Annotated in this window: 46 protein-coding genes and 1 pseudogene (2 of these 47 running past the window's edge); 24 read left to right on the top strand and 23 right to left on the bottom strand. The window is 72.2% G+C overall.

Going from position 1 to position 57,421, the window contains the following annotated elements; genetic code table 11:
* Positions 1 to 905 carry the 3' portion of an acyl-CoA dehydrogenase family protein gene (locus tag ACFZCP_RS37915; RefSeq protein WP_391438249.1) on the top strand. 286 nt of this gene lie to the left of the window's left edge, so 905 of the gene's 1,191 nt are visible here — the last part of the coding sequence; its start codon lies beyond the left edge, outside the window; it ends in the stop codon at positions 903 to 905.
* A 38-nt stretch (positions 906 to 943) separates the two neighbouring features.
* Here ACFZCP_RS37915 and ACFZCP_RS37910 read toward each other — a convergent pair whose 3' ends face one another.
* Entirely contained in the window at positions 944 to 1,381 is a 438-nt protein-coding gene (locus ACFZCP_RS37910) for a cell division protein SepF (RefSeq protein WP_391438248.1), read from the bottom strand.
* A 311-nt stretch (positions 1,382 to 1,692) separates the two neighbouring features.
* On the opposite strand from ACFZCP_RS37910, the gene ACFZCP_RS37905 reads away from it, so the two are divergent.
* The 11 genes and pseudogenes from ACFZCP_RS37905 to ACFZCP_RS37855 form a co-directional block, all read left to right on the top strand.
* Positions 1,693 to 2,835, top strand: a complete 1,143-nt coding sequence (locus tag ACFZCP_RS37905) for a DUF5685 family protein (protein ID WP_391438247.1) — start codon at positions 1,693 to 1,695, stop codon at positions 2,833 to 2,835.
* A gap of 679 nt (positions 2,836 to 3,514) precedes the next feature.
* Positions 3,515 to 3,865, top strand: coding sequence for a hypothetical protein (locus ACFZCP_RS37900; RefSeq protein ID WP_391438246.1), 351 nt, complete (start codon positions 3,515 to 3,517; stop codon positions 3,863 to 3,865).
* A complete protein-coding gene (locus ACFZCP_RS37895; RefSeq protein WP_391438245.1) occupies positions 3,862 to 5,619 on the top strand; it encodes an FAD/NAD(P)-binding protein in 1,758 nt (585 codons plus the stop codon). Before ACFZCP_RS37900 ends, ACFZCP_RS37895 begins: the two co-directional genes overlap by 4 nt.
* 315 nt (positions 5,620 to 5,934) lie before the next feature.
* Positions 5,935 to 7,074, top strand: a complete 1,140-nt coding sequence (locus tag ACFZCP_RS37890; protein ID WP_391438244.1) for an LLM class flavin-dependent oxidoreductase — start codon at positions 5,935 to 5,937, stop codon at positions 7,072 to 7,074.
* Positions 7,071 to 8,465: an LLM class flavin-dependent oxidoreductase gene (locus ACFZCP_RS37885; RefSeq protein WP_391438243.1), complete on the top strand. Its 1,395-nt coding sequence runs from the start codon at positions 7,071 to 7,073 to the stop codon at positions 8,463 to 8,465. The genes ACFZCP_RS37890 and ACFZCP_RS37885 overlap by 4 nt, the downstream gene beginning before the upstream one ends.
* Positions 8,466 to 9,118: 653 nt before the next feature.
* Entirely contained in the window at positions 9,119 to 10,018 is a 900-nt protein-coding gene (locus tag ACFZCP_RS37880) for a trypsin-like serine protease (RefSeq protein WP_391438242.1), read from the top strand.
* Between the two features lie 338 nt (positions 10,019 to 10,356).
* Complete coding sequence (locus ACFZCP_RS37875) at positions 10,357 to 11,439, top strand: alpha-lytic protease prodomain-containing protein (RefSeq protein ID WP_391438241.1); 1,083 nt, start codon at positions 10,357 to 10,359, stop codon at positions 11,437 to 11,439.
* A gap of 410 nt (positions 11,440 to 11,849) precedes the next feature.
* On the top strand, positions 11,850 to 15,302 hold the full coding sequence (locus ACFZCP_RS37870; protein ID WP_391438240.1) for a DNA polymerase III subunit alpha: 3,453 nt from the start codon (positions 11,850 to 11,852) through the stop codon (positions 15,300 to 15,302).
* Complete coding sequence (locus ACFZCP_RS37865) at positions 15,299 to 16,339, top strand: ImpB/MucB/SamB family protein (RefSeq protein ID WP_391438239.1); 1,041 nt, start codon at positions 15,299 to 15,301, stop codon at positions 16,337 to 16,339. The genes ACFZCP_RS37870 and ACFZCP_RS37865 overlap by 4 nt, the downstream gene beginning before the upstream one ends.
* Positions 16,340 to 16,500: 161 nt before the next feature.
* Positions 16,501 to 18,702 (top strand): FUSC family protein, encoded by a 2,202-nt coding sequence (locus ACFZCP_RS37860; RefSeq protein ID WP_391438238.1) that lies wholly within the window; start codon positions 16,501 to 16,503, stop codon positions 18,700 to 18,702.
* 669 nt (positions 18,703 to 19,371) lie between these two features.
* Positions 19,372 to 20,362, top strand: a pseudogene (locus tag ACFZCP_RS37855) (alpha-hydroxy-acid oxidizing protein); the annotation flags it as partial.
* 145 nt (positions 20,363 to 20,507) lie between these two features.
* Here ACFZCP_RS37855 and ACFZCP_RS37850 read toward each other — a convergent pair.
* Positions 20,508 to 20,882: a cupin domain-containing protein gene (locus ACFZCP_RS37850; RefSeq protein ID WP_362696030.1), complete on the bottom strand. Its 375-nt coding sequence runs from the start codon at positions 20,880 to 20,882 to the stop codon at positions 20,508 to 20,510.
* A gap of 87 nt (positions 20,883 to 20,969) precedes the next feature.
* Here ACFZCP_RS37850 and ACFZCP_RS37845 point away from each other — a divergent pair, with 87 nt between their 5' ends.
* The gene (locus ACFZCP_RS37845) at positions 20,970 to 21,416 is read left to right on the top strand and encodes a MarR family transcriptional regulator (RefSeq protein WP_391438237.1); all 447 of its coding nucleotides are present in this window, start codon (positions 20,970 to 20,972) and stop codon (positions 21,414 to 21,416) included.
* Positions 21,417 to 21,586: 170 nt separating this feature from the next.
* Positions 21,587 to 22,447 (top strand): alpha/beta fold hydrolase, encoded by an 861-nt coding sequence (locus ACFZCP_RS37840; RefSeq protein ID WP_391438236.1) that lies wholly within the window; start codon positions 21,587 to 21,589, stop codon positions 22,445 to 22,447.
* 77 nt (positions 22,448 to 22,524) lie between these two features.
* On the opposite strand, the gene ACFZCP_RS37835 is transcribed toward ACFZCP_RS37840, so the two are convergent.
* Entirely contained in the window at positions 22,525 to 23,571 is a 1,047-nt protein-coding gene (locus tag ACFZCP_RS37835; protein WP_391438235.1) for a lytic polysaccharide monooxygenase, read from the bottom strand.
* Between the two features lie 730 nt (positions 23,572 to 24,301).
* On the opposite strand from ACFZCP_RS37835, the gene ACFZCP_RS37830 reads away from it, so the two are divergent.
* Entirely contained in the window at positions 24,302 to 24,655 is a 354-nt protein-coding gene (locus ACFZCP_RS37830) for a hypothetical protein (RefSeq protein ID WP_391438234.1), read from the top strand.
* A 302-nt stretch (positions 24,656 to 24,957) separates the two neighbouring features.
* Complete coding sequence (locus ACFZCP_RS37825; protein ID WP_391438233.1) at positions 24,958 to 25,341, top strand: DUF5958 family protein; 384 nt, start codon at positions 24,958 to 24,960, stop codon at positions 25,339 to 25,341.
* A gap of 562 nt (positions 25,342 to 25,903) precedes the next feature.
* On the opposite strand, the gene ACFZCP_RS37820 is transcribed toward ACFZCP_RS37825, so the two are convergent.
* On the bottom strand, positions 25,904 to 26,038 hold the full coding sequence (locus ACFZCP_RS37820) for a hypothetical protein (protein WP_362696020.1): 135 nt from the start codon (positions 26,036 to 26,038) through the stop codon (positions 25,904 to 25,906).
* Between the two features lie 147 nt (positions 26,039 to 26,185).
* Here ACFZCP_RS37820 and ACFZCP_RS37815 point away from each other — a divergent pair, with 147 nt between their 5' ends.
* On the top strand, positions 26,186 to 26,806 hold the full coding sequence (locus ACFZCP_RS37815) for a methyltransferase domain-containing protein (protein WP_391438232.1): 621 nt from the start codon (positions 26,186 to 26,188) through the stop codon (positions 26,804 to 26,806).
* 79 nt (positions 26,807 to 26,885) lie between these two features.
* Here ACFZCP_RS37815 and ACFZCP_RS37810 read toward each other — a convergent pair whose 3' ends face one another.
* Positions 26,886 to 27,386 (bottom strand): DUF402 domain-containing protein, encoded by a 501-nt coding sequence (locus ACFZCP_RS37810; protein WP_362696016.1) that lies wholly within the window; start codon positions 27,384 to 27,386, stop codon positions 26,886 to 26,888.
* Positions 27,367 to 28,296, bottom strand: a complete 930-nt coding sequence (locus ACFZCP_RS37805; protein WP_391438231.1) for a GNAT family N-acetyltransferase — start codon at positions 28,294 to 28,296, stop codon at positions 27,367 to 27,369. The genes ACFZCP_RS37810 and ACFZCP_RS37805 overlap by 20 nt, the downstream gene beginning before the upstream one ends.
* A gap of 71 nt (positions 28,297 to 28,367) precedes the next feature.
* Here ACFZCP_RS37805 and ACFZCP_RS37800 point away from each other — a divergent pair, with 71 nt between their 5' ends.
* Positions 28,368 to 28,736, top strand: coding sequence for a GntR family transcriptional regulator (locus ACFZCP_RS37800; protein WP_391438230.1), 369 nt, complete (start codon positions 28,368 to 28,370; stop codon positions 28,734 to 28,736).
* A 211-nt stretch (positions 28,737 to 28,947) separates the two neighbouring features.
* On the opposite strand, the gene ACFZCP_RS37795 is transcribed toward ACFZCP_RS37800, so the two are convergent.
* Positions 28,948 to 29,718: a DUF72 domain-containing protein gene (locus tag ACFZCP_RS37795; RefSeq protein WP_391438229.1), complete on the bottom strand. Its 771-nt coding sequence runs from the start codon at positions 29,716 to 29,718 to the stop codon at positions 28,948 to 28,950.
* Positions 29,719 to 29,780: 62 nt separating this feature from the next.
* Entirely contained in the window at positions 29,781 to 30,875 is a 1,095-nt protein-coding gene (locus ACFZCP_RS37790) for a DUF5925 domain-containing protein (RefSeq protein WP_362696008.1), read from the bottom strand.
* 448 nt (positions 30,876 to 31,323) lie between these two features.
* On the opposite strand from ACFZCP_RS37790, the gene ACFZCP_RS37785 reads away from it, so the two are divergent.
* Positions 31,324 to 32,748, top strand: a complete 1,425-nt coding sequence (locus tag ACFZCP_RS37785) for a xylan 1,4-beta-xylosidase (RefSeq protein WP_391438228.1) — start codon at positions 31,324 to 31,326, stop codon at positions 32,746 to 32,748.
* 80 nt (positions 32,749 to 32,828) lie between these two features.
* Here the strand turns inward: ACFZCP_RS37785 and ACFZCP_RS37780 are convergent, their stop codons facing one another.
* The 5 genes from ACFZCP_RS37780 to ACFZCP_RS37760 all read right to left on the bottom strand — a co-directional run bounded on the left by ACFZCP_RS37780 (position 32,829) and on the right by ACFZCP_RS37760 (position 40,394).
* Positions 32,829 to 36,737, bottom strand: a complete 3,909-nt coding sequence (locus ACFZCP_RS37780; RefSeq protein WP_391438227.1) for a lipopolysaccharide biosynthesis protein — start codon at positions 36,735 to 36,737, stop codon at positions 32,829 to 32,831.
* Positions 36,730 to 37,530 carry a polysaccharide deacetylase family protein gene (locus tag ACFZCP_RS37775; RefSeq protein WP_391438362.1) on the bottom strand — a complete coding sequence of 267 codons (801 nt, stop codon included), beginning with the start codon at positions 37,528 to 37,530 and terminating at the stop codon, positions 36,730 to 36,732. The genes ACFZCP_RS37780 and ACFZCP_RS37775 overlap by 8 nt, the downstream gene beginning before the upstream one ends.
* Positions 37,531 to 37,641: 111 nt before the next feature.
* Positions 37,642 to 38,682 carry a glycosyltransferase gene (locus ACFZCP_RS37770; RefSeq protein WP_391438226.1) on the bottom strand — a complete coding sequence of 347 codons (1,041 nt, stop codon included), beginning with the start codon at positions 38,680 to 38,682 and terminating at the stop codon, positions 37,642 to 37,644.
* Positions 38,679 to 39,500, bottom strand: a complete 822-nt coding sequence (locus tag ACFZCP_RS37765) for a glycosyltransferase (RefSeq protein WP_391438225.1) — start codon at positions 39,498 to 39,500, stop codon at positions 38,679 to 38,681. Before ACFZCP_RS37765 ends, ACFZCP_RS37770 begins: the two co-directional genes overlap by 4 nt.
* A 366-nt stretch (positions 39,501 to 39,866) precedes the next feature.
* The gene (locus tag ACFZCP_RS37760; protein ID WP_391438224.1) at positions 39,867 to 40,394 is read right to left on the bottom strand and encodes a hypothetical protein; all 528 of its coding nucleotides are present in this window, start codon (positions 40,392 to 40,394) and stop codon (positions 39,867 to 39,869) included.
* Between the two features lie 195 nt (positions 40,395 to 40,589).
* Here ACFZCP_RS37760 and ACFZCP_RS37755 point away from each other — a divergent pair, with 195 nt between their 5' ends.
* Positions 40,590 to 41,399 (top strand): GDSL-type esterase/lipase family protein, encoded by an 810-nt coding sequence (locus ACFZCP_RS37755; protein ID WP_391438223.1) that lies wholly within the window; start codon positions 40,590 to 40,592, stop codon positions 41,397 to 41,399.
* A 77-nt stretch (positions 41,400 to 41,476) separates the two neighbouring features.
* Here the strand turns inward: ACFZCP_RS37755 and ACFZCP_RS37750 are convergent, their stop codons facing one another.
* The 4 genes from ACFZCP_RS37750 to ACFZCP_RS37735 form a co-directional block, all read right to left on the bottom strand.
* The gene (locus ACFZCP_RS37750; protein WP_391438358.1) at positions 41,477 to 43,096 is read right to left on the bottom strand and encodes a protein kinase; all 1,620 of its coding nucleotides are present in this window, start codon (positions 43,094 to 43,096) and stop codon (positions 41,477 to 41,479) included.
* 27 nt (positions 43,097 to 43,123) lie between these two features.
* On the bottom strand, positions 43,124 to 44,788 hold the full coding sequence (locus ACFZCP_RS37745) for a sulfite exporter TauE/SafE family protein (protein ID WP_391438222.1): 1,665 nt from the start codon (positions 44,786 to 44,788) through the stop codon (positions 43,124 to 43,126).
* Positions 44,785 to 46,653 carry a tetratricopeptide repeat protein gene (locus ACFZCP_RS37740; protein WP_391438221.1) on the bottom strand — a complete coding sequence of 623 codons (1,869 nt, stop codon included), beginning with the start codon at positions 46,651 to 46,653 and terminating at the stop codon, positions 44,785 to 44,787. The genes ACFZCP_RS37745 and ACFZCP_RS37740 overlap by 4 nt, the downstream gene beginning before the upstream one ends.
* Positions 46,654 to 46,743: 90 nt before the next feature.
* Positions 46,744 to 48,285, bottom strand: a complete 1,542-nt coding sequence (locus tag ACFZCP_RS37735) for a DUF4331 family protein (RefSeq protein WP_391438220.1) — start codon at positions 48,283 to 48,285, stop codon at positions 46,744 to 46,746.
* 208 nt (positions 48,286 to 48,493) lie between these two features.
* Between ACFZCP_RS37735 and ACFZCP_RS37730 the strand changes: the two genes are divergently transcribed.
* From ACFZCP_RS37730 to ACFZCP_RS37720, 3 genes are all read left to right on the top strand, one after another.
* Positions 48,494 to 49,036 carry an ECF RNA polymerase sigma factor SigK gene (locus ACFZCP_RS37730; RefSeq protein ID WP_391438219.1) on the top strand — a complete coding sequence of 181 codons (543 nt, stop codon included), beginning with the start codon at positions 48,494 to 48,496 and terminating at the stop codon, positions 49,034 to 49,036.
* Positions 49,033 to 49,842 (top strand): anti-sigma factor domain-containing protein, encoded by an 810-nt coding sequence (locus ACFZCP_RS37725; protein ID WP_391438218.1) that lies wholly within the window; start codon positions 49,033 to 49,035, stop codon positions 49,840 to 49,842. The genes ACFZCP_RS37730 and ACFZCP_RS37725 overlap by 4 nt, the downstream gene beginning before the upstream one ends.
* Positions 49,843 to 49,968: 126 nt before the next feature.
* Positions 49,969 to 50,238: a hypothetical protein gene (locus ACFZCP_RS37720; RefSeq protein WP_362695984.1), complete on the top strand. Its 270-nt coding sequence runs from the start codon at positions 49,969 to 49,971 to the stop codon at positions 50,236 to 50,238.
* A 65-nt stretch (positions 50,239 to 50,303) separates the two neighbouring features.
* Here ACFZCP_RS37720 and ACFZCP_RS37715 read toward each other — a convergent pair whose 3' ends face one another.
* Genes ACFZCP_RS37715 through ACFZCP_RS37705 form a run of 3 tightly spaced genes read right to left on the bottom strand, consistent with a single transcriptional unit; the run spans position 50,304 to position 53,286 of the window.
* Positions 50,304 to 51,500, bottom strand: coding sequence for a CoA transferase (locus ACFZCP_RS37715; protein ID WP_391438217.1), 1,197 nt, complete (start codon positions 51,498 to 51,500; stop codon positions 50,304 to 50,306).
* A gap of 44 nt (positions 51,501 to 51,544) precedes the next feature.
* Positions 51,545 to 52,327, bottom strand: a complete 783-nt coding sequence (locus tag ACFZCP_RS37710) for an ABC transporter permease (RefSeq protein ID WP_391438216.1) — start codon at positions 52,325 to 52,327, stop codon at positions 51,545 to 51,547.
* Positions 52,324 to 53,286, bottom strand: coding sequence for an ATP-binding cassette domain-containing protein (locus ACFZCP_RS37705; RefSeq protein WP_391438215.1), 963 nt, complete (start codon positions 53,284 to 53,286; stop codon positions 52,324 to 52,326). Before ACFZCP_RS37705 ends, ACFZCP_RS37710 begins: the two co-directional genes overlap by 4 nt.
* Before the next feature lie 63 nt (positions 53,287 to 53,349).
* Here ACFZCP_RS37705 and ACFZCP_RS37700 point away from each other — a divergent pair, with 63 nt between their 5' ends.
* Positions 53,350 to 54,060, top strand: coding sequence for a TetR/AcrR family transcriptional regulator C-terminal domain-containing protein (locus ACFZCP_RS37700; RefSeq protein ID WP_391438214.1), 711 nt, complete (start codon positions 53,350 to 53,352; stop codon positions 54,058 to 54,060).
* Between the two features lie 48 nt (positions 54,061 to 54,108).
* Here the strand turns inward: ACFZCP_RS37700 and ACFZCP_RS37695 are convergent, their stop codons facing one another.
* The 3 genes in view from ACFZCP_RS37695 to hmgA are tightly spaced (at most 58 nt apart) and all read right to left on the bottom strand, a layout consistent with a single transcriptional unit that may run on beyond the window.
* A complete protein-coding gene (locus ACFZCP_RS37695; RefSeq protein WP_391438213.1) occupies positions 54,109 to 55,272 on the bottom strand; it encodes a type ISP restriction/modification enzyme in 1,164 nt (387 codons plus the stop codon).
* Between the two features lie 58 nt (positions 55,273 to 55,330).
* Positions 55,331 to 56,080, bottom strand: a complete 750-nt coding sequence (locus ACFZCP_RS37690; RefSeq protein ID WP_362695972.1) for a GntR family transcriptional regulator — start codon at positions 56,078 to 56,080, stop codon at positions 55,331 to 55,333.
* Positions 56,081 to 56,107: 27 nt separating this feature from the next.
* A protein-coding gene (hmgA, locus tag ACFZCP_RS37685) for a homogentisate 1,2-dioxygenase (RefSeq protein ID WP_391438212.1) crosses the window boundary here: on the bottom strand, positions 56,108 to 57,421 show its 3' portion. It continues 72 nt past the right edge of the window; 1,314 of the gene's 1,386 nt are visible here — the last part of the coding sequence; its start codon lies off the right edge, out of view; its stop codon occupies positions 56,108 to 56,110.

Genomic DNA, 57,421 nt, shown 5'->3' with positions numbered 1-57,421 from the left:
CCGCCGACTCGGGCATCCGGTCCCTGGTCTCCGTGCAGGGCTCGCTCGCCATGTACGCGATCCACCGGTTCGGCAGCGAGGAGCAGAAGCAGGAGTGGCTGCCCCGGATGGCCGCCGGCGAGGTGATCGGCTGCTTCGGGCTCACCGAGCCCGACCACGGCTCCGACCCCGCCTCCATGCGCACCCACGCCAAGCGCGACGGCGACGACTGGGTGCTCAACGGCCGCAAGATGTGGATCACCAACGGATCCGTGGCCGAGGTGGCCGTGGTCTGGGCGCAGACCGAGGACGGGATCCGCGGGTTCGTCGTACCCACCGACCGGCCCGGCTTCTCGGCGCCCGAGATCAAGCACAAGTGGTCCCTTCGCGCCTCCGTGACCAGCGAACTCGTCCTGGACGACGTACGCCTGCCCGCCACCGCCGTGCTTCCCGAGGGCGCCGGTCTGCGCGGTCCGCTCAGCTGTCTCTCGCACGCCCGCTACGGCATCGTCTGGGGCGCGATGGGAGCCGCGCGCAGCAGCTTCGAGGCGGCCCTGGAGTACGCGAGGACGCGGGAACAGTTCGGACGGCCCATCGGCGGCTTCCAGCTCACCCAGGCCAAACTCGCCGACATGGCGGTCGAACTGCACAAGGGGATCCTGCTCGCCCACCATCTGGGGCGGCGGATGGACGCCGGCCGCCTGCGTCCGGAGCAGGTCAGCTTCGGCAAGCTCAACAACGTCCGCGAGGCCATCGAGATCTGCCGGACGGCGCGGACGATCCTCGGTGCCAACGGGATCTCCCTCGAATACCCCGTCATGCGGCACGCGACCAACCTGGAGTCGGTCCTCACCTACGAGGGCACCGTCGAGATGCACCAGCTCGTGCTGGGCAAGGCGCTCACCGGGCTCGACGCCTTCCGCTGATCCCCACGAGCGGGGCAGGGCCGGTGAGCGGCCCTGCCTCAGCTCTGGTTGTAGAAGCCGCCTTCGCGGTGGGCCGCCGGCTCACCGCTGACGATCTCCGTGTTCGACGGCGTCAGCAGGAAGACGCGGTTCGCGACCCGCTCGATCGTCCCCCGCAGGCCGAAGGTCAGTCCGGCGGCGAAGTCCACCACGCGCTTGGCGTCGGAGGGCTCCATCGCCGTGAGGTTCATGATGACCGGGACACCGTCCCGGAACAGCTCGCCGATGACGCGGGCGTCCCGGAAGCTGTCCGGGGTGACCGTGCCGATCCGCTGGCCCTTCTCCTCGGCCGTGTCCGTGGCCACCTTCACCCGGGGGTCCGTGACCCAGGCGTCCCCGGACTCGGGGCCCTCGGAGTAGTCGTCGTCGTAGTAGCGCTCGTCATCGTTGTCGTCGACGAGGCCGAGCCACGCACTCGCCTTGCGTACCGATCCCATGGACGCCTCCTCTCACAGCAGTCCTTCTTGCTTCCGCATCCCTATGGTCATCCATGATGCGGACGGCGCGCCAAGCGGATAGACGCCGCGCGGGGGGTTTGTGACGGTACTGGTGCACAGGCGATCCGTCGAGAGTCCTTGTGCCCCAAGGGTCGTGACTCATACGGCTGCTGACTGTGAGTGAAATATGATTGTCGTCGGCGGATGGGTGATGCACGGGGCGTCCGGGTGAACGCGCCGGGTGATACGAGCTGACAGTCGGTCGATACGATGCCGCAGCTCAACGTCGCAGCACACCACGGGGGATCGTCGTGTTCGGAATCGTCAGGCCATGCAGTCACCGGCTCGGAGAGAGCCTGAAGGCCGAGTGGATGGCGCACTTGTGCGGGTTGTGTCTCGCGCTGCGCCGGGACCACGGTCAGTTCGCACGCATCGTGACGAACTACGACGGGCTGCTCATATCGGTTCTGACGGAGGCTCAGGTCGGTGCGGTGGGCGAGTCCCGGCGTACGGCCGGGCCGTGCGCGCTGCGCGGGATGCGCACCGCGTCCGTCGCGCAGGGCGAAGGAGCGCGGCTCTCCGCCGCCGTCTCGCTGGTGCTCGCCTCGGCCAAGGTGCGCGACCATGTCGCCGACCGGGACGGGCTGCTGGCCCGCAGGCCGGTGGCGGCCGCGGCGCGCCGCGTCGCCGCGAGCTGGGGGCGGGCCGGGGCGCACAGCGGATCGGCGGTCGGCTTCGACACCGGTGTCCTGGTGGACGCCGTCGACCGGCAGGTCGGCATCGAGACCCTGGCCGGGCCCGGCACGCCGATCCTGACGGTCACCGAGCCGACCGAGACGGCCACCGCGGCCGCCTTCGCGCACACCGCGGTGCTGGCCGGGCGGGCCGGCAACGCGGAGCCGCTGGCCGAGGTCGGCCGTCTCTTCGGCCGGCTCGCACACCTCCTGGACGCCGTCGAGGACAGGGAGGCCGACGCACGCACGGGTGCCTGGAACCCGCTCACCGCCACCGGTACCTCCCTCACGGAGGCGCGCAGACTCGCCGACGACGCCCTGCACGGCATCCGGCTCGCCCTGTGGGAAGCCGAGTTCAGGGACGGCAGGCTCGTCCATCTGCTGCTCGCGCACGAGCTGCGGCGTTCGGTGGACCGGGCGTTCGGCTCGGGTCCGGCCTGCGCGGTGCATCAGCCCGGGCCGGGAGCGCCGTACCTTCCCGGCGGGCACCTTCCCCCGAAGCCGAAGGAGCCGCGCGGGTTTCTTCCCGGGTGCGGGATGTTCCTGTTGCTGTGCTGCACCTGCCAGATGTGCTGCGCGTCCGACTACGAAGGGCCCTGGTCCCGGAAGAAGAGGGAAGGGTGCTGCGGGAACTGCGACTGCGACTGCCCGTGCGACGGGTGCGACGGGTGCGATGGCTGCGACGGGTGTGACTGCTGCTGTCCTTGTGACGGGTGCTAGCCGGTCCCGGGGATCCGGTGCTCGCCGGTCTCCCCGGGCGGCTCCCTGCCCGGCCGGTCGCGGGTGTGGCGCGGCCGGCCGGGCCCTTCGCCGCGTCCCTGCCCGGGTGTCGTCGGTCCGTCGGTTCCGGCAGGAGCGGGAAACGGCGGACGGAACGGTGGACGGATCAGCGGAGCGGAACGGCGTAGGCATCGGGGAGCGGCCTCCTGCGCGCACACGGGTGCGGAGCGCGAGCAGGGGAACACGAGGCAAAACGTGCGAGGGCGCGAGGCAAAGCGTGCGAGGGGAGGGGTGCGCGTGTGAAGGCGGTGCAGCGGAGGAAGAACGCGAAAGCGCCCGCCGCGGGGCAGGCATGAGCAGGGGGTCAGCTCAACAGGACGAGGACCACACGCGACCGAAGTCGATGTGGGAGCGGGTGACCAGCCACTGCTGTGGATGCATGGGCCAAGTGGAACAGGCATGCGGTTCCGCGTCAACTCCGTTGAGACGTACGGCTCACAGTGTGGACGGCCTTGACAGCGGACCGAAACGCCCGCGTACTCTCGGTGAACGGCCCTGCTGAGGGGCTCGGCCGTCTCTGCGCCGCTCGGCGCGCCCGTGTGAAGGCATCCACCGTGTTCGACCTTCCCCCGACTCTCGGCTCCGTTCGAGCAGGGGGACCCCACCACGGAGCCTTCGCATGTCATCCGACACCCTCCTTGAGGTCCCCGCCGCACCCCAGGTGCCCCGGCGCGCGGACACCCTGACGATCACCCCGCGGCGCCGCCCCGCCCGGCGCCCGGCGGCCGCCGCCGTCGGTCCGTCGCTCCCGGCCCTGTTGAACCGCCGCCCCGCCCACCGGCTCGTCCCGAGGCCGGTGGCCGCCGTCCTCCGGTACGCCGTGCCGACCCGGGCGAACGTGGTGCTCGGCACCGGCCGGTACCGCGTCGCAAGACACGACGCGCGCGGCGGTACGGCCGCCCGAGCGCGCGGGACGGCCGCCCGGTTGTGCGGGACGGCTTCCCGGTCGCGCGGTACGGGCGCCCGATGAGGCCGCAGCTGGTGATCGTGGGAGCCGGGCCGCGGGGGACCGGACTGCTCGAACGCATCGCCGCCAACGCACCCGAGCTGTACGCCGAACCGGGCCTCGACATCCACCTGGTCGACCCCCATCCGCCCGGCGGCGGACGCATCTGGCGCCAGGCGCAGTCGCCGCTGCTGTGGATGAACTCCCATGCGAAGGACGTCACCATGTTCACCGACGAGACGGTGACGATGGACGGACCGGTGCGCGAGGGGCCCACCCTGCACGAATGGGCGGGCCTGGACGGCCGTGTCTTCGCCGACCGGCGGATCCAGGGCCGCTATCTGCACTGGGTGTACGAGCGCGCCCGCGCCGAACTGCCCCCGGGCGTCACCGTCCACCACCACCCCCGGCGCGCCCTGCGCGTCGGCGGGCCGCGCGAGGGCCGCCAGCAGGTATGGCTGGAGGGCCGTCCGCGCCCCCTCCTCGCCGACGTCGTCGTACTCGCCCTCGGCCACCTCGACGCCGACCCCGGACCCCTGCAGGCCGGGTTGAGCGCGTACGCCCGCGAGCACGGACTGGTCCACCTGCCGCCCGACTTCACCGCCGACAGCGACCTGTCCCGCCTGAAGGCCGGCGAGGCGGTCCTCGTACGGGGCTTCGGCCTGGCCTTCGTCGACCTGATGGTGCTGCTCACCGAGGGGCGGGGCGGGCGCTACGAGGGGGACGCCTATCTCCCCTCGGGCCGCGAACCCGTGCTGTACGTGGGCTCGCGGCGCGGAGTGCCGTACCACTCGAAGATCGGCTACGACTGGACCGGCGCCCGGCCCGCACCGCCCCGCTTCTTCGGGCCCGCCGAGGTCGGGGAACTGCTGGCCCGGCCGGGCGGCTTCGACTTCCGGCGCGATGTGTGGCCGCTGGTGGAGAAGGAGCTGGGCTTCGCCCACTACCACCGCCTGTTCACCGCCCACCCCGGGCGTACGGCGACGGCGTGGGCCGGCTTCGAGGCGCGGTACGCGGACGCCGCCGACCCCGACGAGGTCCGGGCGCTGGTCGCCGCCGCCGTGCCCGATCCGGCCGACCGCCTCGACCTCGCCGCGCTCGACCGTCCGCTGGACGGGGTGCGCCACGGCTCGCACGAGGAGTTCCAGGAGGGCCTGCGCCGGTATGTCGAAGCCGACCTGAGCCGTCGTCACAACCCCGATCACAGCGCCGACCTGGGCGTCTTCCTCGCCCTGCTGTCCGTCTACGGGCAGCTGGTGCGGCTCGGGGACATCGGCCCCTGGTGGCACGGCTTCTTCAGCCACCTGGCGTCCGGGCCGCCCGGACCCCGGCTCAGGCAGATGCTCGCGCTGTCCCGGGCCGGCCTTCTGCGGTTCGTCGGCGCCGACATGACCGTCACTGCCGAGGACGGCGTGTTCCGGGCCGCCGGCGCGACCGTGCCGGGATTCGCCGTCGAGGCACGCGCGCTGGTCGAGGCCCGGCTGCCCGAGCCGACCGTGGGACGGGCCCGCGACCCCCTGCTGAGGGAACTGCACGCCGAGGGGGCCGCTGAAACCCCCGAGGGGTTGCTGCGCGTCGCCCCCGCCGACGGGCGGATCCTCGACGGCGCCGGGCGCCCGCACCCACGCCGCTTCGCGCTCGGTCCGTACACCGATGCCCGTACCCCCGGCGCCTTCACCCGCCCGCGCACCGGCGGGCCCGCGTTCCGGCAGAACGACGCGACGGCGCGGGCCGCGCTGAAGTTCCTGGCCCAACTCGCCCTTCGCACAGCCGCATGAACCCCGCCCGCACAGCCGCATGAACCCTTCCGACTCCAAGGAACCACGTGATGAGCGTCATGGTCCGCATCGGATCCGTCCGCAGGAGCTTCGGCTCGCCCGAGGCCCGCAAGGGCGTCCGTCCGGAATCGTTCGGCGCCGCCGGTCCGGGGCGTCCTGGCTGTCCAGGGGTGCGGTGCTCAACTCCGGTGCGGCACTCGCCAATGCGGTGCCCGTCCCCGATGCGGCGCCCCTCACCGGTGCTGCGGGGCGAAGGGGGCCGGGGACGAGGCGGGCCGGAGCGCCCGGGATACGCGGGAAACGGGGGACGCTGACGTGAGTGCGCGACACGGCCGAGGGCTGTTGCACCTCGCCGCTGCCGTCGATCGGCCCGGCTGCTTCGACGCCGCCTCGTACATCGAGCCGGCGCAGCTCGCCGAGCGCGGCGGGCTCGACTTCGTGACGCTGGACGACTCCTACGCCCGGCCGGGCCCCGACGCGCTCGGTGTGCTGTCCCGGGTGGCGCCCGCGACCCGCAGGATCGGCCTCGTCCCGACCGTCACCACCACGCACACCGAGCCCTTCCGCGTCCAGGCCGCCGTGGCCACCCTCGACTGGGCCAGCCGCGGCCGGGCCGGCTGGCGGATCGACGTGTCCGCCACCGAGGGCGAGGCCCGCCTCTTCGGCCCCGGACATGCCGCCCCCGCGGACGCGCTGTGGGCCCGGGCGGGCGAAACGGCCGACGTGGCGGCGAAGCTGTGGGACAGCTGGGAGGACGGCGCGGAGATCCGTGACCCGGCGCCCGGCCGCTTCCTCGACCGGGCCCGGCTGCACCACGTCGACTTCACCGGTAGCGCCTTCTCCGTCAAGGGGCCCTCGACCGTGCCCCGGCCGCCGCAGGGCCACCCCGTGCGGGTGGTCGATGCCACCGAGGAACGGGCCAGGCCCACCGCGGCCCGGTACGCCGACGTGGCCCTGGTCCGCGTCGCGACCCCCGCCCAGGCCGCCGATGTGCAGAGCCGACTGCGGCTCCGGGCCGCGGAGTCCGGCAGACACCCCGGCTCCCTGCGGGTTCTGGTGAGTCTCCTCGTCGACCTGGGCGACGGCGAGCGTGCGGCCGAGCCCGGACACGGTGGCGGCGGACCCCGGCCGAGTGCGCGGGGGCCGCTGTACCGGGGCGGCCCCGTCGATCTCGCGGACCTGATCACGGCCTGGCACGCGGAGGGCGTCGCCGACGGCTTCCACCTCATCCCCGTGGAGCCGCGCCGTGACCTGGAACGGCTCGTCAACGGCACGGTGGCGCTGCTCCAGCACCGCGGCCTGTTCCGCACCTTCTACCCGGGCAGCACCCTGCGCGAGCACCTGGGCCTCGCCCGGCCCGCCAGCCAGTACGCCGTGACCGGGGCAACGTCCACCAAGGCAGCGTCTGCCGGGGCAACGTCCACCAAGGCAGGGTCCGTCGGGGGAACGTCATGACCGTACGACGCATGGTGCACCTGGCGGCCCGCCTCCCCGGGGACGGACGGGGCGCCGTACGGACCGATCCGCGCTCCGGCCCGCGCACCGTGTTCGCCTCACTGGAACAGCCGGCGCGCACCGCCGAGCGCGGACTGTTCGACTTCCTGCTGCTCTCCGAGCGGCTGCGGCTGCCCGAGCACCGGGGCAGGATCCACGACCTCGACGCGGTCGGATGGCCGGAGACGGTCACCGTGCTGAACGCACTCGCCGCCGTCACCGAGCGGCTCGGCCTCGCCGCCACCGCGCACACCGCCTTCACCGAGCCGTACGAACTCGCCCGCAGGCTCGCGACGCTGGACCATCTCAGCGAGGGCCGGGCCGCCTGGCACGTCGAGACCTCCGCGGACGCCTTCCCCGGTGCCAACTTCCGGCCCGGCCCTCGTACCGGCGCCCGGGACCGGTACGCACACGCCGTCGAATTCATCGGCCTGGCGCGGCGGTTGTGGGACTCCTGGACGGCCGACGGACTCTCGCGCCCGTTCGCACACCAGGGCCGGTACTTCGACATCGCGGGGGAGTTCGGCCTGCCCCGCCCGCCGCAGCGGCACCCCGTGGTGATCCTTTCGGGCGAGACGGAGGAGGACCGGGAGGCCGCCGCGGCCTCGGCCGACGTGCTGCTCGTCCGGCACCGCTCCGTGGCGGCGGGCCGTGCCCTCGCCGCGGACCTCGGACGGCGGCTCGCCGGGTACGGCAGGGCCGCGGGGGACCTGAAGATCATGTGCGGGGTCGATGTCGTCCTCGGGGACACCGCCGCCGAGGCCCAGGAGCGGGCCGTGGAGATCAGACGGCAGCAGATCTCCCCGCAGGGTGCCCTCTTCGTCCTGGAGCAGGTCTGGGGCACGGACCTGTCCGGCCACGACCCGGACGGCCCGCTCCCCGAGACCGACCCGGTGCCGGACCCCGTGCCGGACCCCGTGCCGGATCCTCTGCCCGACTTTGTGCCGGATCCCTTGCTGGACCTCGTACCTGACTCCGTGCCTGACCCTGTGCCGGACCCGGCGAACGCACCCGGCCGGATGCGGCACGGTGACAGGCTCGCGCTCGCCGGGACATGGCGGGCGCTGGCGAAGGAGAAGGGACTGTCGATCCGCGAGACCGTGATCGAGGCGAGCGGCCGGCAGTCCTTCATCGGCACCCCGGACACGGTCGCCGCCGCCCTGCAGGCGTACGTACGCGAGGGCGCGGCCGACGGCTTCGTCCTCCTGCCGCACCGTACGCCCGGCTGCCTCGACGGGTTCGTGGACCAGGTGGTGCCGCTGCTCCAGGAACGCGGCGCCTTCCGCACGGAGTACCGGGGCACGACCCTGCGCTCACATCTGGGGCTGCCCGACCCGGCGGGGGAGGGCTGAGCACGGGCGGGGAGGGCTGAGCACGGCGGGACTCGATCGCACGGCGCCGGGCGCACCGCGGGATCGAGGAGCACCCGGTGCCGGGCGCACCGCGGGACCGAGGAGCATCCGGTGCCGGGCGCACCGCGGGACCGAGGACCATCCGAAGCCGGGCACACCGGAAGATCGAAGATCAGCCGGAGGGCCGACTTCCGGACATTCCAGGGACTTGGGAGGCCGATGGTGACGGGGAGGTGGTCACCGCCGCCGGGACGGGCGGCCCGACCCGTGGACCACCTGGCCCTTTTCCCGGCGAGGTCCGGGCCGCCGCGACAGCGCCCCGCTACCGCCGCACGCCGTCGGCGGCCACCTCCGCCCGTGCCTCCCGCCGCCGGGCAATTTGCCGGCCGTGACGACCGTGACCACCGTGACGGCCGTGGCGATCGAGGTGGGAGAGCGTGTTCTGAGTGGACGTCAGTGGGGGTTCTCTAAAGAGTGGTTCAAAGGCCGCGGCCGAAAGGCACCCTTGTGCCGACCGGCCGTTCGGCCGAATACTCCCCCTCAGCGCTTGTCAGGGTGTATGCGTGTTCGGACTCCCGGACAGGTCCCTGGCTGCGCCTCACGGGCCCCGACCCCCACGCGGGCCCCCGACTTCCCCTGGGAGGGAACGAAAAGTGAGGATCAAGCGCACCACTCCCCACAGCGGCACTGCGAGACGGACCCGGCTGATCGCCGTGACCACCGGATTCCTGGCCGCAGCAGCGTTCGCCGCCCCCACCGCGAATGCCGGCGACGACCACACGTTCAGCGCCAATCAGCTCACCCAGGCGAGTGATTCCGTCCTGAGGGCCGACGTCGCCGGCACGGCCTGGGCGGTCGACAGCAAGACCGACCGGGTCGTCGTCACCGTCGACAGCACGGTCTCCAAGGCCGAGATCGCCAAGATCAAGCAGCAGGCCGGCTCCAACGAGGGCGCGCTGACCGTCAAGCACACCCCCGGCAAGTTCAGGAAGCTGATCAGCGGCGGCGACGCGATCTACGGCGGCTCCTACCGCTGCTCGCTCGGCTTCAACGTGCACAGCGGCAGCACCTACTACTTCCTGACCGCCGGTCACTGCGGCCAGGTCGCCTCCACCTGGTACAGCAACTCCGGCCACAGCACCGTGCTGGGCACGAACGCCGGCTACAGCTTCCCGGGCAACGACTTCGCCCTGGTGCGCTACACCAACTCCTCGATCGCGCACCCGAGCGCGGTGGGCAGCCAGACCATCAGCCGTGCGGCCACCCCGTCCGTGGGGACGACCGTCTACCGCCGCGGTTCCACCACCGGCACGCACAGCGGCCGCGTCACCGCGCTGAACGCCACCGTCAACTACGGCGGCGGTGACGTCGTCTACGGCCTGATCCAGACCACGGTCTGCGCCGAGGGCGGCGACAGCGGCGGCCCGCTCTACGGAGGCAGCACGGCCTACGGCCTGACCTCCGGAGGCAGCGGTGACTGCAGCTCCGGCGGTACGACCTTCTTCCAGCCGGTCACCGAGGCGCTGAGCTACTACGGCGTGACCCTGCCCTGACGGTTACGGATACGGATGCCGGTACGGACCGGCTTCGGGCCCCCGCGCAGCTCGTGCGCGGGGGCTTTGGCGTTCCGGGGCGGGGGGTGGTTTCCGGCCATGGGTAACGGTCACTGTCCGCCGATGGGTTACTCGCCCGTAGTGTTTGCAGTGCGAACTCCCTGGGGTGACCGTCCTCGGTCAAGCGGGCGGGGCGTGCGGAGCGCATCGCATGCGCGTCCTGAAGTCGACCTTGTGTGCTCCCTGTGCCGTTCGGAAGAGTAGGCGCCCGTCAACCAGCCTTCCGGCCCGTGAGATCCCCACAACCTCCGGGCCGACCCCCCACAGGAGGACGTGAGTTGCAGCACCGACGCATACCCCGGCGCCGGGCCGTGATGGCCGGTGCGGGAATCGCCGCACTGGTCGCCGCAGGTGTCACCTTCCAGACTGCGAACGCCAGCGAACCCTCGAAGCCCACTCCGCAGCCGCAGGTCCTGTCGGCCCCCGCGGCCGGAAAGCTCGCCTCTGCGCTCGTCAAGGACCTCGGGCGCAACGCCGCGGGCAGCTACTACGACGCCCGGGCGAAGAGCCTCGTCGTCAACGTGCTCGACGCCGATGCCGCCAAGGCCGTCCGGGCGGCCGGCGCCAAGGCCAGAGTCGTCGCCCACTCCCTTGCCGAACTCGACGGGGCGCGGGCGACCCTGAAGGCGGACGCGACCATCCCCGGCACCTCGTGGGCGACCGACCCGGTCACCAACAAGGTCGTGGTCACCGCCGACAGAACGGTGTCCGGCGCGGCCCTCGCCAAGCTCGGCAAGGTGGTCGACGCGCTCGGGGCGAAGGCCGAACTGAAGCGGTCGAAGGCGGAGTTCAAGCCCTTCGTCGCCGGCGGTGACGCGATCTCCGGCTCGGGCGGGCGCTGCTCGCTCGGCTTCAACGTGGTCAAGGGCGGGCAGCCGTTCTTCCTGACCGCGGGTCACTGCACCGACGCCATCTCCTCGTGGTCGGACTCCTCCGGCAACGTCATCGGGAAGAACGAGCAGTCCAGCTTCCCGGGCAACGACTTCGGTCTGGTCAAGTACACCTCGGACACCGAGCACCCCAGCGAGGTCGACCTCTACAACGGCTCGACCCAGAAGATCACCGGTGCGGCCGAGGCCACCGTCGGCATGAAGGTCACCCGCAGCGGCTCGACCACCCATGTGCACGACGGCACGGTCACCGGGTTGAACGCCACCGTCAACTACTCGGAGGGCACGGTCGGCGGTCTGATCCAGACCGACGTCTGCGCCGAGCCCGGTGACAGCGGCGGCTCGCTCTTCTCGGGCAGCAACGCGATCGGTCTGACCTCGGGCGGCAGCGGTGACTGCACCTCCGGCGGGGAGACCTTCTTCCAGCCCGTCACCGAGGCGCTGTCGGCGACCGGGACCCAGATCGGCTGACCTGCGTACGCATCGTTCCGCAGTCCCGCCCCTCGCAACGGGGGCGGGACTTTGCGTTGTGCGTCCCCGTCGTGCCCGCGCACGAGTCGTGCCGCACGCGAGTGGTCCGGTATGCGCGTGGTGCGGCGTTGCGAGTGGTGCCGTACGTGAGTGGTGCCGCATGCGAGTCGTGCCGTACGTGAGTCGTGCCGCATTGCGAGTGGTGGTGCCCGCGTGATCGCGGTGGTGACCGGCCGGCGAGCCGTCTGTTTCGGCCTCCCTCTCACCTCGGCCTCACCCCGGGCAAAGAATCGCTGTTGTGTTCGAATCTGGTCGCTGACCGGGACTGATGAGGTTAGAGTAATCGAACGAGCGTACGATGAACGTATCGGACGTATGGCTGAAAAGGGGTGGAGTGATGGAGGTGCGGCATGGCGGGCTTCGCTCATCTGCACGTCGCGTCCGGTTACTCCGCCCGCTACGGCGCCGCCCATCCGGAGCACCTTGTCCGAAGGGCGGCCGAGCGGGGCATGGCGGCGCTCGCGCTGACCGACCGGGACACGGTGACCGGTGCCGTCCGGTTCGCCCGGGCCTGCGCGACGGAGGGGGTCCGGCCGCTCTTCGGCATCGACCTGGCCGTGGAGGCCGTCGCGCCCCCTCCTCCCGAGCGGCGGCGTCGCACTCCGGCGCGCGGCGGTGCGCACGTGATCGAGCCGCCGCTGCGGTTCGTGCTGCTCGCGCAGGACCGGGCGGGGTGGGCCCGGCTGTGCCGCATCACCTCGGCCGCTCATGAGGGTGCGGCGGGCGGTGGGGCGCCGGTGGTGCCGTGGGAGGCGCTCCGTGCGCACGGCGGTCCCGGCCTGGTGGTCCTGCTCGGCCCGCTGTCGGAGCCGGTGAGGGCGCTGTCGGCGGGCCGGGGGGACGTCGCGGCGAAGCTGCTGGCGCCGTGGCGGGAGATCTTCGGGAGCGGGGTCCGGCTGGAAGTCGTTGCGCAGAAACGTTTCGGCGTCGGTCCGGGATCCCTTCGGCTCGCCGCCCGCACCCTGGCGCTGGCCGACCGCACCGGCATCACTGCCGTGCTCTCCAACGCCGTCCGCTACGCCGACCCGGAGCAGCACCGGCTCGCCGACGTCCTGGACGCCGCGCGGCTGCTGCGCCCGATCGACCGGCGCAGCCTGGACAGCGGGCAGCGCTGGCTCAAGGACGAGAAAGGGATGGCGGGCATCGCGCGGATGATCGTCGAATGCGCGGGGGCCGACGCCCGGCGGGCGCACCGTCTGCTGGCGGACACCGCCGCCACGGCGACCGCGTGCACCGTCGACCCGGCGGCGGACCTCGGGCTGGGCACACCGCGCCTCCCCGAACCGTCGCTCTTCGGCGCTGATCCGGGACCGGGCGGCGCGGCCAGGCTGCTGCGCCGGCAGTGTGAGGACGGCCTGGCCCGGCGCGGTCTGGACCGTGACCGAGCCGCGCTGGAGCGGCTGGACGAAGAGCTGGCCGTGATCTCCGAGCTGGCCTACGACGCGTACTTTCTCGCCGTGGGCCAGGTCGTGGCCGACATCCGGGCGAGGGGCATCAGGGTCGCGGCCCGTGGCTCGGGCGCCGGTTCGATGGTCTGCCACGCACTGGACATCGCCACGGCCAACCCGCTCGACCACCGCCTGCTGTTCGAACGCTTCCTGAGCGTGCGCCGCGGCTCGCTGCCCGACATCGACATCGACGTGGAGTCCGCCCGGCGCCTGGAGTGCTACGACGCGATCTTCGAACGGTTCGGGAAGGAACGGGTGGCGGTCACCGCCATGCCCGAGACCTACCGGGCCCGCCGGGCCCTGCGCGACACGGGCCTCGCGCTGGGAATCGCCCCGGCCGACGTCGACCGGATCGCCAAGAGCTTCCCGCACCTGCGGGCCTGCGACATCACCGGCGCCCTCGCCGAACTGCCCGAGCTGCGGCAGCTGGCCGCCGAGGCGCACCGGTACGGGCCCCTGTGGGAACTGGCCGAGGGCCTCGACTCCCTGGTCCACGGCATGGCCATGCACCCCTGTGGCGTGGTCATCAGCGACGCCACCCTGCTGGACCGGCTGCCGGTGCAGCCGACCCCGCAGGGCGACTACCCGATGGCGATGGCGGCGAAGGAGGAGATCGAGGCGCTGGGCAACATCAAACTGGACGTCCTGGGAGTCCGCATGCAGTCCGCCATGGCCCATGCCGTCGCCGAGATCGAACGCACCACCGGCAACCGCATCGACCTGGACGACCCGAAGCAGGTGCCGCTCGACGACGTCTTCGCGTTCAAGCTCATCCAGGAGAGCCAGACCCTCGGCCTGTTCCAGCTGGAGTCGCCCGGCCAGCAGGACCTGCTGTCCCGGCTGCAGCCGCGCAATCCGCAGGACGTCATCGCCGACATCAGCCTCTTCCGTCCCGGGCCGGTCGCGGGCGGCATGCCCGAGCGGTACATCGCCGCCCGGCACGGCGGCGCGCCGTCGTACGCCCACCCGGACCTGGAGCCGGTGCTCGCCGACACCTACGGCGTGACCATCTGGCACGAGCAGATCATCGAGACGCTGTCGGTGATGACCGGCTGCGACCGGGCGATGGCCGAGATCGCCCGGCGGGCGCTCGGCGACAAGGGCCGGCTGCCGAGGATCAGGGACTGGTTCGACCGGCTGGCACGCGCGCGTGGTTACGGCGCGGCCGTCCGGGACGAGGTCTGGAAGACGGTCGAGGCCTTCGGGGCGTACGGCTTCTGCCGCGCCCACGCGGTCGCCTTCGCCGTACCGGCCCTGCAGAGCGCCTGGCTCAAGGCGCACTATCCGGCGTTCCTGCTGGCCGGCCTGCTCGAACACGACCCCGGTATGTGGCCCAAGCGGGTCCTGGTCTCCGACGCCCGCCGGCGTGGGGTGCCGGTCCTGCCCGTCGACATCAACCGCTCCCAGGTGAAGCACACGGTGGAGAAGGCCGACACGGACCAGTGGGGCGTACGCCTTGCCCTCTGCGCGGTGCACGGTATCGGCGAGGAGGAGTGCGCGCGGATCGAGGCGGGGCAGCCGTACGGATCGCTGTCGGACTTCTGGCAGCGGGCCCGTCCCAGCAGGCCCACCGCCGAACGCCTCGCGGAGATCGGTGCCCTGAACTCCCTGCACGACGGCCGTCTCACCCGCCGCGACCTGCTGCTCCAGATCGCCGAACTCCACCGGCAGTCCCGCAACCGGACCGCGGGTTCGGGGCAGTTGCCCATCGACGCGGGTGCGGTCGGCGGCGCGGAGCCGAGCGGTCTGCCGGAGATGACCGGCCGCGAGGCGCTGAGCGCCGAACTGAACACGCTCGGCATCGACGTCTCGAAGCACCTGATGGAGCACCATCACCGGCTGCTGCGCGAGATCGGCGCCACCGATGCCGCCCACCTGGCCGGGATGCGTGCCGGTCAGCAGGTTCTCGTCGCGGGCGTGCGGGCCTCGACCCAGACCCCGCCGATCGCCAGTGGCAAGCGGATCATCTTCGTCACGCTGGAGGACGGTTCCGGCCTGGTCGACCTGGCGTTCTTCGAGGACTCCCATCCGGCCTGCGCGCACACCGTGTTCCACAGCGGGCTGCTGCTGGTGCGCGGCACGGTCCAGGTGCGCGGCACCCGTCGTACCGTCGTCGGCGCGATGGCCTGGGACCTGGACGAGATCGCCTCGGCCCGCCGCGACAACGGTCCCGAGGCAGCGCTCGCCCTTCTCGGAGAGAGCCGCCCGCACCCGACCCCGGCCCAGCCGCGGCGCACCCTGGTCAACGGCACCACGGGCGCCCGGCTGCATCCGTACGCCGATCTGCAGCCCGCCGGCACCCGCTCGGCGGACCTGAAGAAGTTCGGCCATCGCAGTCCGGGGAGCGCGGGATGAGTGCACGTCGGCGGCACATCGCCCACATCCATCTGCACGCCTCGCTGACCGAGGATCAGTACGCCGATATAATCGAACTGATGTCCGGCATCACGCCCCACGTCCAGGCCGTCCCGCCGAACGCCGTGCAGCTGGACCTGACGTCGGCGCTCCGCTACTTCGACCTGTCTCCCTACGACATGGTCCAGACCGCGATGATGAGACTGAAGGCCCTCCACGGCCTCGACAGCAGCGCCGGGCTCGCGGGCAACCGCATGCTGGCGGCCATGGCGGCCGACGCGTCCGCGCCGGGAGAGACCACCTGGGTCCCCGCCGAACGGGCCGCGGAGTGGCTGTATCCGCGCCCGCTCACCGCGCTGCCGGGGATCGGCCGGGCCACGGCGACCACCCTCACCCGGTACGGCCTGCACACCATCGGCCAGATCGCCGACCTGCCCCCTTCGACCCTGCAACGGCTCCTCGGCGCCGGCCAGGCACGGCTGCTGGCCGAGCGTGCCCGCGGCCACGACCCCCGTCCGGTCACCCCCGCGGAACCGACGGAGCACCTGATCGCCGATCTCGTGCTGGAGCGGGACTGCCTGGATCCGGCACAGCAGCACCGGTCCGTCCTCGGGCTCGCCGACCGGATCGGCCGGCAACTGCGCGGCGAACGTCAGGTCGCCGGCCGCATCACCCTCACCGTGCGCTACGCCGACCGCAGCTCCACCACGCGCGCCCGCACCCTGCCGGAACCCACCGACCACTCACCGGCCCTCGCCGCACCCGCCCTGGGTCTGCTGGCCGCCCTCGGGCTCCAGCGGGCACGCGTCCGTGCCTTCGCCCTCCGCGTCGACGACCTGCGGCCGGCCGACGGCGCCCACCGCCAGCTCTCGCTGGACCCGGGCGACGACCGCGCCCGCAACGCCGAAGCCGCGGCCGACAGAGCCCGTCGCCGCTTCGGCCCGGGAGCCGTGGGTCCGGCCACCCTCGCGGGCGACCGCCGGGGCCGGACCCCGGCCACGGGGTCATCTCACAGCCGGACCCCGGCCATGAGGTGACCCCGAGGCGGAACGGCTGATCGCGCAGGGGTGAGTGCGCGGTCACCGCCTGGCCTGCCGTTCCGGGCGGCATCGGCCGGGTGCGGCGAGTGGCAGCCGCGTCGGGGCCGACGGAGGATGGGAGCGCTGCTCTCGCGCCGTGCCGCCAAGGAGGCCCGGACATGCGCTGGTGGTCGTCGTTGATCGCGCTCGGCCGGGACGGGCTGCGCATCCAACGGGCATTCGCCGCCCCGCCGGCGATCGCACGGGCCGTACTGGCCGTGCTGCTCGCCACGGTCCTCGGCCTGCTGCTGGACGACCCGGTGGCCGGGGCCATGACCGGCGTCGGTGCCTTCATCTGCGGCATCGGCACACTGCTGAGCCCGCTGCGACACCCGGTGGTGAACGCGCTCGTGATGGCCGCGGCCTTCAGCGCAATGGCAGTGCTGGGGGCTCTGGTGCACGGCACCACCTGGCTGTTCCTGCTGCTGCTCGCTGTCGCGGCGTTCGCGACCGGGCTGTGGCGGACGATGGGGCTCGCGCCCGGCATCCGGGGGTGCCTCGCGGTCATCGGGCTGATGATCACGGCTGATCTCGCCCCCGACGTACGTGGCGGCCTGGTGATGGCCGGGTGGATCGCGGCCGGGACCGGACTCGTCGTGGTGGCCCAGCTGCTCCCGCCGTACGGTCCTCGGTTCGCCGCGCAGCGCCGTGCCCTCGCAGCCCTGTACCGGTCGCTCGCCGAGGCCGCGGTCGCGGCAGACCCCGCCGCCCTGGGCGGGTCCGCCCCGTTCACGGCGGCCCGCCAGGCCCTGGACCTGCTGCCGCAGTTCAGCCGGCCCGCGGCGGCGCCCCTGTTCGGCCTGCTGGGAGAGGCCGAGCGCATTCGCCGCGCGCTGCACACCGTGCGGCTGACGGTACCTGCGGCGCCGACGGCAGCGAACGAGCAGGCAACCGCCGGGCACCAGCAGGCAACCGCCGGTAAGCAGGAGGCAATCGCCGGGAACCAAGAGGCAACCGCCGGTAAGCAGGAGGCGCCGGCCGCCGCCGCGCGGGTGCTGGGCGACATCTCCCGTACGGTGGCCGTCGGCCGCGAGCACCGCACACCCGACGACGTCCGTGCCCTCCTGGAAGCATGGGCGGCCGCCTCGCCCGCGCGCGGCCCGCGCGACCTGGACGCGCGGCTGCGGCAGGCCGCAGAGCTGGCCCGGCGCTCGACCGACGACCGCCTCGGCGACGTACTGGAACCCCACTCCGAGGTGCCGGGTCTGTACGCGGACACCCCCTCGGTGGCACGCACCGCCCGCCGGATCCGGGCGCAGCTCCACCCCGAGTCGCCGATCTTCCGCCATGCGCTACGGCTCGCAGTGGCTGTGGTGGTCGCCGAGGTCATCGGCCGGTCGATCGGCGGGTGGGGCGGGCTGGGCATCTCCGCGCACGGCTTCTGGGTGGCCCTGACTGCCATGCTGGTGCTCTTCCCCGACTACGGACACACCATCGCCCGCGGCTGGGGACGGGCGGTCGGGGCCGTGCTGGGCGGCCTCTTCGCCTGGGTGCTGTCCCTGCCCGACTGGTCGCCCGCCGGTCTCGCCGTCCTGTCGGTGGTGCTGGCCGCGGCGTCGTTCGTGACCCTGCGGACCGGGCAGCTGATGCTCAACCTGTGGCTGACCACCTGGATCGTCTTCCTGATCCACCACGTCGGCGGGCTGCCCGGGCCCACGGCATGGGCGCGCGCCGCCGACACGGTGGTCGGCGCCGTGCTCGCCATGCTGCTCTTCCTGGTCTGGCCGACCTGGTCCACCCGGCGGGTGCCGGGCCTGCTCGCGGACTGGCTGCGGGTGCAGGACCGGCTGCTGCCCGAGCTGCTGACCGGTTACGCCGACGTCGGCGCGGCCGACCCGGAGGCCGTGGACGCGCTGCGGGCGCGGTCCCGGCAGATCAGGGAGCACCTGGAGGCCGCGGTGGAGCAGTCGCACGCCGAGCCGGTCGAGCACCGCGGCCCCTGGACGGGCGCGCAGCTGGAGCAGATCAGGACGCAGGTGTCCACGGTCGCCGGATGCGCCACCCTGCTGGGCGAGCACCTGCCGCGCACCCCGCAGGACACCGTGCCCGAGCTGACCGAGCTGGCCGATCCGCTGCACGAACACCTCGCCGCCCTGGCCCGCGCCGCCGCCGGAGCCGAGACCGTGGCCCCGGGGGCGCTGCGGTCGGTCCTCGACTCCTTCACCGCCCGCTCCGGCCTGCCGGCCGAGACGTCCGACGGCTCCGGCAGTGTCACGACCAGCCGCGCCGTCGGCCTGAGCACCGCGACCGTCGACGCCGTCGAGGCCCTGACCACCACCATCGCCTCCCGCCACCGCCCCCGTCGCCACGCGGCGGTGTGAGACCCCGCGGAGCCGCTGCGCGCCCGACCGCGGCCGAGGATGCTGCGCTCACCCGCGGATGACGTGGTCCACGGACAGGGGGTGACAGACGGCCGACGCGCGAGGCTGTCGACGTACCAGAGCGTGCACGCCGAGAAGCTGTCCTCGGAACCGGGAACCGGGAACCGGGAACGGGGAACCGGGAACCGGGAACCGAGGAGTCCGTGTGTGTGGGGGGAGGCAGAGGGGCCGTATACGAGGCCGTCGGACACGAGATCCTCCCTGATTGCGTCCGAGGCCGAGAGCCACCGCGGATCCTGTGGCGGGACGACCCTCACCAGCGGGTGTTCGCTCCCGGGAGCCTCTTCCCCTTTCGCCCGGCCCACAGCAGCGCACGCTGTTACCCGCATGCCTGGCCGACGGCTGCGTACGCCGGTACCCGCATGTTTGGCCCAAGGCTGGGCACGCCGTACCCGCACGCCCGCCCCCCGGCTGCGTACGCAGGGGCACGTCCGGCCCGCCCACGGCTGCGCGCGCCGGTGCGGGCGCGGCCGTCCCGCATTCGGCCCACTCCGGCTGCGCGCGCAGGGCCGGCGACCGGAGAATCCCGCGTTCGGCGGCTTTCGCGCCCCGCTTTCCGCTTGTGGACTTCAAGGGCCCGCGGAAGAGGGTGCGAAGGAGGACCGGATCGTGGCGTTCGCCGACTACCAGGACGAGATCTACCTCGACGGCCTGCGCGGGGTTGCCGAACTGCCCATGATCTCCGAGGAACTGCGGCCACTGGCCGAGGCGGAAATGCCGCCCGCGGTGCGCTCCTACGTGGCGGGCGGCATGGCCGCGCGACGAGTACACCCAGCGGGCCAACACCGACGCGTTCGAGCGGTGGGGACTCGTCCCGCGCATGATGGTCAGCCCCACCGAGCGCGACCTGTCCGTCGACCTGTCCGTCGACCTGTTCGGGATGCGGCTGCCCCCGCCGCTGTTCATGGCCCCGGTCGGAGTGGTCGGGCTGTGCGCCCAGGACGGCCACGGCGACCTCGCGACGGCCCGTGCCGCCGCCCGGACCGGTGTGCCGATGGTCGCCTCCACCCTCACCGTCGACCCGATGGAGCGAGTCGCCGCCGAGTTCGGTGACACGCCCGGCTTCTTCCAGCTCTACACCCCCACCGACCGGGAGGTGGCCGAGAGCCTGGTCCACCGGGCCGAGGCCGCGGGCTTCAAGGCCGTCGTGGTCACCCTCGACACCTGGATCACGGGCTGGCGGCCCCGTGACCTGGCGGCCGGCAACTTCCCCCAGCCGCGCGGCCACTGCCTGGCCAACTACACCAGCGACCCGGTCTTCTGCTCCCGGCTCGCCACAGCCCCCGGAGACGACCCGACCGCGGCGGTGATGCACGGGGCGAAGACCTTTGGCAACCCGCTCACCTGGGACGACCTGCCCTGGCTGCGGTCGGTCATCGACCTGCCGCTGATCCTCAAGGGCATCTGCCACCCCGATGACGCCCGCCGGGCCGCGGACGGCGGTGTGGACGGCATCTACTGCTCCCACCACGGCGGCCGGCAGGCCAACGGCGGTCTGCCCGTGCTTCACGCCCTGCCGGACGTGGCCGATGCCGCCGGCGGTCTGCCCGTGCTGTTCGACTCCGGTGTCCGCACCGGAGCGGACATCGTCAAGGCCCTCGGTCCTGCTGGCCACCGGGGACGCCACGATCACCTACACCGGCAGCTCGGACTCCCCGTGCTGGACGGACGGGTGGCACGAGCGGGGGGGGGCAACTGGGTGGGCCGGCTGCTGGAGCTGGTCCGTTCCGAGCTGCGGGCCGGGGTCAGTTGGCCCACGGCGGATTGATGCGGGTGCCGTCGGCCATTTCCGCGGTGAGGCCGACGGAGGTGGTGACCCAGGAGATCGCGGTGTGGTCGGTGGGGTTCTCGACGGCCAGGGTCGCACCGGGGTTGATGATCACCGTGTCGCCGGCGGAGATCCGCTCGCTGCGGCCATCCAGCGTGATGAGCAGCTCGCCGACGAGCAGGTGGAAGATCTCCTCCCTGCTGACGGTGTGAGCGGGGGCCCTGGTCCCGGCGGGGATCTCGCCCCGCCAGGCGCACAACTCCTTGCTTCCGGTGCGGGGGTTGGCGTACGTGACGAAGCGGGCGCCGTGGATCTCGTGGGTCACGGCTTCGGAGGAGCGGACGACGGGCATGGCGGTGTTCTCCGTTCATGTGGTCAAGTTGCTTGACTATATGGTCAAGCAACTTGACCAATCCGTCAAGGGTGTTTCAATGCCCCCGTGCAGAACTCCGAAGCCATGGCCCTGTCCGCCGCCCTGCTCGCCGCCGCGGGGGACCTCACGCAACGCATCCATGCCGGGGTCGTGGCCCGTGGCTTCGCGGACCTCAGGCCCGCCCACGGCTTCGCCTTCGCGCGGCTCGCGCCCGACGGGGCCACGGCCACCGACCTCGCCGCGCATCTCGGGGTGACCAAGCAGGCGGCGAGCCAGCTGGTGGACGAGATCGTCCGCAAGGGATACGCCGAACGACGCCCGCATCCCGAGGATGCCCGGGCCCGGCTGGTCGTGCTCACGGAGCGGGGGTGGGCCTGCACCCGGGCCGCGGAGGAGGCGGCGGCGGAGGTCGTGAGGCAGTGGTGCGAGCTGCTGGGTGAAGGTGAAGTGCGTGTGCTGTGGGAGCGTTTGGCATGGATCGCGCCCTACGGCCCGATCAGGCCCGCCTGGTGACGACCCGTCGGTCGCCGCACGAGCGTCCGGTTACCACTGGAAGTTTTTACTGGCGCGTAACTTCACATCTGCACTACTCGCCCGTAACTTGACGAGTGAACAGCATCCTCGTGATCCGGATCACAGGGTTAGGCCGTCGCACCTCCCTTGAGCCGCAAGGAGATCACACGATGCTGCCCTGGAAGCGAGTGTTCAGACCCCTCGCCGCGCTGCTTCTGACCGCCGCCGTCGCCGTCGTTCCCGCCGCCACCGCCCATGCCTCCGACGCCCCGAGCCGCGGTTGGAACGACTGGTCCTGCAAGCCTTCCGCCACCCACCCCCGCCCGGTCGTCCTGGTCCACGGCACCCTGGGCAACTCCGTCGACAACTGGCTCTCCCTCGCCCCGTATCTGAAGGACCGCGGATACTGCGTCTACTCACTGGACTACGGCCAGCTGCCCGGCGTCCCGCTCTTCTACGGCCTCGGCCCCATCGACAAGTCGGCCGAGCAGCTGTCCGTCTTCGTCGACAAGGTGCTCACCTCGACCGGTGCCGCCAAGGCCGACCTGGTCGGCCACTCCCAGGGCGGCATGATGCCCCGTTACTACCTCCGGTTCCTCGGCGGAGCGGCCAAGGTGGACGCCCTCGTCGGCCTCGCCCCCGACAACCACGGCACCGACCTGGACGGCCTCACCCATCTGCTGCCGTACTTCCCCGGCGCCGAGGACCTGATCAAGGCCACCACCCCCGGCTTCGCCGACCAGATCGTCGGTTCCGCCTTCCTCACCAAGCTCAACGCGGGCGGCGACACCGTCCCCGGAGTGCACTACACGGTCATCGCCACCAAGTACGACGAGGTGGCCACGCCCTGGCGCAACCAGTACCTGAGCGGCTCGGACGTCCACAACGTCCTGCTCCAGGACCTGTGCCCGCTCGACCTGTCCGAGCACGTGGCGATCGGCTTGTTCGACCGCATCGCCTTCCACGAGGTGGCCAACGCGCTCGACCCGGCCCACGCGACCACCACCACCTGCGCGTCCGCCTTCAGCTGACGTGCAGCCGGGGCCTGTCCGACCTGAGCCGCCAGTCAGGCCCCGGAACCCTGTTCAGCGCCCGTGCCGACCGGCGTTCAGCGCCCGTGCCGGCCGGCCGCGGCACGCCGGCGCACCGACATGAACAGCGCCGCCGAGCCGAGCGCCAGCGCCGCCGCTCCGCCGACCGCGAGGTACGGCGTGCTGCTGTCGCCGCCGGTCTCGGCGAGGTTCCCGGAAGTGCCGGCGGTCTTCGGCTCGTTCACCCGGGTGCCGGCCGCGGCCGTCGCCGTCGGTTCGGCGGACGTGCTCGCGTCGTCGCTGCCGCCGTGGCCGCCGTGGCCGCCGTGGCCGTGGTGGCCGATGGTCGACTTGTCGGCACCGGCCTCGATCTGCTCGTCGGACGGCGCCGAGGCCGTCGGGGCTGCGCCGGTCCCGCCCCCCGAGCCGCTGTCGCCCCCGGCGTTGCTCCCACCGCCCGTGCCGCTGCGGCCTCCGGTGTCGCCGCTGCCCCCGAACACGACGTCCGAGCAGGAGTAGAAAGCCTCCGGGCTGTCCGAGCGCTGCCAGACCGCATACAGGAGCTGTCTGCCCGAACGCTCGGGCAGCGTGCCGGAGAACGTGTAGAAGCCGCCCGAGGCGACCGGGTCGGTGGCCGTCGCGACCGGGTGCTCCAGGTCCAGGTCCCCCCAGGCCAGCGGCTTCGTCGCGTCGTAGCCGGACTTGGTGAGGTAGACCTTGAAGGTGCCCTTGTGCGGGGCGGTCACGCGGTACTTGAAGCTGTACGAGCCGCTCTTCACACTCGTCGCCGGCCAGTCCGCGCGGGCCAGGTCGAGCCCCTTGAACTCCTCGTTGTTCGCGCTGCACAGCTTGCCGTCCGGGATCAGCTTCTGGTGCTGTCCGGCGGCGTCGCCGATGCGGATGCCGTTCCAGTCGTAGAGCGCCTGCGTGCCGCCGGCCGCGACCGCCGCCTTGCACGCCGCCGACCTGGGGCTCTCGGGGCCCTCCGCGTAGCACTGCGACACCCTGCTGACCGGGTCCCCCATCGAGCCGTGCGCGAGGGCGGGCGCGGCGGCCAGCGCGGTCAGGGCGAGCGGCATCGCGCCGAGAGCGACGACGGCGGCGGCCGTGCGGCGGACGGACATGGGGAACTCCTCGAACGGTCCTCGGGTGGGCCGAAACCCGTGGGGGCGATCCGAAGCTAGCCCCGAGTAACCGCGAAATCGCCTGCTGAGGGCGGGGGATGGAGATCCTTATGGTGCCGTTAAGACGGGGCTAACGGGGGGCTCAGGAAGGAGGCGCGGGGAGCCCTACGCCACCTGCTCCCGAGCGGTGCCGCCATCCGTGGCAGTCCGCGTCCGTCCGCCGCCGGACGGGTCACGTCCGCTGGAGTGGTGTATCAACGGCCACTCGGTGATCTCGTCTTGAGGCTATGCGGTGAGTTCGGTCGGGAGTACGGTCTCGTGGCAACTTCGTGCTCGACCCCGATCGTGAGCACCTGCGCCTGCTTGGCCTGCTGCTCCTGATACGCGGCCTTCCGCTCACGCTCCTGCCGCACCTCTCAGACAGGGGAGCTCAGACGGCGAAGCACTCGGCTTGGGAAGCTCAGGTGATCCAGCAGGGGCTTGATCAGCTGACCTGCGGCAGAGCGACGCGGGTGTCGTCGCGCGGCCCAGGGACGGCTCGGGCTCCGGCTGGCCGGGCGGGAAATGGCGATGCGGTAGCACTCAACGCTGCTCTACGATCTCCCCGCCTGTGTCGGCCGGTAGCTGAAGGTCCACGGCAGCGGCCCATTACGGAAAGGCCAGCCCGTTTGAGCCGCGCCAGGGGGGGGGCTGACATCCGCTTTGAGCGGCCGAGTCGTTGGGAGACAACGTGGTGTGGGACGGGGCGTTCTACCGCGTTCACCGTGACGGCTACGAGATCTGCTTTGTGCCAGATTTCGGGGTACCCCTCGACGAGATCGATGACGTCGACATGTGGGTGGTCTTCGACAACGGGGAACGCTGGTCAGGGACGATCTACACCCTGGACGATGTCCAACGCACCATGGACCGTCGGCGACAGACCGGGGAATGCCTCGGCGGCAGGTACTTCTACGTCTGGGATGGGCTGATCGTCCGCGACCGAGGCATTCCCCGGATGGTCGAGGTCGTCGATGAACTCGTCCGGAGTGGTGACTACAGAAGCGTCTTCCGCGACGTCGGTCCAGAAGACGCGGATGACTGACTGTTCGTCCCGAAGCAACTTGTACAGGCGCTCAGCCTTGGACTGCTGTGCCTCTCACCTGCGGCGATGGTCCACAGACGTCCGTGCTTGTCCGCCGCTGTTCGCCTGCGTTGTCACGCAGTTGGACACTCACTCGGGACGAGAGTCACCCGGAAGGCGCTGCGCTGTTCGACCGGGAGCCCGCGGCCTGCGTCGGATGGCAGTGGCATCAGGGCACGAGAAACCGTACTGCTCACGGGTGGCAGTGCGCGTACCGTCGGTCTGAACCATGGGGGTGGAAGTCTGTGTCATACGCACACGAGGTGATCCTGAACGGACTCGCACAGGGGCTCAGACCGGTGGCCGAAGGCGTCGAGTGGTTCGAGGGCCTCTCAGAGGATGACCAGCGTAAAGTCTTGCACGCACTGGCACTGTTCTGCGAGCAGGCCCGCGCCTGCCAGGAGGACGTGCCGGAGAGCATCGCGCGTTCCGGCATCCGCCCCACTCACACGCCGGCGGTGATGCTCACGAAGTGGCGCTTCGGAATGGAAGCCCTTCCGGCCTATGAACTCACCGAGTCCTTCCGCCTGCTCCTCGCCCTCTTCAGCATCGCCGACACCCGCAGGCGGATGCTGTACTGCGCCGGGGGATGTGGTCACGCCTGGCACAACCTGCCGGATCCGTCACGCGACGGAATTTTGAGATGACTTCTTGCCCTGAGTCTTGCCGGGGACCTCGGGGAGCTGGATTTTACTGGTCAGGAGTGGCGGGCACGGGCGCTTGGCGGTCGTCGTTGGTCGTCACTGGCCACTGTTGAGCGGCACCCGGAACACCGGCCACCGCTCGGGATCCATGAGTACCTCTGACATGGCATCAACGTCGGCTCCGTCATCGCCGAACGACTCCGGCACGGCACCCACATCACGACAACACGAGCCCAACAAGTGGTTCGACCAGAACCCCGGCCGGGCTACCAGTGGCTCTTCAGCGGCCAACGGCCAGCCGTCGTATCCCTCAATCAGCACGCCACAAGCCTCCCACCAGGCTCCCACCAGCCTCCGACCTGGCTCGCTCCGGGCACTGCCGCGCAGGTTCTGCCGATGCGGGACAGTCTTTAGGTGCCCGACTTCGTCCGCCACCACCGTGTAGGTGGCAGCAGCCGGCGGTCGGTCCCGGGAACGGCTGGGTCGGCTTCTGGAGCGGTCGACCGCGGGAACGGCTGGGTCGGCTTCAGGAGTGGCTGGGCCGGTGTGGGGCGGGTGGGGGCGGTCAGCCTTCCGGCCACCAGGTGCGGGCGATGTCCTTGCGCACCTCGGGACGCCCCGCGGGGCGTTCCTCCGCCTCTTCTCGGACCCGGCGGCTGTCGGTCCTCTTCAGGGGCTTCTGCACGGTCATGCGGCGCATGGCTGCCTCCTTCGGTGCCCACCCGCTTCCGTGTTCGTCGCGTCGTCACGGAGGTGGACCCTTTCGGGGAGAGTTCCTCATCGGTGCCCGTCTGTCAGTGGCGGCTGTCACGTCGGGACTGTCAGTGGCGGGTGTCACTCTTGGGGCATGACGAGCGAGCGTGAACAGGCGGTTGCGGTGGGTGCCGACGTGGACTGGGACGAGGCGGCGGCCACGTTCGACGACGAGCCGGACCACGGGCTGCGCGCCCCCGAGGTGCGGGCCGCCTGGGCGGCCAGACTCCGCTCCTGGCTGCCCGAGCGCCCCGCCGACGTCCTCGACCTCGGCTGCGGCACCGGCAGCCTGTCGCTCCTCGCGGCCGAGCAGGGACACCGGGTCACCGGGGTCGACCGGTCCCCGGCGATGGTCGGGCGGGCCCGGGCCAAGCTCGCCGGACGCGACGCGGTGGTCCTGCACGGGGACGCCACGGCCCCGCCGGTGGGAGAGCGGCGCTACGACGTCGTCCTCGCCCGTCATGTGCTGTGGGCGCTGCCCGACCCCGCGCGCGTCCTGCGGCACTGGCAGGCCCTGCTGCGTCCCGAGGGCCTGCTCCTGCTGGTCGAGGGCGTTTGGGGGACTCTCAGCCCCGTCGGGATACCCGCCGCCCGGCTCACCGCCCTGCTGGAGCCCGTCGCCCGGGACGTACGCACGGAGTGGCTGTCCGGCGACCCGTTGCTGTGGGGGAGGACCGTGGACGACGAGCGGTACGCGGTGCTGGCGACGGTGTGACCGGAAGGGCAAGGAGAAGGAGCAGAGAGAGGGGAGCGAGGAGGAGCGAGGAGGAGCCGGGGGCAGGGGACGTGCTGCGTCAGGCCAGCAGGTCCTCGAAGCCGGCTGTGCGGGCCCGTGCCTCCAGTTCGTCCAGGGCGGCCACGGCGGCGGCCGCGGCCTCGGGGTCCGTCCGCGCCAGCCCGCTCTCGGCGAACTCGTCCTCGTCCAGGCGCCGTACGTCCGTGCCGTCGGCCGAGCGCCACAGGTCCAGATCCAGGTCCTCGACGACCAGCTCCGCGCCGGACCGCACGGACGGGCGCGTGATGTCGCAGTACCACCCCTTGACGGTGCCGTCCCCGGCCCGGACCTCCTTGACCGAGTACCAGCGGTCGCGCCAGTAGTGCTCGGTGAACACATCGCCCGCCTCGAAGCGCACGAAGCCGAAGTCACGGGCGCCCTCGCCCGCCCACGGGGCGCGGACGCAGATGTGGACACCGTCGTCGTGCAGCAGCTGCGCCGGGTACCGGATCTTCGTGCGGCCGCCCTTGACCAGGACGACCTCCACCCGCCCTGCGGGCTCAGCCGAGTTCGCGGACATGGCGCACCTCCGTAGCGCAGATCTCGTACCCGAGCCACTCGTTGATCGCGATCATCGGATCGTTGCCGGCGTCGTTGCCCGTGAAGGCCTCGGTGACACCGGCGGCGCGGGCCCGGTACAGCGAGTGGATCTTGGCAAGCTTCGCCAGGCCGCGGCCGCGGTGGGCGCGGGCGGTACCGGTCATCGCGGTGGAGTAGCGGCCGGCGCCGTCGGTGTAGGCCACGCTGAAGGCGACCGGACGGCCGTCCACCACCGCGGCCATGGTCAGCTCGCGGTCCAGCAGCGGATGCCTCCAGTTCTGCTCCAGCCAGGCCTCGTAGTCCGTGAACTCGACGGCGACGTCCCCGGGTTCGTCCCGCACCGTCTCCGCGTCCAGCTCGAACAGCGGGCGCGGGTCGTCCGCGAACTCGGCCGCCGTGCGCAGCTCGACGCCCTGCGGGACCTCGGGGAGCGGTGGCAGCGTGCCGCCCGCCAGGTCGAGGCGGAGGAAGTGCGCGGGACGGCCGCTCGTGTAGCCCTGCTTCTCGGCGAAGGCGCGGTTGCCCGGCTCGTCCAGGACCCAGGAGTACAGCCTGGTCGCGCCGAGGGCGGTGAGGTACTCCTCGGCGGCCCGCACGAGGAGCCGGCCGGCACCACGGCGGGTCCGGTCCGGGCGTACGTAGACGTTGACGTACGCCTGGCCCGGCTCCGGGCTGTCGTGCACCAGGGCGACCTGGGCCGTGCCGATCACCTCGTCGTCCTCCACCGCGACGAGGGAGCGGAAGCGGGCGTCCGGATGGCTGTGCGTGAGCAGGTGGCGGACCGAGTCCGGGGTGAACAGGATGTACGGAAGGGCGAGATGGCGGACCCGGGCGAAGCCCTCGGCGTCGGACGGGACGCCGGGGCGCAGGTCGCGGACGATCACTGTCATGGGGAGGCACCGTACGGGCAGACGCGCTGTGCTGCCTCTCATTTTCCGCCGGGTACGGGACAATCGGCGCTGTGAGCCTGAAGATCCATATCGATGACAGCGCGGCGCCGTTCGAGCAGGTGCGGGCGCAGATTTCCGAGCAGGCGCGGTCCGGAGCGCTGCCGGTCGGGTACCGGCTGCCGACCGTGCGGGGGCTGGCAGAGTCGCTGGGGCTCGCGGTGAACACGGTGGCCAAGGCCTACCGGGCACTGGAGGGCGACGGCGTGATCGAGACGCGGGGGCGCAACGGAACGTTCGTGGCTGCCGCCGGCTCCGCCGCGGAGCGCCAGGCCGCGGCCGCCGCGCAGGGGTACGCGGAGCGGGCGAAGCGGCTCGGCCTCACCGAGGACGAGGCGTTGGGGGCGGTGCGGGACGCCCTGCGGGCGGCCTACCGGGAGTAGGGGATGTCCGGTCCTGGGCCGAGCAGGGTGCCGGTGCCGCCGGAATGCGCGCCCGTGGCCGTGGTGGCGGACAAGCGGAGTGGTGACCGACGCGCGGAGTAGCGCCGGACATGCGGAGTGGTGGCGTCCACGTGGAGTGGTGACGGACCTGCGGAGTGGCGGCGGACCTGCGGCGCAGTGGGGGACCTGCGGCGCAGTGGCGGACATGCGGTCACGGGAGTTTCGCCGGCTCCGGTGTCCGTGTCACCGTCAGTCCCGCCCGCCGAGCCGCCTTCCCGAACGCCACCGCGTCCTCCACCGCCGCTGCGCCCGGATCGTTGTTGAAGTACGCGTAGACGTCGTCCGTGCCGGACCAGGTCGTCGCGATGCGGTCCACCCAGGTCTCCAGGCAGCGGCGGCCGTAGCGCGGCCAGGGCCGGGCCAGGCCCTCGTGGAAGCGGACGTAGCCCCAGCCGGTGGTGCGCCACAGCGGGATCACCGGTCGGCCCCGGACATCGGCCCAGCACAGGGCTGCACCCCGGGTCTCCAGCACCCCGCGCACCTGCGGCGTCCACCAGGAGTCGTGGCGCGGCTCGACCGCGACCCTCGTGCTCTCGGGGAAGCAGGCCAGGCAGGCGTCGAGCAGGGCCGCGTCCACGCGCAGGGTCGGCGGGAGCTGGAGGAGGACCGGGCCCAGCCGGTCGCCCAGGCCCGCCGCATGGCTCATCAGGCGGTCGACCGGCTCCCCTGGGTCCTTCAGCCGCTTGATGTGGGTCAGGTAGCGGCTGGCCTTGACCGCGACCACGAAGTCCGCGGGCACCCGGTCCCGCCAGGCCTCGAAGTTCTCCAGGGAGGGGAGACGGTAGAACGCGTTGTTGATCTCCACCGTCGCGAAGAGCCGCGTGTATTCCTCCAGCCACAGCCGCGTCGGGACCCCCGGCGGGTACACCACGTCCCGCCAGTCCTTGTACTGCCACCCCGACGTGCCGACGAACAGGGTCATACATCCATCAAAACACCCGAACGCGACCTCTACAGATACAGGCCCGCGTCCGCCCTGTCCCGTTACAGATACAGGCCCGCGTCCGCCCCGTCCCGTGCTCCCGGCACCGACGTCGGCGCCGTGCCCCGGCGCAGCGCGTACAGCTCGGCCAGGGTCGCGCCCTCGCGGCCGACGCCCTCCTCCGTGCCGAGCCAGTTCACCGCCTCGCGGCGGGTCAGCGGGCCGACCTCGATGCGGGCCAGGCAGCGGCCGGGGCGGACCACGGCCGGGTGCAGGCGCTCCAGGTCCTCGTTGGTGGTCACGCCCACCAGGACGTTGCGGCCCTGGCCGAGCAGGCCGTCGGTGAGGTTGAGCAGCCGGGACAGGGCCTGGCCCGCGGTGTGCTTGGCCTCGCCGCGGATCAGCTCGTCGCAGTCCTCCAGGAGGAGAAGACGCCAGCGGCCCTTGCCCGCGCTGTCCTCCTCGCCGATCGCGATGTCCATCAGATAGCCGACGTCGGAGAAGAGCCGCTCGGGATCGAGGACGCAGTCCACCTGGCACCACTCCCGCCAGGAGCGGGCCAGCGTGCGCAGGGCCGAGGTCTTGCCGGTGCCCGGTGGGCCGTGCAGGAGCAGAAGACGGCCCGCGATGTCCTCGGGAGTGGTCTCCATCAGGCGGTTCATCGCGTCCGCCACGGGCGCGGTGTAGTTGGGCCGGACCTCCTCCCAGGTGCCCGCGGAGATCTGCCGGGTGGTGCGGTGCGGGCCGCGCCGCGGGGAGACGTACCAAAAGCCCATGGTCACGTTCTCCGGCTGGGGCTCCGGCTCGTCGGACGCGCCGTCCGTGGCCCGGTGGAGGACGTCCTTGGCCAGCTCGGCACTGGTTGCGGTCACGGTGACGTCCGCGCCGCGGTTCCACCGCGAGACCAGCAGGGTCCAGCCCTCGCCCTCGGCGAGGGTGGCGCTGCGGTCGTCGTCGCGGGCGACCCGCAGCACCCGGGCGCCGTCCGGCAGCAGCGTCGCGCCCGAGCGCACCCGGTCGATGTTCGCGGCGTGCGAGTACGGCTGCTCGCCCGTCGCGAAGCGGCCGAGGAACAGCGCGTCGACGACGTCGGAGGGCGAGTCGGAGTCGTCGACGTGGAGCCGGATCGGCAGAGCGTCGTGTGGGTTCGCAGACATGCCGCCATGATCCGGCACCCATGCGCTCCGTGCACGGCATTTCCGCCGCTCCACGCTCCGCCGGAAGAGCGGTTCGCGAGCGGTTCGCGAGCAGTTCGCGAGTGGATCGCGAGCGGATCGGCGGCGTCGGGGAGCCGTTCGGCGGCGTTCGGGACCCGCCCGGGAGCGATGGGCGACCGGCGGGCCGTGGGGGCCGCGGGGGCCGGCCGCGCACGCGCGGCGCAGGGCGCACCGAGGCAGCCCCGGGCCCCGGCGGGGGCGCCGTACCGCACGCCCCCGCCGGGCCGCCGCACCGCACCGGCGGCCTCACCAGTGGCCTCCCGGCGGGGGCACCGGCGGCCTCCCGGCGCCTCGCCGGCGACCGCACCAGCGGCCTCACCGGTCCCTTTTGTTCCGGGTGTTCCCAAGACTGCCCCTGCCGTGGGTTCCGCCGTTACTGTTGTCCGTGATGGGACGTCATGGGTGGTATACGGGGGCTGGGCGCTGGCGGCTCACCGCCCTGCTCGGTGTGGGAGTGGCCGCTCTGGCCCTGGTGGTGACCCTGCTCAACACGCTGCCCGGGGGAGGCGGAAGCACCGTCGGCACCTCGCCCGACGGCGACCGGGTGCACGGCACGCCCGCCACCCCGCCGGCGCATCCGCAGCCGTACGTGGGCTGGGGCTTCACCCACACCCAGTACAGCGGCGACCAGGGCAGCGGCACGGCCACCGGGCGGGTCGAGCAACTGCTGGCGAAGGACGGCGGGCTGCCGCAGGACCAGGCGATCATGGGCTGGGGCGCCGACAACCCCGAGCCGGTGAAGGGCCATTACGACTTCGGCGCGATGGACCGCCGCATCGACTTCATCCGCAGGTCCGGCGGCACCCCCGTGGTCACGCTGTGCTGTTCGCCGGACTGGATGAAGGGCGGCAGGGCCGGCGTCGGCAACACCGACTGGAGCCGCCCCGCTCTGGAGACCGCGCCCACCCCGGCCCACTACCAGGACTTCGCCGACCTGGCTGCGACCGTCGCCAAGCGCTATCCCGACGTACGCCACTTCATCGTCTGGAACGAGTTCAAGGGCTTCTGGAACGACGCCGAAGGCCGCTGGGACTACGAGGGCTACACGGCGATGTACAACCTCGTCTACAAGGCGCTGAAGAAGGTCGACAGGACCCTCATGGTCGGCGGCCCCTACCTCGCCATGGACAGCGTCGACCCGCGGCAGCAGGAGAACGCCTCGACCGCCGTCCGGGGCCCCTGGGGCGCCATGGACCAGCGGGTCCTCGACGCCTTCGGCTACTGGAACGCCCACAAGGCCGGCGCCGACTTCGTGGTCGTGGACGGCTCCAGCTACACCAACGACGACGATCTGCTGCCCGACGAGTTCGCCGCCACCGACAAGCTCACCGCGGTCGGCCAGTGGGTGCGGCGCCAGACCCGTGACCTTCCCCTGTGGTGGGCCGAGTACTACGTCGAACCCGCCGACGCCAAGGACGCCCGCAGGGGCTGGACCGAGGCGCACCGCATCGCCGTCCACGCGGCCGGGCTGATCGCCATGGCCAAGGGCGGCGCCGACTCCGGCTTCTACTGGAACCCGGAGCGCAAGAACGGGACCGACTGCCCCGGCTGTCTGTGGACGCCGACCGACAGCGCGGGCGGGGGCAGGGCACTGCCCATGTACGACCTGGTGTCCCGCTTCGGCAGGGCGTTCCCGCCCGGCACCGGGTACGGGACCGTGTCCGTCGCCCAGGACGACGTGCCCAACGTACGGGTGCTGGCCGGCGGCAGGACGGTCCTCGTGGTCAACACCCTCGGTCGGCCGATCAGCGCGCAGGTCGACGGCAAGCGGTTCGACATGAAGGCCTACGAGGTGAAGTGGCTCGATCGCTGAGCCACCACCCCGCAGTCACCACCCCGCAGCCGTCACTTCAGCCGTTACTTCAGCCGTCACTTCAGCCGTAACTTCATCCGTCACTTCATCGTCAGGAACCGCTGAACCAGCGAGGCCAGCAGCACCGCCAGCAGGGGCAGCGAGAACCAGAAGCTGCCCTGCAGCCACCGCAGTTGCCGCACCCCGGGCCGCACCGCGACCCGGACCACCTCGCGCGCGGTCAGCAGCAGGATCAGCGCGACGGCAGCCAGCGCGCCGACCACCGACCACGTCGTCCACGTCACCTGCGGCCCGATCGGGCCCGGGTCCGGCTTCGGCACCGGGCCCGCCGGCTGCCCCCGCAGCGCGTACATCGTGACGTCGTCGTTGACCAGGACCTTCGTCAGCTCCTGACGGCTGTCCAGGTTGTGGATCAGTCGGGACTCCCAGGTCGCCGAGTAGCCCGCGTCCAGCTCCAGATACGTGACCTGACTCTCGTTGATCATCAGATAGGAGTGCGGGCCCGCGTCCTTGAGCGCCTTGACCAGGCTCGATACCAGCACCGGGTCGGCGGGTGCGAGCGTCGGCACATAGTTCACGCGTTCCATGTCCCGCGCGCCCCACGGCAACGCCGGGGTGACGTCGTTGACCGTGTCCTGGGTGAGCCACAGCAGCCGTACCGTCGGTCTGTCGTGGGCGTACACCCAGTCCATGGCCGCGACCTCGCCGGGCCGGGTCCGCTCGAACGTCTCGTTGCCCCAGCGGGCCACCAGGAAGCCGCCCATCAGCAGCAGACCGGCCAGCAGCGCGGCCAGCGGGGCGAGGCTCACCCGGTCCTTCGCCCGCTCCTCGGCGGTGGCGCCGGCGCGCGGGAAGAGGGCGAGAGCACCGAGCAGGGCCGCGCCCGGCACGGCGAACATGAAGACGCGCAGCGCCATCTCACCGCCGTACGACTGCATGCCGAAACCGAGGAACGGGATGAAGGTGAGCACCAGCAGCGACCGCTCGCGGTAGCGGTGGAAGCGCCGCCGCCACCAGCCCCAGCAGGCGAAGGCCATCACCGAGCCGGCCAGCAGCACCCGGGTGTACAGCACCAGCTTGTGTGTCGAACTCCCGCCCTGGATCCGGCCGGAGACGGACGTCGAGACATTGCTGCCGACCCCGCCGACCCCGCCGAAGAGGTCGTTGAAGTGCCCGGACCAGTACGGCTCGGCCATGAAACCGACCCAGGCCGCGACCAGCACCGCGAACAGGACGGGCAGGCCGCGCAGTTCCGACCGGCCCAGCAGCACCAGGGCGGCGAGCACACCGAGCATCATGAACGGGGTGAGCTGGTGCGCCGGAACGCTCGCCGCGTACAGGCCGATCACCACCAGCAGCAGCACGGCACGCTGACGCCGGTCGGCGGGCTCCACCTCGGCCTCGCCCGGACGGAACGTCGCCCACACCACGTGCGGCGCACGGAACCAGACCAGCAGGATCGCCACGAAGACGAGGTAGAGGAGGTACGTGAAGCCCTGTGGCGAGAAGTAGTCCTGGCCGACCCAGCCGCACAGGACGAAGAGCCACACGCCGGTCCACCTGGCACGCCAGCTCGCCCGCAGCGAGCGGGTCAGCAGGAACATCGGGGCCAGATAGGCGAGCTGGATCGCCGTCGGCCACCACCGGATGATCTCCGTGAAGTCGTCGACCCCGCACGCCCGGGCGACGAACGCGGCCGCCGCGAAGAAGCCCGGCCAGCTCCAGCGCGCGTCCAGGTCCGGTACGGCGGACCCGGTGCGGTCGATGTAGTCGATGAAGCCGAGGTGCTGCCAGGCCGTCGCGAACCGCGGCTCCGTCTCCAGCACCGCGGGCAGCGCGTGCAGGGACACCACGGTCGCCAGCAGGGTGACCAACAGCAGGGCGCGGTGCTCGCGGCGCAGCCAGAGCAGCGAGGCGAACACGGTGATCAGCAGCGCGGCCCCCACCAGCGTCGGCAGCGGCAGCACGGAGACCAGGCCGAGCCCGCCCATCCGGTCCAGATCGGCCTCGCCGAGCCGCAGCGCGGGCACCCAGTACAGCAGCAGTGCGGCGATCAGCAGGCAGCCGAGGACGACACCGGAGCGGGTCGGCATCAGCCGCCCCTGCGGCTCGGGCGGCGCCCCATCGAGTACGAGGTCCTCCGGTACGAGGTCCTCGGGTACGGGGTCCTCATGCATGACGTCCGGCCGAACGACGTCTCGCGGTACGAAGTCCTGCGGCAGGACGTTCTGTGGCAGGACGTCCTGCGGTGCGGCGCTCCCGGCCGCCGCCTCCTCGTCGAACGGCGCGTCGACCACCGCCTCCCGCAGCAGCGCTGCCTCGGCCGGGCCCACGGATGCCTCGGCACCCGGCTCCGGCCCCTCGGCCGGCAGCGGCACGGGTGTGCCGGTGGGCGGGGTGCCGGGGCCGGGACGGACGTCCGGCCGGCGTTCGACGTGGTCGAAGTCGACGTGGATGCCGAGGGCGAGGGTGTCGCGGTCCAGTGCCCAGGCCGGGCCCGGCCGGCGCGCCGGGGCGGCGGAGGTCCCCCCACTCGTGAGGGTGCCCCGGCTCCTGGGGGTCGCCCCGTTCGGGCGGGGCCGGGAGTGGGGGAGCGCCCCCAGGTCGGACAGGTCCCCGTCCGCTGCGGCCGCGTCCGGTGCGGCCTGCGGTGCGGCCCGCAGCGTCTTCCACAGCTTGGGCGCGGCGATCGCCACGATCACCGTGAGGCTGGAGATCTCGGCGACGCCCGCGCCGGTCAGGCCCATCCGGGGCAGGAGCAGCAGCGTCAGTCCGAGCACCAGCAGGCAGAGCAGGCCCTGCAGCCAGGCGAGTGGGGCGGTGCGGCTCTGCGCGCGCAGCACCGCGAAGTACGTCTCCATCACGACCCGCAGCAGTGCACCGACCGCGAACCAGCGCAGCAGCGGTGTCGCCGCGTGCGCGTAGCCGTCGCCGAAGACGCCCAGGATCCAGGGTGCGCCGACGAACAGCACGGCAGCGATCGGCAGCATGATCCGGGTCATCCGCTTCAGTGCGGCCCGGGTGTCGGTGGCCAGCCGCCCCGGATCGTGCGAGCCCTCCACCGTCAGGGAGGCGCCCATGTTGATGGCGAGCAGGTTGGTCGTGCCGCCGATGGTGGTGGTGATGTAGAAGTACGCGTTGTCCTCGGAGCTGACCTGCGAGGCGATGATCACCGGTACCAGGTAGACCACGGCGAGCGAGAACAGCGAGCCGGTGTAGTCCCCGGCGAGGAACCGTCCGATCTCCTTGAGCGTCGGCGGCCTGGCGTGGTTCTCGGTCGCCCTGACGTGCCGGGGCACCAGCCGCCGGAACACCAGCCAGCCCAGCGGCACCACCGAGGTGGCGATCGCGGCGACCCAGGACACGAAGACGCCGGCGGCCGGGATCGCCACGGCGAACGCGACGAGCAGCCCCAGCTTCACCGCCGAGAACACGGTGTTGCCCACCGGCACCCAGGGCGCGCTGCGCAGCCCGGTCAGCACTCCGTCCTGGAGCGTGAGCAGGTTCCAGGCGATGACGGCCGCGATGAACCCGAGGCCGTTGACGGGCCCGTGCAGGAAGCGGTACGACGGCCCCCACGCGTCCAGGGTCATCAGGAACACGCCCGCCGCGAGGGCCACGATCAGCGAACTGCCCGCGTAGGTACGGAAGACGAGCCGTCCTGTGCGCTGCCCGGACACCGGGATGAAGCGGGCCAGGGCACCGGTCAGGGTCACCGCGGTCAGCCCGGCGAGCAGCTTCATCGCGGCGATGGCGGCCGAGCCCTGCCCGACCGCCGACTCGGAGTAGTAGCGGGCCGCGGCCAGCCAGAAGCCCAGCCCGAGGACGGCGGAGATGCCGGTGTTGAGCATCAGGGCGTAGGCGTTGCGGAACAGCGGGCTGCCGCCGCCCGGCCGGCCCGTCCCGGGCAGCCTCAGGCGGCGCCCGGACGGTGCGGGCGCCTCGGGCTCGGACGTCGCGGCCTCGGTGGTGGTGGTCGTGTCAGACACGGGAACGGATGGCCTTCCGGCGGACCTGGCGTGCTCTGCGGACGAGGGCGTACCCCTGGGTGAGGGCGCGGTCCCTGGCGAAGTTGCGGGCGATGGCGCGGCCTTCGAGCAGCCGCTGGAACTCCTCGACGCCCGTGCTGCGGCGGACGGTGACGCGCTGCAGGGCGTAGGGCCCCTGCGCGCGCCGGGCGAGAGCGTTGCCGACGGCGAGCGCCTGGGCGTACCCGGCCTCCCGCACGGCCCGCCGGACCCGGCGGCTGGAGTAGCCGTACGGGTAGGCGAACGACACGGGACGCGATCCGAGTTCGCCGCTGACGATCTCCGTGCTGCGGACCAGCTCCGAGCGCAGCGCGGCGTCGTCGAGCTGGTCGAGCTGCGGGTGGCTGTGGCTGTGCCCGCCGATCTCGACGCCGGCGTCCGCGAGGTCGCGCACCTGCTGCCAGTCGAGCATGACGTCCAGGCCGCCTCCGGTGTCGTGGGCGCCCTTGATCCAGCCGGTCGAGACGAACAGCGTGGCCGGGAAGCCGTGCTTGGCCAGCACGGGCAGGGCATGGCGGTGGACGCCCTCGTAGCCGTCGTCGAAGGTGATCAGCACGGGCCGCTCCGGCAGCGGACGGCCGGTCCGCCAGCGCGCCGCGAGGTCCGCGGTCGTCACCGGGGTCAGGCCCAGGTCGCCGATGAGCGCCATCTGCTCGGCGAACGCCTCCGGGGCGACCGACAGGGCCCGGGTGGCGTCGCCCGGTGCGGTCGCCACCGCGTGGTACATGAGGATCGGTACGGCAGTGCCGCTCATGGGCGTTTCCCCCTCGATCCGTACGCCCGTGTGGCTCATGGACGTTCTCCCTCGGTCCCTGCGCCCGTGTGGCTCATGGACGTTCCCCCTCGGTCCCTGCGCCCGTGTGGCTCATGGGCGTTCCCCCCCGGTCCCTGCGCCCGTGCCGCTCGGGGACCCCTGCTCGACCGGTGCGACGGAGAACGCCGTCCCGCCCCTTCGTGCCCGCACACTGCCCACCACGTAGCCGCCCGCCGCCGTGAGCACCCCCGCGACGATCGCGCCCGCGCGCCCGGCGCCGCCCGGGCGGGCGAACATCGCGTCCCGCAGCCCGCGGGCGACCCCGGCGGGCAGCACCCGGGTGGTGTACCGGCGCTCGGACTCCAGCCCCTTGTCCGCGCCGACACTGCGGGCCACCAGTGCCTTCGAGAGGCCTTCCGCGTAGGCACGGGTACGGAAGTACGCGAAGTGCTCGCGGGCCTCGGGCACCCGGTGGTGGATCACCGCGCGGTCGTCGATGAGGAGAACGGCGTCGGGGCGGGCCCGGGTTAGCCGGATGCACAGTTCCGTCTCCTCGCAGCCCAGCGGGCGCCGGTCGCCGTCGCGGCCGATGCCGGTGGCGAAACCGCCCGCCGCCGTGAACGCCGTACGCCGGAACGAGGCGTTTCCGCCCAGCACGTTGCGGACCCGGACCCGGCCCGGCGGCAGCCCCCGGTAGGTGCAGCCCACCACCCAGTCGAACTCCTCCGGGAACCAGGAGGGCCGGCGGCCCGACGCCCAGACGGGGACCGTACGGCCGCCGACCGCCATCACCTGCGGATCGGCGTACCCCTCGGCGAAGCGCCGCAGCCAGTCCCGCTCGGCCACCGCGTCGTCGTCCAGGAAGGCGATGACCTCGCCGTACGAGGCGGCGATACCGGTGTTGCGGCCGGCCGACAGCCCGCGCGGGCCGGCGTTGGCGAGCACCCGGACGTCACCGGCCGCCGCGCCCTTCTCGTACTCCTTGTACTCGCGGGCCAGCCGGTCCAGCAGGACCGGGTTGTGGTCCACGACCAGGAGCGTCTCCAGCGCCGGATACGACTGCGCGCGCACCGAGGAGACCGCTGCGAGGATGTCCTCCCAGCGGTCCTCGGTGTACACGCAGATCACGACGGAGATGTCGGGATCCGTCAAGACACCTCTCCCTGCCCGGCGTTCAGCAGGCGCGCCTGACGGGCCTCGCGGCGCAGCGCGCGCCGGTTGGAGCGCTCCTTGAGGATGACCTTGAGCACCCGCAGCCCGTCCCGCACGGCCCGCAGATTGCTCGTGCCGTGGATGCGGAGGTACTCGTGGCTGGGGATCTCCTGGACCTTCAGCCCTGCCTTGACCACTCTGATGTTCATGAGGGTCTCGACCTCGAAGCCGGTGCAGTCCAGGTCGATCTTGTCGAGGCAGTGCCGCCAGAACGCGTTGTACCCGTAGCAGAGATCGGTGTAGCGGGCGCCGAACTTGCGGTTGACGACGGTGCACAGCGCCCAGTTGCCGAGCTTGCGGATGAAGGTCATGTCGTCCGTGCCGCCGCCGTTGGCGAAACGCGAGCCCTTGGCGAAGTCGGCGCCCGAGACGAGGGCGGAGACGTACGACACGATCTCGTTGCCGTCGGCCGAGCCGTCCGCGTCGACCATCACGATGATGTCGCCGCTGCACGCCTCGAATCCGGTGATCAGGGCATCCCCCTTGCCCTTGCCCTGCTGTTCGACGACCTTCACCGCGGGCCACAGCGAGCGGGCCACCTCGACCGTGTCGTCGGTGGAATTGCCGTCCACAAGAACCACTTCCTGTATCCAGTCAGGAAGGGTCTTGAAGACGTAGGGGAGATTCTCCGCCTCATTCATGGCGGGAATCACCACGCTCACCGGCGGAGTGATCGCGAGGTGAGTGGAGATGGGCCGGTAGTGGGTGGCCATTAACGGATCTTGGCCCGAACTCGGCGGATGCAGAACGGAACTCATGCGTTTGTGTCCCTCTCGTCCGGTGGACCGCCCGCCCCTGGGCGGCCCGGCTCTGTGTCCGGTTCGAAAGGGGGGTTCTCGTCTTCGGCACGGCGAAATGATCTCCGTGCACGCAGATGAGCTGGCAAAGCAGGCCGGGCTGCCGGAAAAAGAAGGCAGCCGGTCGCGCGGCACGACTCGGAAACATGTGCGGTCACCGAGCACGGCACCCCCCTACCGCGCCCCGCGCCGATACGTCACGGCCCTGAGCCCTCCCCTGAACCGTGTGCCGACGGACCGATGCGGGTGAGTTGTACGACGGTATTGACGATTGAACCAGAATGGCAAGACCTGCACCGAGGTCTCACGTTTTTGTTGGTTGGGCCGTTACAGAACTTTGGCCGGGGTTGTTCCGTCTTGCGTTCGTTTCCTCGAACGGAATTTCCCTCGGCCGAGGGCGGGCAGCAGGAGCAGCAGGCTGAGAGACGCCACCGCGACGACGCCACCGCGCACCGACCATCGGTGCACGGCCAGCATGCCCTGGGCAACCAGCATGTTCAGCACGACCGCGCCCGCAAGCGCGCAGAGCACCCGGCCGACGGGATTGAGCCCGCGCAGCGCCGTCCCGATCGCCGCGGCCGGAGCCGTGAGCAGGAAGAAGAGCGTGCACGGTGCGCGCAGCGGTGACGCGGTGTCAGTGAGTGCGAGCGCCGCGCCGACCGCGGCGGCGGCCGTGGCGGCCCCGGCGAGCAGCGCGGACAGGTCCCTCCCCGGACCCGGGCGCACCCGCTCGGTGGCGTCCTCGCCGCGGTCTGTTGAAGGTGTCTTGATGCGTAAGGTCTGCATTGGCGACTTTGCCCCCCGACGCGCCGGATGCCGGGCTTCAATGTGGCGCAGGCCCGCAGGAGCCGTCAAGACGGCAGTCCCCCTTTAAACATGTGTTCCCCGGAGTGTTCGAGGCCCTGGGGGAAGGGGGTGTGCGGTGAAGGTCCTGAACCGATCCCGTTGAGGCGTGGTTCAAACCTGAAAAGTTCTTGGCATGAACACTTCCAATCAACACGCGTAGTTGGTACGACAGTTGTGGCAGAGATCCTGCTAAAGGGAGGTTCCATGAGACGTTCCCGATTTGCGGCATCCGTGACCTCGCTCCTTCTCGCCACCGGCCTCGCCCTCACCGGGGCCGCCACGGCGCAGGCCTCCTCGTCGGCCGCAACCGGCGGCTATGTGGCGCTCGGTGACTCCTACTCCTCCGGAGTCGGGTCAGGCAGCTACATCAGCTCCAGCGGAAGCTGCGACCGCAGCACCAAGGCGTTCCCGTACCTGTGGAACGCCGCCCACGGCCCGTCCTCGTTCGCCTTCAACGCCTGCTCGGGCGCCACGACGGACGACGTCCTCGCCGGCCAGCTCGGCTCGCTCAACTCCTCCACCGCCCTGGTCTCGATCTCGATCGGCGGCAACGACGCGGGATTCGCCGACATCATGACGACCTGCGTCCTCTCGTCCGACAGCAGCTGCGTATCCAAGATCAACAATGCCAAGGCGTACGTCGACTCCACGCTCCCCGGCAAGCTCGACACCGTCTACGACGCGATCAGTGCCAAGGCCCCCTCCGCCCGGGTGGTCGTCCTCGGCTACCCCCGCTTCTACCTCCTCGGCCAGAGCTGCCTCGGCCTCTCCGGCACCAAGCGGTCCGCGATCAACTCGGCCGCCGACTACATCGACGCCGCCATCCAGAAGCGCGCCCTGGACCACGACTTCGTCTTCGGCGACGTCCGCTCCCCGTTCTCAAGCCACGAGATCTGCTCCGGCGACTCCTGGCTGCACAGCGTCAACTGGCTCGACATCGGGGAGTCGTACCACCCCACCGCGGCCGGCCAGTCCGGCGGCTATCTGCCCGTGTTCACCACGAACGCGTCCTGAGGCCTGCGAAGGCGTCCTGAGTCCCGCGGACCTGACCTGAACCCTGCGAACGCGTCCCGAGCCCGCGGCCGAACCCGTCAGGGCGAGGTCGAAGGCGAAGCGGAGGCCCCGCCCGACGGGGTCTCCGTCGCCGTCGTGGAACAGGTCACCGAGAACGGCACGGAGTTCGACGTGGTCCGCACCGGACTGCGCACCTCCACGCTGATCGCGTTCTCGATCGTCCGGTCCTCGGAGTAGGCGGTCACGACCACCTGCACCTGCCGGGTCCTTCCGCCACCGGCCGGGAACGCCAGCGTCTTCCACCCCGGGTCGGAGACCGACCCGTGCGCCAGCACCCACCGGAACTCCACCTGCGCGGGCAGCCGCCCGACCGTGAACGTCGCCGTGAACGCGGGCGCCTGCCCGGCCGGCGGCGGGCAGGTCCCCTCGTACGCGGTGTGCGAACCCGCCAGGGTCACCTGCACGGACTGGGCCGGCGCGCTGCTCGTCGGCGCACTGCTGTGCGTGGGCGGCTGCGCCGCCCCGGTGCCGGAGTCCGTACCGGTGCTCGGGGAGGGGGAGTGCGTCCTGCCGCTCGCCCGGCCGGTCCGCGCGGTGCTGTCGCCCTTGCCGCCGCCGTTGTCGTGATGGAGCAGCGCGTACGTCAGCCCGGCCAGCGCGAGGACGACCGCGAGCAGACCGGCCACCAGCACCAGGCCCGTCCGCCGCTCCCGGGAGGGCGCGACGGCCGTGGTCGACGGCTCCGGATACCCGGCGGGCACGGGCATCGGCGGTGTGGGGGAGGGCCGTTGCGGCCGGGCCGCGACCGTCGGGGCGTAGGGTGCCGCCGGCGTCGGCTCCGTGCGGGCAGCACCGCCCGCCGCGACGATCCGCAGATCCTGCTCCGCCCGCTCGGCGGACAGCCGCTCGGCCGGGTCCTTGCGCAGCAGCCCCTCGATGACGGGCGCGAGCGGTCCGGCGCGGTGCGGCGGCGGCAGTTCCTCGTCCACCACGGCGCGCAGGGTGCTCAGCGGAGTGTCGTACCGGAACGGGGAATTCCCCTCGACCGCCGCGTACAGCAGCACGCCCAGCGACCACAGGTCCGACTCCGGGCCCGGCGTACGGCCCAGTGCCCGCTCCGGTGCGAGGAATTCCGGTGAGCCGATCACCTCCCCGGTCATGGTCAGCGCCGAGCTGCCCTCGACCGTCGCGATACCGAAGTCGGTGAGGACCACCCGGCCGTCGTTCGACAGCAGCACGTTGGCCGGCTTGACGTCCCGGTGCAGCACACCGGCGGCGTGCGCGGCACGCAGCGCGGCCAGCACCTCGGCACCGATGTGCGCGGTCCGCTGCGGGGACAGCGGCCCCTCGGCATCCAGCTGATCGGCCAGGGACAGGCCGCGGACCAGCTCCATCACGATCCACGGGCGGCCGCCCTCCAGCGCCACGTCGTAGACCGTGACCACGTTGCGGTTGCCGACCCGGGCCGCCGCCCATGCCTCGCGCTCCAGGCGCGCGTACAACCGCTCGACGTCGGACGCGGGCAGCCCGGCCGGGGCCCGCACCTCCTTGACGGCCACCTCCCGGTGCAGCACCTCGTCGCGGGCCCGCCACACCGTGCCCATGCCGCCCTCGCCCAGCGGGGACAGCAGACGGTAGCGGTCCGCGATCACACGGTCGTGGCCCGGTTCTCCGGACACGGGCGCCCCCCACGGCATCTGACGTGAATTCTCCACAAAAGTAGCTCAACCGAGTGCGGATGCGGCCCCCTTGAGCACCAATCCGGCACCCAGGGCGACAACGACCAGCGCGGACGCGAGCGGCAGGGTCCGGCGCAGCAGGGCGGCCACCGGGTGGGCGGTCCAGCGCGGGCGCCGCTCCAGCACCCGGCTGACGCCCGAGCCCAGCCTGACGACGGCGAACCCGGCCGCCGTGAGCGTCAGCGCAAGACCGGCGCCGTACGCCACGACGAGCAGCAGCCCGAACCAGGCCTTGCCGAGCGCCGCGGCACCGACGAGCACGACGACCGCGGAGGGGCTGGGCACCAGACCACCGGCGAACCCCAGGAGGATCGTGCCGCGGAGCGTGGGAGCCGTGGGGTGGCTGTGGGTGTGACCGCCATGGGTGTGTTCGACGGCGTGGTGGTGAGTGTGCCCGTGGGCACGGTCATGGTCGTGGTCGTGGTCATGGCTGTGGCTCTGGCCGTGGTGCTCGGCATGCTCATGGTGATGGCCGGAAGGGTGGTCGTGGTCGTGGCCATGGTGGTGGTCATGGCCGTGGGGCGTTCCGTGCTGGGCGCCCACGACGGCCAACTGCCGCTCCTCCACCTCTTCATGCTCTTCATGCGCGTGGACATGGGGGTGAGCGTGCCCGTGCGCACGGTGGGGCCAGGCCCGTCGTACGAGGTTCGCGCCCGCGGCGAGTACCAGGGCGCCGCTGGCGATGCCCAGCCAGGCGATCACCGAGGGCGTGGCGGCGGAGCCGGCCGTCACGAGCAGGCCCAGGGCGACCACGCCGAGCGTGTGCGTGACCGTGACCGAGGCGGCCAGGGGCAGCACGTCCCGCAGCCGGGCGCGGCTTCCGCGCGCCGCCGCCGACGCGGCCATCAGGGTCTTGCCGTGTCCCGGCGCCAGCGCGTGCATCGCGCCGAGGACCACCGCGATGAGCAGGGCGAGCGTGGCGAAGCCGAGGGTCAGGTCGTGGCGGGCCACGAGGTCGTCCAGGGCGCGGGTCCAGCGGTCGGCGCCCCGGGGCAGCACACCCGCCCCCGGGGCGTCCTGCCGCTCCTCGGCCAGTGCCGGGCCGCCCGGACGCACGTGCAGGGAGGCCGCGGTGGTGTCGGCGGGCGAGGAGAGCAGGTCCTTCGGGTACGTGGTGAGTTCGTGAGAGACGGACTTCGCCGGGACGTCCGTCGCGGTCAGCGTCATACGGTCGCCGCGCGCGGTGATCTCCCGCCAGCCGGGGCCGCCGGTGGCTCCCGCGCCGTGGAAGCCGAGGGCGGCCGCCTTCCCCTGCGGAAGGGGTGCGGTGAACCGGCACTCCACGCGCAGCGTGTTCAGCCCCGCCTGCCCGGGCCGCAGGTGGGCGCGGGCGGTGCCGGTGGCCAGGGCGACGTGCCGTCCTCCGACGGTGAGCACGCTGCCTTGCGCGGCGTCGGCGCACCGCTGCTTGGCCCACGCGGTCAGGCCGAGCCGCTCGATACCGGGCTTGGCCTGCGTCGCCGGGATCTCGGCGAGGTCCTCCACATGGTCGACGCGGAGCTGTCCGGGAGCGGCGACGAGACCGTCGTAGCGGTTGACGGTGAAGTTGCCGAGGGGATGCGCGCTCGCGGCGGTGGCCGGGGTGAGCACGAGGGCGCAGGCGGCCGTGAGGACGGCCGCGGCGCAGGCGAACGGGCGACGGAGGTTCACCGTGCGGCCTCCAGGGCCTTGCGGGCCTCGGCCGCGCCCAGGGGGGAGAAGCCGGGGTTCAGCTTCAGGGCCGCCGCCAGGGACGCCCGGCCCTGCGCGGTGTGTCCCGTGGCCAGCTCGATCATGCCGCGGTGGTAGCGGAAGGCGGCGTTGCGGTAGCCGGTGGCCGTGGCCCGGCGCGCATAGGGAAGGGCCTCCTCGTCATGGCCGTTGACGTGCAGTGCCCAGGCGAGGGCGTCGGCGGTGTGCACGGTGTGCCGGCGGGCCCATTCGGCGCGCGCCGCACGCAGGGCGGACGCCTTGTTCCCGTGGTCGGCGGCGGCCAGCGCCGTGTCGAGGTCGGCGTTGACGCCGTTGGCGCGGGCGAGGGCGATCCAGGCGTCCACGAGGGCGTACTGGTCGCGCGCCCTGGCCCGGTCGCCGGCCGCGCCGCGGGCCTCGTACAGCTCGCCGAGTTCCACGAGGGGGCCGGGCAGCGGGTAGCGGGCCACGACGGTCTCCAGGCCCTTGATCGCCTCGTCGCGCCGGCCGGTCGCGGCCTGGGTGCGGGCCCGGCCCTCCAGGGCGGGAAGGTAGTTCTCGTCGGCCGCCAGCGCCCGGGCGTAGAAGCCCAGCGCACCCTTGTAGTCGCCCTGGTTCCAGGCGAGCTGGCCGAGCTGCGCGGACACGTACGCCACGTCGCCCCGGGAAGTGGCCACGGCCAGGGCCTGCTTGAGCACGCGCCGAGCGGTCGTCACGTCGCCGCGCAGCTCGTGCACGTACGCGTACCGCGTGAAGACGGGCACGCCCGGCTTGCGCGCGTCCGCGGTCCCGACGGCCCGGTCGGCCTCGGCGTAGCGGCCGAGTTCGACCAGGGCGTCGACACGGACGGACAGGGCGCGCTCGCCGTACGGGTTCTGCTTCAGGGCCCGGTCCGCGTAGGTCAGGGCGTCCTTGAAGTCGTGCCGGGCGGCGTCGAGGGCGGCCCGGCCGGCCAGGGCCTGGTCGTTTCCGGGTGCCAGCGCCAGCGACCGGTCCAGTGCCTTCTCCGCCTGCGGATAGCGAGCGGGATCCCCCTTGGTCCGTGCCTGCTCCACGTAGGCCAGGCCGAGGGTGGCCCAGCCGTCGACGTCCCTCGGCTGGGAGCGCAGATGAGTCTGGAGGGCGGCGATGCTCGCGTCCAGGTCGCCGCTGCCGAGCAGCCCCGGATCCACGGCGCTGGAGGCGGCCGCCACGGCGGGCCCGCCGTCCCGTGCCGCCCCGACGGCGATCGCCCCGCCGGTGAGCGCGACGGCCAGCAGGGCTGCGCTGCCCACGAGTTGGGCCGCGCGCCAGCGCCGACCCGCGGCGGCGATGCGCCGGACGGCGGTCACGCGCCGGTCGGCGCCGGGCACGGAGCCCGCCTTCGCCGGCTCCGACGACGACACTGCGGCTTCCGGGGCCGACGCCGGTGCTGCGGTCCCGGACGCCGATTCCGCTGCCGCGGCTTCCGGCGCCGGTTGCGCTGCTGTTCCCGGCACTGCGGTCTGCGGCTCTGCTTCCGGCGCTGCCGCCTGCGGCACGGACGGCTTGGATTCCGGGGCTGTCGCAGCCGTGTCCGGCAGGGACGGTGCCGTTTGGGGTGTTGCCGCCTCAGCGTCCGGCAGGGACGGCGCGGTTTCCGGCGTTGTCGCCTCAGCGTCCGCCACGGACGGCGCCGTTTCCGGCGTTGCCGCCTCCTTGCCCGGCACGGACAGCTCGGTCTCCGGCACGGCCGTCTCCGGCACGGCCGTCTCCGGCACGGACCCGGCCGGCCCGGTTGCGCGGGCGGCGGTCGCCGGGGTGGCGCCCGCGCCCTTGCTCACCGTCCGCCCGCCGGACTCCTCGTCATCGATACGCGGGGCCATGCCCTCTCCTAGGTCGCCTGGTCATGGTCGAGGAAAAGGGCGCGGCCCGCCGTGGGGGGAAACGGGCCGCGCCGGTAGGTGGGATGCGCGTCAGTACGGGCGCTGCATGCGGCGGCGCCACCAGGCGAAGGCGGTGCCGATCAGCAGGATCCCGGCCGCGCCCGAGGCCGCCGAGGCGGCGATCAGCATCGTGTTGCCGGAGCCGCCGGAGGAGGACCCGGCCGGCTGAAGGGCGTCGCCGAGCTGGCTGCGCACGTCGGCGTTGCCGGACGTGCCCTTGGCAAGCGCGCCGCGGGAGCCCGCCGTCGGCTCGGCCACGTACGGGAAGTACTTCTCGAAGCCCTTGTCGTTCTTGTCGACCGCGTCACCCAGGTCGTTCTTGGAGCCGACCAGTTCGCCCTCGACCACCTGGAGCGAGGCGTCGATCACGTCGTCGGTGAGGCGACGGCCGTTCGGGAAGCCCGCGTTGTCACCGTCGAGGACACCCAGCCGCTTGGGGTGCATGCTCGGCTTGATCGAGGTGTTGAGGCGCAGTTCCTCGGAAGGCTTCACGTACGGCGGCTGGTTGAGGCCCTTGACGCCCTTGAGGAACACGTCGACGAGGTCGTTGCGCGGCTCGGCCGGTGCCTTGATCTTGTAGATCGACTCGATGAGCTTCGGCAGCTCGGGGTTGGTCACGTTCTTCAGGAACTGCGCGTCGTACCAGGGCTGGGACGCGTTGAACCTGTCCTTGTCCTTCTGCGGGTTGACGACCTCGTTGACCAGCGGGTTGCCCAGGCGCGAGACCTGCGAGTAGTAGCCCTGCGCGTTGCGGCGCTGGGTGGTCGACCAGATGCCGACGATCGGCTGCTTGGCCGACTCGCGGATCAGGTCGTTGGGCACCTGCAGCGCGATCGTGTTGACGTTGTAGCCCTTGAGGGTGTCCCGTCCGACCTCGGAGAGGTTCCCGCCGTAGAGCAGGTCGAAGACGCGCAGGTCCGCGAAGAACGGGTCGTCGGCCTGCCCGGCGAAGGTCGCGGCGCCGCCCGCCGTCTGGTGGATGGCCTGCGCCCGCAGCTTGGCGTAGTCCGGCATCGACGCCTTGCCGACGTCCGACGGCGCGACCGGCACGCTGTCCGCGAGCCGCGTCTTGGAGACCACCTTCTGGTTGTGCAGCTTGATCAGGTCGATGTCGTAGGTCTGCGTGATGTTGAGGTTCGGGTCGTCGAGGCTCTTCACCGCCCCCGTGTTGTAGAGGAAGGTGTTCTTGTTCTTGACGTGCGTCTTGAAGGTGTACCGGAAGAGCAACTCGCCCTGCGCGTCACCGTTGTTGTCGATGTGGATGTCGTACTGGGCGTCGTCCGCGAACGTGTAGAAGTTCGGGCCGCCGGCCGGCTCCTCGAACGGGATCCAGTTGGCCACGATCGTCGTGGTGTCCGGCTTGTCCGGGCTGACGAAGGCGTACAGGTCCGTGTTGTCGTACTGCGGGGTCCCCGAGATCAGCGGGGCCTCGCGGTGGGAGGAGGCGGAGGCCGCCCCGGGTTCCAGCGTGGCGACGCCGGCGGCTGCGAGCCCTCCGGCGGCCAGCGCACCACAGATGAGCGTGACCAGGCCCTTGCGTCCTGTGCCGCTCCTGGAGAAGAGAGGTGTCATGCCGTCCGTCCTCAGTGCCAACTTGCCTTGACGGACGGTGATACGGAGCCGGGGAGCCGATCGGATTGGTCGGACGGAAGATTTTTTTTCCGTGTTTTGGACCCGCGTTTTCGGCCCGTTGATCCGTATCACCCGCCGGAGGTGTGCGCTCGTGCGGATGCGTGGAGTCAGAGGCAGGGCCGGCTGCGGCCACGGAAGGGGGGCCGGGGTGGAGGCGGACGAGCTTCTGGTGCTCGTGGCCGGTGGTGATCAGAGGGCGTTCGAGGATCTGTACGCACTGGTCTCCGGACCGGTGTTCGGGCTCGTGCGGCGCGTGGTGCGCGACCCCGCCCAGTCCGAGGAGGTCGCCCAGGAGGTGCTGCTCGAACTGTGGCGCTCCGCCGCCCGGTTCGATCCCCGTCGGGGCAGCGCCCTGTCCTGGATCCTCACCCTCGCCCACCGGCGTGCGGTGGACCGGGTGCGCAGCGCCCGCGCCGCCGGCGAACGCGAGCAGCGCGAGGCCCTGCGCGCCGGGGAACCCGCCTTCGACCATGTCGCCGAGGAGGTCGAGGCGGGCCTGGAGCGCGAGTGGGTGCGCCGCTGCCTGGACCGGCTCACCGCCCTGCAGCGCCAGTCCGTGACGCTCGCCTACTACGACGGGTACACGTACCGTGAGGTGGCCGAGCGGCTCTCGCTGCCGCTCGGCACGGTCAAGACGCGGATGCGCGACGGACTCACCCGGCTGCGCCAGTGCCTGGGAGGCGCGGCATGAGCATCTTCGGCCGCCTGCTGGGCCGCAGGGACCTGCACTCCCTCGCCGCCCCCTACGCGCTCGACGCCCTCGGACCCGACGAGCGCCGCCGCTTCGAGAAGCACCTGAACGGCTGCGACCGCTGTGCCGCCGAGGTGCGGGCGCTGGCCGAGGACGCGGTGCGCCTCGCCTGGTCCACGGCCGCCGCGGCGCCGCCCGCCCTGCGCGAGAGGGTGCTGGCCGCCGTGCGCACCACTCCGCAGGAGCAGGCACCGGCGCCCGCGCGGGAGCGTGCGCCCCAGTTGCCGCCGCACGTGTGGGGCACCCAGCCTCCGCCGCCGCGCACCCGTGCCCGCCCTCTCTTCGTCCCCTTCGCCACGGCGACCGCCGCCGCGGCCCTCGTCGTCGCCTCCCTCTTCGCGGTCCAGGCGAACCGCACCCGGGACCAGCTCGACGCCGAGAAGGCCCAGGCACGTGACATCGCCCACGTTCTGGCTGCTCCCGACGCCCGTGCCGCCGGCAGCGAGGACGCCCGGGGCCGCAGTATCGGAGTGATCGCTTCCGCATCGGAGGGGCGAGCCGTCGTCACGCTCAGCGGATACGGAAACCCGTCCGGTGGACGCGTTCACCAGCTCTGGGTCATGCGCCCCCATGTGCAACCGCGCTCCCTCGGGCTCTTCGAGGGCGACACGCCCTTGGTCGCGAAGGGGCTCGGCAAGTCCTCGGCGTCACTCGCCGTAACCGTCGAGCCGAACGGAGGCTCGGCACAGCCCACCAGCCAGCCGCTTGTCCAACTCACCCTGAAATCGGTCGGATTCGGAGAGTAGTCATCGTGGGATGGTCAACCGCCTTACGGGGAAGGTGAATCCTGTGGTCGAGATACCCGCATGCCTCGATGGGGCGATAGGGTTACCCTGCCCGGGCCGGGTGGACTCGTACGGGTGGGGAGTGACATGGAGCAGATAACAGTGCGCAGCAGGGCCAGGGTCCCTGCGATCACTTGCGGGAGCAGCGCGACCAGTTCGCGCCTCGACCGCCATCTTTCGGTGCTGGCGGGTCCCGCCATACCGCAGCAGAAGGCGGCCGAGGCGACCTCGCTGATGCTTGAGCTGACGGCACGTGACAAAGCGCACCAGCGCAGCGACCGGGGCGCACGGGTCAGCCGCGTCTCCCTCTTCGCTCCGCTGCGCCGACTGCGCCGCTCGCTCTTCGGCGGGCACTGAGCGGTATCCCGTCCCGCTCCGAGCGAACCGGCGTTCCTCGCAAGGATTCTTCGAGGGGCCCGCGCTCAGGCCACCACGCCGTCCCGGCGCAACGCTGCGATCTCGTCGTCCGTCATCCCCACGGCACGCAGCAGCGCCCCGGTGTGCTGCCCGAGCGCGGGCACGTCACCCATCCGTGCCTCGTCCCCGCCCGGCAGCGTGATGGGAGGCAGCAATGCCTTCAACGGCCCGACCGGTGACCCCACCTGACGCCACCGCTCCCGGGCCGTCAGCTGTGGATGTTCCGCCAGCTCGTCCAGATCCCTGAGCCGGGCACAGGCGATGCCCGCCTTCTCCAGCCGGCCCAGCGCCTCGTCGGCGTCCAGCACTCCCAGCGCACCTGCGACCAGCTCGTCGGTCCGCGCCCGGTTCACCACCCGCGCGGCGTTCGTCGCCAGGTCCGGATCCGTCCCCAGTTCCGGTCGGCCGATGACCTGTTCGGCCAGCCGCCGCCACTCCCGGTCGTTCTGCACCGACAACAGCACCCGTCCGCCGTCCGCCGTCGCATAGGCGTCGTAGGGCGCGATGACGGCATGCGCGAGCCCGGTGCGTGCCGGGGGCTCACCGCCGTGCATCGCGTGGTGCAGCGGATGCCCCATCCACTCCGCGAGCGCCTCCAGCATCGACACCTCCACCGGCCCGCCCCGCCCGGTCGTGCCACGCCGCACCAGCGCGGCCAGCACGCCGGAGAAGGCGTACATGGCCGCCGCGATGTCCGCCGCCGGAATCCCCGCCTTGACGGGCTGCCCGGGTGTTCCGGTCACCGACACGAGCCCGGCCTCGCACTGCACGAGCATGTCGTAGGCCCGCTTGTCCGCGTACGGGCCCGAGCTGCCGTATCCCGAGATGTCCACGGCGATCAGCCGCGGGTGCGCCGCGCACAGGGTGGCCGCGTCCAGACCGAGCCGGGCCGCGGCGCCCTGGGCGAGGTTCTGCACGAACACGTCCGCGTCCGCGACCAGCCGCCGTACGACGTCGAGGCCGCGGGGGTCCTTGAGGTCCAGCGCGATGGACTCCTTGCCGCGGTTGCACCACACGAAGTGCGAGGCGAGACCGCCGGCCGCGGTGTCGTAGCCGCGCGCGAAGTCGCCGCCGTCGATGCGCTCCACCTTGACGACCCGGGCGCCCAGGTCGGCGAGCTGCCGGGTCGCGAAGGGTGCGGACACGGCCTGTTCGACGGCGACGACGGTGATGCCCTCCAGGGGCAGCGGGAGACGGTCCATGGAGTGGATGATCTCCCCTGACCGGCGGTTCTGTCAGTACCCGGTCACCGCTGCCCGTGTGCGTACCGGCGTACGGCCAGGGGCAGGAAGACCGCGGTCAGGGCGAGGCTCCAGGCGAGCGCCCCGGCGACCGGGTGGGCCACCGGCCAGGCGGCGTCGTGCGGCACGGGCGCGTTGCCGAAGAGGTCCCGCAGGGCGGTGGTCACCGCGCTGATCGGATTCCACTCGGCGAGTGTGCGCAGCCAGCCCGGCAGGTTGTCCGTCGGGATGTAGGCGTCGGACAGCAGCGGCAGCACGAAGGAGGAGGCGCCGAGCTGCCCGGCCGCGTCCTCGCTGCGGGTGAGCAGCCCCAGGAAGATCCCGGCCGAGGTGCAGGCGAACCGGAAGAGCAGCAGCAGGCCCACCGCCGCGGCGGCCTCGACGGCGGACCCCTCGATCCGCCACCCCACGGCGAGCGCCACGAGCAGCAGCGGCACCGTGCCGACGGCCGTGACCACGAGGTCCGCCACCGCCTGCCCGAGCGGTACCGCGGCCCGGCTCACCGGCATCGCGCGAAAGCGGTCCGTCACGCCCCGGTGGGTGTCGGCGGCGGCCTGGAACATGCCGGTCATCAGTCCGCCGGCCGCGGTCGCGACCAGCAGCCCGGGCACGAGGAAGGAGCGGTACTCGCGGCCGGGCATCGCCAGTGCGCTGCCGAAGACGTAGCCGAAGAAGAGCAGCATGTTGACCGGCATCATCTGGGTCAGGATCGCCAGGCCCGGGCTGTTGCGGACCCGGCGCAGCTGTCGGCCGGTCATCGCCAGGCCGTCGTGGGCCAACGCGTTCACTGGACCAGCTCCTTGTCGTCGGCGCACTGTCCGGTGAGCCGGAGGAAGACGTCGTCGAGAGTCGGCGGTCTCAGGCGCACGTCCAGCAACGGCACACCGGCCGCGTCGAGTTCGCGCACCAGGCGGGGCAGGGTCAGGGTCGGGTCGGTGGTGACCGCGCCGACGGCGCCCCGCTCGCGGTCGAACACGGGCGCGGAGCCGGTGAGCCGGTCGAGCACGCCGGCCGCCGCCCGCAGCCCGTCGTCGTCGCCGTCGGGGACCGCGGCCTCCGCGTACGACCCGATGAGCGCCTTGAGCTCGGCGGGCGACCCGGTGTGTGCGACCCGTCCGCCGTCCACCAGGGCGATGTCGTCGGCGAGCCGGTCGGCCTCCTCCAGGTACTGCGTGGTGAGCAGCACGGTCGTGCCCTGTGCCGTCAGCTCCCGCACGGCCTGCCAGATGTGGTTGCGGCTGGCCGGATCGAGTCCGGTGGTCGGCTCGTCGAGGAAGAGCACGTCGGGGCGGAGCACGAGGCTGGCCGCCAGATCCAGTCGGCGCCGCATGCCGCCCGAGTAGACCGAGACCTTCCGGTCGCCGGCCTCGGCCAGACCGAACCGCTCCAGCAGTTCCCCGGCCCGGCCGGCCGGCCCCCGCACCCGGTGCAGCCGTGCAAACAGCCGCAGGTTCTCGCGGCCGGTGAGGTCCCCGTCGACCGAGGCGTACTGCCCGGTGACGCCGATCCGGCGCCGCACGGCCGCCGCCTCGCGCACCAGGTCGTGGCCCGCGATCCGCGCCGAGCCCGCGTCGGGCCGCAGCAGCGTGGTCAGCAGCCGCACCGCCGTCGTCTTTCCGGCGCCGTTCGGGCCGAGCAGCCCGCAGACCGTCCCCTGAGCCACCGCCAGATCCAGCCCGCGCAGGGCGTGCACGGCGCCGAAGCGCTTCTCCAGACCCTCACTAAGTACAGCGTACGTAGTAGTCATGGGGTGACCATACCGCACTACGTACGCCGTACGTAACTAGGATGGTGGTCGAGGTGATGACCGATGGCAGTCCGAGGGGCCGTCCCCGAAGTGATCTGGGCGCGTCCGGAGCGCACGGGCCGAGGCCCGAAGCCCGCGTACACGCGCGACGACATCGCGGCCGCGGCCGTCCGGATCGCCGACGCGCAGGGGCTCGACGCGGTGTCGATGCGGCACGTGGCGGCCGAGCTGGGCTGCGGCACCATGTCGCTGTACAACTACGTCCCCCGCAAGGAGGACCTGTACGAGCTGATGGTGGACGCGGTCAGCGCGGAGCACGCCCCGTGGGAGCCGAGCGGCGACTGGCGGGCGGACCTGCTGCGGGTGGCGCACGACACGCGGGCGCTGATGCACCGCCACCCGTGGGTGCCGCGCCTGATGTCCCCGGTGTACGGCTTCAGCCCGCACGCCCTGCGCTATCTGGAGCACTGCCTCGCGTGCCTGGAACCGCTGGAGGGGTCCTACGGCACCAAGCTCGAACTGATCGCCATGCTGAACGGCGTGGTGACCACCTACGTCCGCAACGAGATCGACACGGCCGAGCGGGTACGCGCCCTGCCCTGGTCCGAGGACGAGGAGAACGCGGTGCGCATCGCCTACCTGAGCGGCCGGGTCGCGTCCGGCGCGTACCCGAGGATGGCGGCGGCGTTCAGCGAGGACCCGGGCCCGATCGACCTGGAGGCGGTGTTCGGGCGGGCACTGGAGCGGGTATTGGACGCGTTCGCGCCGCGCTAGCCCGGTCTGTTCGCCCCGCGCGGGCCGGCCGGTGGCCCCGAACCGCGCCTAGAGCAGGGCGAACTGGCCCTCGGGGCCTTCCTCGTGGTGGTCGAGGACGGAGGCCGGGCGGCGGGCCGTGTCCGGGACGGGGAGGACGCCCGCGCGGTGCAGGCCGGCCGCCGTCACGGGTGCGGTCACCGTCAGCGCGGCGCGCTGCGGGCGCAGTTCCGCCAGCAGGGCCAGGACCGTGATCAGCTCCAGCAGCTCCGAGGTCCAGGGCTGCGGCCAGGTCGCGGGGCGGAGCGCGGCCAGGGTGCCCGGCTCGGCGGGCGCCGTGCGGGCCGCGAACCAGGCCTGCAGGACACGCACTCCGGCCACCTCGTAGTCCCAGGCCGCGGGCGGCACGGGGGAGATGCGGCCCTCGCCGAGGCGGAGGGTCTCCTCGTCGCGGTCGTAGTCGAGGGTCACGGGGAGGGCGGGCAGCGGTGCGCGGACGTAGGGGCGGCGGCCGCCCGGGAGCTTGGGCCGCTCGCCGTCGCGGCGCATCAGCCACAGCATGCGGCGGCCCACGTCGACGCCCCGGGTCCAGAGCCCCGCGTCCTCGGTGAGCGGGACGGTGAGGTCGGGGCGGACCGTGGCCAGGATCCAGGCCAGGACGTCCGGTGGGGCCGGGCGTTCACCGAGGCGGGCCGTCAGATGGTCCAGCATGCCCGGAGCCAGGTTCGGTTCCGTGCCGCCCGGACGCCGGTACAGGGGACGGATGCGGCCGGTGCGGAGGGTGGGCAGGACGGAGGTCGCGAGCAACGGGGGTTCCCCGGACGTCTCCGTGCCCGTCTCCACCACGAACACCTGCTGCGTGTCCGCGACCCGCCACAGCTCCGGGCGGGCCGTGTCGATCAGCCGGTGGTCCGGGATCAGCCACTGCTCGTCGAACGGTGCGGTCAGCACACGGACCGGCTCCGCGCAGGGGCCCTCGGCACGCGCCAGCCGCTCCGTGCCGGCCGCCCGGCCGGGCAGCTGGCCCACCGCCGAGTGGAGCGTGCGGGCCCGGGTCGGCTCGAACAGCGCCTCCCGGTCCGGCCCTCCGGCCTTCAGCAGGGCTTCCCAGCGGGCTTTCAGGGAGGCCGGACCGGGCGCCGTCGGCCAGGCGCGGCCCAGCCGCAGCGGTGCGACGGACCACGGCATGAGGTCCGCAAGGAGCGGAGCGTCGTCGTGCGTCACGCAGGGCATGGTACGGCCTGACCGGGGCACCGGGGCACCGGGGCCAGGGGGCCGAGGGGATCCGCCCTCAGGTGGCGTCCAGCGTGACCGTGAAGGAGAAGCGGTCGCCCCGGTAGTGGATGACCGCGACGTCCAGCACCCGGCCGGCGGCGTCGTACGTCACGCCCGTGTAGTGCAGGATCGGGCTGAGCAGCGGCACCTGGAGCAGCCGGGCGGTCTCCGGGTCGGCGAGCCGCGCCTCCACGGTGTCCGTGATGCGGCTGATGTCCGCCCCGACCAGGTCCCGCAGGACCTTGGTCATGGGCCAGCGGACGAGGTCCTCCAGGTCGATGTGCGCGGCCAGTTCGGGACGGACGTGGTTGAGGGCGTGGTTGGTCGGCTCACCGGTCTTCTCGTCGCTGCGCAGGCGGTGGTACGTCGCCACCTCCGCGAGATCCGGGAAGTGCTCGGCGAGGGCGGGCGGCACCGGGGTGCGGCCGTGGTCCAGCAGCTCGGTCGTCATGCCGGACTGCTGGGCCACGATCGCGTCCACCGAACCGAGGAGCCGCACCGGCGCCCCGCGCCGCACATCGGGCTCGATGAACGTGCCGCGCCGCCGGTGCCGGCTGATCAGCCCCTCGTCCTCCAGCTCCTTCAGCGCCTGTCGCATGGTCAGCACGCTGACCCCGTAGTGCTCCGCCAGCTGCTCCTCGGTGGGCAGGCGCAGCGGGTCCTCGGGCGAGCGGCCGAGGATCGAGGCGCGCAGCGACTGCGACACCTGGTACCACAGCGGCAGTTTGCGGTTCAGGACGATCGAATCCGGAGCGAAGGAGGTCACGCGGCTATCCGTACCTGTCGGGCCTCGCTAGTGCAATGGCCGGAAGTGACGTTCGAGGCCTTGCCACACATCGTCGTACCGCTGCTGGAGGTGGTCCGCGCCCGCCGCGTGCGGGGTGAGCGTCACCGGCCAGCGGGTCTCGAACATGAACGCCAGGCCGTCGTCGATCTTCTGCGGGCGCAGTTCGGCGGCGCTCGCCCGCTCGAAGGTCTCCCGGTCCGGGCCGTGCGCCGACATCATGTTGTGCAGCGAGCCGCCGCCCGGCACGAATCCCCCCTTCCCGGCCGCCTTGGCGTCGTAGGCGCCCTCGATGAGGCCCATGTACTCGCTCATCACGTTCCGGTGGAAGTAGGGCGGCCGGAACGTGTCCTCGCCCACCAGCCAGCGGGGGGCGAAGACCACGAAGTCGACGCCGGCCAGGCCCGGGGTGTCCGACGGGGAGGTCAGGACCGTGAAGATCGACGGATCCGGGTGGTCGTACGAGATGGTGCCGATCACATTGAAACGGCGCAGGTCGTAGACGTAGGGCACATGGTTGCCGTGCCAGGCGACCACGTCGAGGGGCGAGTGGTCGTACGTCGCCGTCCAGAGGTTGCCGCAGAACTTGTTCACCACCTCCACCGGGCCCTCCGCGTCCTCGTACGCGGCGACCGGTGCCCTGAAGTCCCGGGCGTTCGCGAGGCCGTTGGCGCCGATGGGGCCGAGGTCGGGAAGCTGGAACGGCGCCCCGTAGTTCTCGCACACATAGCCGCGGGCCGTCGGGCTCTGCCCCCCGTCCGGCGCGGTGTCCAGCAGCTCCACACGGAAGCGCACCCCGCGCGGAATCAGCGCCACATGGGACGGCTCCACATGGAGCCTGCCGAACTCGGTGTGCAGCAGCAGCCCGCCGCGCTCCGGCACGATCAGCAGCTCCCCGTCGGCATCGCCGAACACCCGCTCCATGGAGGAATTGGCGTGATACAGATGCACGGCGATGCCGGTGCGCTGGGCCGCGTCGCCGTTGCCCCCGAGGGTCCACAGGCCCGCCAGGAAGTCCGTGCCGGGGGGCGGCTCGGGCAGCGGGTTCCAGCGCAGCCGGTTGGGGTCGGGCACCGTCTCGGCGAAGGGTGCCGTACGGATCGCGCCGTTCTCGGCGCGGGTGAACGCCGGGTGTGCGGCCGACGGGCGGATGCGGTACAGCCAGGAGCGGCGGTTGTGGGCCCGCGGCTCCGTGAAGGCGGTGCCGCTCAGCTGCTCCGCGTAGAGGCCGAGCGGCGCGCGCTGCGGCGAGTTGCGGCCCTCGGGCAGGGCGCCCGGTACGGCCTCCGAGGCGTGTTCATTGCCGAACCCGGAGAGATACGA

Source organism: Streptomyces sp. NPDC007971, from assembly GCF_042958635.1.
Lineage (GTDB): Bacteria > Actinomycetota > Actinomycetes > Streptomycetales > Streptomycetaceae > Streptomyces.
This window is presented reverse-complemented; position numbering and strand designations above follow the sequence as displayed.

Excerpts from the sequence above, each read along its gene's own strand:
- ACFZCP_RS37910 (WP_391438248.1), bottom strand. The coding sequence starts at position 1,381 with ATGGGATCGGTACGCAAGGCGAGTGCGTGGCTCGGCCTCGTCGACGAC.
- ACFZCP_RS37900 (WP_391438246.1), top strand. The coding sequence starts at position 3,515 with ATGTCATCCGACACCCTCCTTGAGGTCCCCGCCGCACCCCAGGTGCCC.
- ACFZCP_RS37895 (WP_391438245.1), top strand. The coding sequence starts at position 3,862 with ATGAGGCCGCAGCTGGTGATCGTGGGAGCCGGGCCGCGGGGGACCGGA.
- ACFZCP_RS37885 (WP_391438243.1), top strand. The coding sequence starts at position 7,071 with ATGACCGTACGACGCATGGTGCACCTGGCGGCCCGCCTCCCCGGGGAC.
- ACFZCP_RS37870 (WP_391438240.1), top strand. The coding sequence starts at position 11,850 with ATGGCGGGCTTCGCTCATCTGCACGTCGCGTCCGGTTACTCCGCCCGC.
- ACFZCP_RS37865 (WP_391438239.1), top strand. The coding sequence starts at position 15,299 with ATGAGTGCACGTCGGCGGCACATCGCCCACATCCATCTGCACGCCTCG.
- ACFZCP_RS37860 (WP_391438238.1), top strand. The coding sequence starts at position 16,501 with ATGCGCTGGTGGTCGTCGTTGATCGCGCTCGGCCGGGACGGGCTGCGC.
- ACFZCP_RS37850 (WP_362696030.1), bottom strand. The coding sequence starts at position 20,882 with ATGCCCGTCGTCCGCTCCTCCGAAGCCGTGACCCACGAGATCCACGGC.
- ACFZCP_RS37840 (WP_391438236.1), top strand. The coding sequence starts at position 21,587 with ATGCTGCCCTGGAAGCGAGTGTTCAGACCCCTCGCCGCGCTGCTTCTG.
- ACFZCP_RS37835 (WP_391438235.1), bottom strand. The coding sequence starts at position 23,571 with ATGTCCGTCCGCCGCACGGCCGCCGCCGTCGTCGCTCTCGGCGCGATG.
- ACFZCP_RS37820 (WP_362696020.1), bottom strand. The coding sequence starts at position 26,038 with ATGCGCCGCATGACCGTGCAGAAGCCCCTGAAGAGGACCGACAGCCGC.
- ACFZCP_RS37815 (WP_391438232.1), top strand. The coding sequence starts at position 26,186 with ATGACGAGCGAGCGTGAACAGGCGGTTGCGGTGGGTGCCGACGTGGAC.
- ACFZCP_RS37810 (WP_362696016.1), bottom strand. The coding sequence starts at position 27,386 with ATGTCCGCGAACTCGGCTGAGCCCGCAGGGCGGGTGGAGGTCGTCCTG.
- ACFZCP_RS37805 (WP_391438231.1), bottom strand. The coding sequence starts at position 28,296 with ATGACAGTGATCGTCCGCGACCTGCGCCCCGGCGTCCCGTCCGACGCC.
- ACFZCP_RS37795 (WP_391438229.1), bottom strand. The coding sequence starts at position 29,718 with ATGACCCTGTTCGTCGGCACGTCGGGGTGGCAGTACAAGGACTGGCGG.
- ACFZCP_RS37790 (WP_362696008.1), bottom strand. The coding sequence starts at position 30,875 with ATGTCTGCGAACCCACACGACGCTCTGCCGATCCGGCTCCACGTCGAC.
- ACFZCP_RS37785 (WP_391438228.1), top strand. The coding sequence starts at position 31,324 with ATGGGACGTCATGGGTGGTATACGGGGGCTGGGCGCTGGCGGCTCACC.
- ACFZCP_RS37775 (WP_391438362.1), bottom strand. The coding sequence starts at position 37,530 with ATGAGCGGCACTGCCGTACCGATCCTCATGTACCACGCGGTGGCGACC.
- ACFZCP_RS37765 (WP_391438225.1), bottom strand. The coding sequence starts at position 39,500 with ATGAGTTCCGTTCTGCATCCGCCGAGTTCGGGCCAAGATCCGTTAATG.
- ACFZCP_RS37755 (WP_391438223.1), top strand. The coding sequence starts at position 40,590 with ATGAGACGTTCCCGATTTGCGGCATCCGTGACCTCGCTCCTTCTCGCC.
- ACFZCP_RS37750 (WP_391438358.1), bottom strand. The coding sequence starts at position 43,096 with ATGCCGTGGGGGGCGCCCGTGTCCGGAGAACCGGGCCACGACCGTGTG.
- ACFZCP_RS37740 (WP_391438221.1), bottom strand. The coding sequence starts at position 46,653 with ATGGCCCCGCGTATCGATGACGAGGAGTCCGGCGGGCGGACGGTGAGC.
- ACFZCP_RS37735 (WP_391438220.1), bottom strand. The coding sequence starts at position 48,285 with ATGACACCTCTCTTCTCCAGGAGCGGCACAGGACGCAAGGGCCTGGTC.
- ACFZCP_RS37725 (WP_391438218.1), top strand. The coding sequence starts at position 49,033 with ATGAGCATCTTCGGCCGCCTGCTGGGCCGCAGGGACCTGCACTCCCTC.
- ACFZCP_RS37720 (WP_362695984.1), top strand. The coding sequence starts at position 49,969 with ATGGAGCAGATAACAGTGCGCAGCAGGGCCAGGGTCCCTGCGATCACT.
- ACFZCP_RS37715 (WP_391438217.1), bottom strand. The coding sequence starts at position 51,500 with ATGGACCGTCTCCCGCTGCCCCTGGAGGGCATCACCGTCGTCGCCGTC.
- ACFZCP_RS37705 (WP_391438215.1), bottom strand. The coding sequence starts at position 53,286 with ATGACTACTACGTACGCTGTACTTAGTGAGGGTCTGGAGAAGCGCTTC.
- ACFZCP_RS37700 (WP_391438214.1), top strand. The coding sequence starts at position 53,350 with ATGGCAGTCCGAGGGGCCGTCCCCGAAGTGATCTGGGCGCGTCCGGAG.
- ACFZCP_RS37695 (WP_391438213.1), bottom strand. The coding sequence starts at position 55,272 with ATGCCCTGCGTGACGCACGACGACGCTCCGCTCCTTGCGGACCTCATG.